Origin of the sequence: Campylobacter sp. RM16190, from assembly GCF_012978835.1 — a bacterium.
Lineage (GTDB): Bacteria > Campylobacterota > Campylobacteria > Campylobacterales > Campylobacteraceae > Campylobacter_A.
Map to the genome: position 1 here is coordinate 108,916 of NZ_LIWS01000004.1, position 57,294 is coordinate 166,209.

Here is a 57,294-nt window from a genome sequence, read left to right on the forward strand (position 1 = left end):
CTGAAAAGCGCTTGCCGTAGTTATTTACGTTTTGTCCTAGTAAAAATATCTCTTTAGCGCCGCCTTCTGCTGCTTTTTTAACTTCGCTTAAGATCAAATTTGCAGGTATTGAGATCTCGTCGCCTCTGGTATGCGGCACGATACAATAGGTGCATTTCTTATCACAGCCTATAGAGATGTTGATGTGTGATTTATAAGGAGAGCTTCTAAATTCTCCAAAGGCATATTCGCTCTCGTCGTGGTTTATGTCCGTGCTTATAAATTTTGGAGTATTTACGGCCTGTGAAATTTTGCTTACGTTTCTTGCGCCCAAAACAAAATCCACATAAGGGGCGCGTTTAAAAATTTCACTCCCAAGATGACTTGCCGTGCAACCGCACACTCCGATTTTAGCTCCGCTTTTTTTGGCTTTTTCAAAGCTCCCAACTTCGCTAAATAGCTTATGAACAGGCTTTTCGCGAACCGAGCAAGTGTTGATAAGGATGAGATCGGCATCCTCCATCTTATCTGTTAGCTCATAGTCCTCTTTTTGCTTAAGCTCTGCGATGATATGCTCGCTATCGCGCACATTCATAGCACAACCTAATGTCTGTATGAAGAGCTTTTTTTGCGTTGCGTTACTCAAAGAATATGAACCTCATACATGTAGTCGTTCTCGTCAAGTCCGTATTTGACAGTTCTATGATATACGCTTAGCCCTTTTTCTTCAAAATGCTCTATTAGGGCGATTAGCTGCTTGTGGCTATTGTCTTTATCGAAATAAAAAATTTTCTGTCCATCTTTGGAAACTGCGGCTTCGATCTTATCGAGCGAAATTGTCTTTGGTTTCGCGTCAATCTCGTTTCTGGCTAGTTTTAGCTCCATCTTTTATCCTTAAAGTTCTGTTTCGTAATCTATTAATATATCAAAAATATCATAAAATGGCTATTAAACTTATTAAAAGTATATATTTTATATAATACGAATCTACGCAGATAAAATCCCGTGAAATTTATTATTTGGAGATATAGTGGAAAAGATAGCAGATATCATAGAGTCAATAGCAAACGAAAAAGGTTTGGAGATAGAGGATGTAAAAGAGCGCGTTATAAGGGCTCTTGTAAATACGGCTAAGCGCGTTTATGGCGAAAATTACGAATATGATGTCGTTATAGACAGTGCAAGTCGCTCGCTTCGTTTGTATCAAAAAATCACGATAGTGGCTAATGACGATGAGCGTTTGCAAGAGGATAACGAGCATTTTTTAAGCTTGGATGAGGCTAAAAAGATAGATAGCGGGGTTGAGGTAGGAGATGAGCTTACTTATGAGCTAAGCACGGATAATCTAGGCAGAACCGCCGCTCAAACGCTTCATAAAGAGCTTGAATACCACATACAGCGCCTAATGGAAGAGAAAATTTTCCAAAAATATCAAGATATGATAGGGCAAATGGTATTTGGAACCGTTACTCGCGTAGATAGCGAAGAAAATACATTCATAGAGATAGATGAAATTCGTGCCGTTATGCCGCGTAAAAACCGTATCAAAGGCGAGAAATTTGGAGTCGGAAACGTCGTAAAAGCAGTTATTAAAAGCGTGTATATAGATAAATCTCAAGGCATTAGAGTTGAGCTTAGTAGGACATCTCCAAAATTTTTAGAAGCTCTTTTAAAAGCCGAAGTCCCAGAGATCAAAGACGGACTTGTATTGATCGCTGCAAGCGCTAGAATTCCGGGCGAAAGAGCTAAAGTCGCACTTATATCAACAACTCCAAATGTAGATCCCGTGGGCGCAACGGTCGGCACTAAGGGCGTGCGCATAAATGCCGTGACAAAAGAGCTAAACGGAGAAAACATAGATGCGATAGAGTTTTCAAGTGAGCCGACTATCCTTATAACTCGAGCGATGGCGCCTGCTATAATAAGTGCCGTTAAGATCGTTGATGAGAAAAAAGCCGTCGTAACTATCGCAAGCGAGCAAAAGAGCAAGGCGATCGGCAAAAGCGGTATAAACATACGTTTAGCAAGCATGCTGAGCGGATTTGAAATCGAGCTTGTCGAGCTTGGCAGCGTGAAAGCAACCGAAGATAAAGAAGAGAGCATGAAAGATCTTAAGGCTCTGTTTGGGGATTTGTAGGTTGAAATTTGATTCGGCAAGGCTAAAAACAGCTTTGCCGAAGAGTAAATTTGCTAGTTAAAATAGCGTAAATTTAAACCAAATTATTTATTTTTAGTAGATCTGTGAAGCGGATGTTGGTAGTCGTTTCTCTCGCAGCCGCTTAGTAAAAATCCGGCTAAAAATATCATCGATACAAGCAACACTTTTTTCATTTATTTCCCTTGTTTTTTGAATTTTCGCGATTATATCCAAAAATTTCACTATATTAAAAATTTATGCAAAAACGGCTACAATCTAGAAATTTAAAATTAAGGAAAATTTGTGTTGCAAGCACTCGCACTTAGATATCGCCCCCGAAATTTCGACGAACTTATCGGACAAGAATCGGTAAGTAAAAGCCTAACTCACGCACTTAGCGAAAATCGCCTAACTCATGCGTATCTGTTTTCGGGTCTTCGCGGAAGCGGTAAGACTTCAAGCGCTAGAATTTTTTCAAAGGCTCTAGTGTGCGAGAACGGTCCCACTTCAAAGCCGTGTGAAAAGTGCTCTCATTGCGTCATGGCTAACGAGTCTCGCCACATCGATATCATCGAGATGGACGCGGCAAGCCACAGAAAGATAGATGACATCAGAGAGCTTATCGAGCAGACGAAATACGCTCCTGCGGCTGCGCGATATAAAATTTTTATCATAGACGAGGTGCATATGCTCACTCGCGAAGCCTTTAATGCGCTTTTAAAGACGCTTGAAGAGCCTCCAAGCTATGTGAAATTTATCCTTGCTACAACCGATCCGCTTAAGCTTCCAGCTACCGTGCTTTCGCGCACTCAGCATTTTAGATTTAAGCAAATTTCAAAGCAAAATATCATCAAACATCTTGAATTTATTCTAAGTAAAGAGGGTGTAGAGTATGAGAGCGAGGCCGTAGAAATTCTCGCTCGCAGCGGCTCGGGCTCACTTAGGGATACGCTTACTTTGCTTGATCAAGCTATTGTTTATTCGCATGCAAAGATCACTCAAACCGTGGTTGCCGATATGCTTGGGCTGCTAGATCCTGCACGTATCGAAGAGATTATGCAAGTCGTGATGAGCGGCGATAGAGCCACGATGAGCAGGCTTGTAAGCGAGATTGAGAGCTATGACGGAGAGATGATAATTGATGAATTAATCGCAAATTTAAAAGAGAATTTTTTAAGCGGAAGCAACAAATATTCACTGCTTTTATACGAGAGATTTTTTAGAATTTTATCTGAAGCCAAGAGCATGCTTAGCGTAAGTAGCGATAACGGTTTCGTGCTTAGCATAATGCTTTTTATGATGATGGAAGCGATAAATTTAAAGCCTATTGACGACATGATAGGAAATTTTGAGCTAAAAGAGCAGGGCTTAAATTTAAGCACTCCTACGGCTAAGCAGGCTCAAAAGGCTCAAGTAAATACGCCTGCTAAAATGGTATCAAAAAGCCCATATGAACTGTTTTTGGATAAAATTTACGATAGAGATTATTCTCTTGGAGAGTGCTTTAAGGAGTGCATTGAGTTTTTGGAGTTTAAAGATAACTGCCTTAGCCTTTCTTCAAATGCAAGCGGAGCCAACCAAGAAAAATTGCGCTCCAGTTCAAAAATTATAATGGAAATTTTACGTGCGAATTTTGGTCCAGAGGCAAAGATTAAGATTGCCCCAAAAGAAATTCAGCCTAAAATAGACGATAAAAACGAAGCGAATTTATCCAAGAGCGATATGGCTAGAGCCAAGCAAGATATGGAGCAAATTTCAAGTCCGAATTTAGCCGAGCCAAGTCAAGAGTTTCAGTCAAATTTTAAGCCTTATCTTGGCGATAAAAGAGATAATACCGAGGATTTTACTACCGCTTATTCGCTAAAATTTCAAACCGATTCGGGCATTGTGGTTGATGATATGGCCTTGCTTGATATGGAGCTTGAAAAGATTGAGGAGCAAAGCAAGGATACAAGTAAGTCAAGCGAAATCCACGAAGTAAAGGTCAAGATAGACGATTCTACTATGCTTAAGCCCGAATCAATCGAGTCAAAATCGCCCGAAGAGTTGCAAAACGCTAAAAACCAAGCTATATTAAAAGAGGCGCATAGGCTTTTTGGCGAACCTGAAATTTTAAATTTGAGTTAGTAAAAAACTAAAATTTGAGCTTTAAAAGACTCAAATTTTAATCATTTAATATCGATAAAAGCTCTTTATTGTCTTTTGTTTTAAGCATTTTTGCATACAGGAATTTAAGCGCTTCCACATCATCCATTGAAGCGATGGCCGAGCGTATAGCCCAAATTTTTTGAAGTTCGTCAGGCTTTTGAAGAAGCTCTTCTTTTCTTGTGCCTGATTTTAAGATATTGATAGCCGGATAAATTCTGCGGTCTGAGATGTTGCGATCAAGCACTATTTCGCTATTTCCAGTACCTTTAAACTCCTCAAATATAACCTCATCCATTCTTGAACCTGTATCAATAAGCGCTGTTGCGACGATGGTCAAACTTCCGCCGTCCTCGATATTTCTAGCCGCTCCGAAAAATCTTTTCGGTTTGTGAAGTGCGTTTGCGTCAACACCGCCCGTTAGCACCTTGCCGCTTGGCGGAGTTACGGTATTGTAGGCGCGTGCAAGACGGGTTATACTATCAAGCAAGATGATGACATCCTTGCCCATTTCAACTAAACGCTTTGCTTTTTCGATAACGAGCTCGGCAACTCGCACGTGATTAAGCGCGGGAAGATCAAAAGTCGAGCTAAACACTTCGCCTTTTACGCAGCGCTGCATATCGGTAACTTCTTCAGGGCGCTCATCAACCAAAAGCACCATGAGGTGCGCTTCGGGATGATTTCTTGCGATACCGTGAGCAAGCTCTTTCATAAGCTCGGTTTTACCGCTTCTTGGAGGTGCGACGATAAGTCCGCGCTGCCCCTTTCCTATAGGTGTAAAGAGATCAAGCACGCGACCCGTAAGCTTCATCGCGTCATACTCAAGATGAAGTTTTTGCGTAGGAAATAGCGGAGTTAAGTTATCAAAAAGCGGCCTTTCTTTGGCTTCCGCTAGAGGCATGTAATTAACTGCTTCGATTTTAAGCAGGGCGTAATATTTTTCTTGATCTTTTGGCTCTCTAACTTGACCGGTTACTATGTCGCCTACACGCAGGGCGAATTTGCGAATTTGAGAGTTTGAAACATAAGCGTCGTTAGAGCTGTCGCTTAAATTCGCATCAACCGAGCGTAAAAATCCGTAACCTTCGTTGGTAATCTCCAAAATCCCCGTAAATAATATAAAACCGCCTTGTTTGGTCTGTGTTTTTAGGATTTCAAATATCAAATCTTGTCTGCGAAATTCGCGTGGGTTTTCGACACCTACGCCGTTTGCTATCTGTACAAGTTCTTCTAGGCTTAGTGTGCGAAGTTCTTCGATTTTATGTCCGTCAACAGGGATGTGAGTTCGTGTGTTTTGATGTTTTCTGGAAGTTTTTGTATTCTCTGAATTTGGCTGGGTTACGCCATTTTGATTTGCGTTATTTTCCATATATCCTCTTTATAAAGTATGGGTGTTTTTGTAGATTGATTTAAGTTTCAAAAGAAGCTTTAATTTGGGTCGTATTTTATATAAATTTAGTTTTGTTGTCAAGTTTTGATTTGTTTTAAATGTGCTAAAATGCCGTTAAAATTTAAAAATGAGAGTTCAAAATGATGGATTTTAAAGACGGCGAACGTGAAAAAAAGATAATAAAAACCGCTTTTATAGGTATAGTTACGAACGTGATTTTAGCAAGCATTAAAATTTTTATAGCCCTTGCTTCAAATTCCGTAGCTATCATCTCTGATGCGGTAAATAACCTAAGCGACGCATTTTCAAGCTTGATAACGATTTTCGGATCAAAGCTTGCCCAAAAGCTACCTGACGAGAGCCACCCGTACGGATACGGAAGGGTTGAGTATATCGGAGGGCTTATAGTCTCTATCATAGTTTTAATGCTTGGTTTTGAGTTTTTAAAAACCTCGATAGAAAACATCATAGAGCCTGTTACTACGACATTTACTCCGGCTCTTTTAACCATACTTTTCATCGCTATATTTGTAAAATTTGCCATAGCGTTTTACTATAAAAAGATGGGAAATTTAACCAAGTCCATAGCCTTAAAAGCAGTCGGACAGGAAGCTTTGGGAGATGCCATAATATCTTGCGTGATACTTGTTAGCGCAGGACTTTCGTACTTTGCAAATATCCAAGTTGACGGCTATGCGGGAGCTTTGGCTTCGCTTTTTATCATTTATAACGGCGTGATTTTGATCAAAGAGACGTTTGATAGAATTATCGGCGGGCGAGTGGAAAAAGAAGTAAGCGATGAAATTTATAAGGCGGTTAAGGAGTGCGAGATAGTCCTTGATGCGTATGATCTGATACTTCATAACTACGGTGTTGAGCGATATGTAGGCTCGATAAACGTAGAAGTTGACGAGCATATGAAAATTTCAGAAATTTCTCAGCGCTTAAACGAGCTTCAGATAGAAATTTACCGCAGATATCGCATATATCTTGTGTTTGGAATTTATAGCGTAAATTTAGGACAAAACGACACTAAAGAGTGCGTGAAAAATCTATTAAGCGAATTTAAAAGCATACTGAATTTACACGCATTTTTTATAAATACGGATAAAAAAACGGTTAGATTTGATGTCGTGGTTAGCTTTAAAGAGCGAAATTTAGACGAGCTTAGAGCCAAAATGGAAAGTGTCGTTTCGGCGCAGTTTCCCGGATATAAAATTTTTATCGTTATCGATAGGGAGTTTGCTTAGAATTTATCCTTGGCGCGCAAAGTTTGCTTAGAAGCTGCGCGCTTTGGAATTTTTATCAAATTTAGCGTATATTACGACAGATACGATTATGATAGCTCCGTAAATCACTCTCGTATAAAATGCGTCAAAGCCCATGGCTACGATACCGCTTTCCATTATGCCAATGATTATGCTGCCTATGAGCGTTCCATATACGCTTCCGCTTCCTCCGCTTACACCCGTACCGCCGATAAAGATCGCCGCAAATACAAGCAACATGTATCCGTCTCCTTGCGTAGGCCACCAGTTGATAAACTCAAGACTCAAGATAATGCTTGCAAGTGCGCTCATCACGCCCATATTGATGAAAAGCAGATATTTGCTTCTAGTAACGTTTATGCTTAGCATTTTAGCGGCCTTTGCGTTATCGCCTGAAAACAAGATATTGTCTCCGAATTTGTGTTTAAAGATCATGATGTAAGTTAGTATCGCCAAAACGGTCGCGATGATTGATTGAGCGGGTATTCCTGCAAGTCTGCCTACAAAAAGCTCTTTCATGAGGCCTTCGGCACTCGCTAAAGATAGCGAAAGTCCTCCGCTTAGCACCACCGCAAGCCCCCGCCAGAAAAACTGTGTGCCGATAGTTGCGATAATGGAAGGTATTTTTGCGTTTATAACCAAAATTGCGTTAAAAGCTCCGCTAAGTGCACCAAAGCTAAGGCTTGCAAGCGTAGCTAAGGCTAAATTTCCGCTTGCTTTAAAAACGTAAGAAAATACAAATCCGCTCATCGCCATCGTCGCAGGAAAACTCATGTCAAACTCGCCTGAGATGATAAGAGGAAGCAGACCAAGGCAGAGTATGAGTATGATAGGCACAGAGGTTAGGTAGCTAAAATAGATGTTTTTGGCTAAAAACACCTCAGGCGAAAAGGCTGCAAACACTCCTAAAATCACAAAAAGTATCGCGGTGATGACTAAATTTTTACTCATAAAATACCTTGTAGAGTGAATTTAGATCCGAAATTTCGCTTTTATCTAGTTCTTGCTCTATCACTCCGCTTCGTAAAAGCACGAATTTATCGGCGATATGAAAGGCTTGATTTAGGTTGTGAGTGATGATTATGATGCTTAAATTTTGCTCTTTGAGTTTATCCAAAAAGCCCATAAACCGCTCGGTCTCATTTACTCCAAGCGCGGTTGTGGGCTCATCAAGAATGAGAATTTGCGATTTGAAATAAATCGCTCTAGCTATGGCAAGCCCTTGCTTTTCGCCTCCGCTTAGGTTGCTTGCAAGGCTTGTGGCATCAATTCCCGCTCCGCTAAAGCCCATGAACTCTTTTAAAATTTGATTTGAAATTTCTATCTCTTTTTTCCTATCTATGAGCCCAAATTTCGTGATATGGCGCGTGGCAAAGATGTTGCGATAAATCTCTTGAGAAAGCCCAAGCGAGCTATCTTGAAAGACTACTTCCATGCCTAAATTTCTAGCTTTTAGCAGGTCAAATTCTCCCCTCTTTATAGGAGTATCAAGCACGCTAAAGCTATCAAATTTATCAAACCTATCATAGCCGCAAAGGCACTTGATAAGAGTTGATTTACCCGCTCCGTTATCGCCCAAAAGAGCGATCGTCTCGCCCTTTTTTAGGTTAAAATTTATGCCTTTTAAAATTTTGGTTTTGCCAAAACTTTTAAAAGCGTTTTTAAGCTCTATCGCGTTATCTGATGCCATTTTTTACTAACGGCTCGATAAGAGCTATGTTTTTAGCTGTAATGAAGCCTCCGCCGGTATCAACTTTAAACCCTGAAAATCCGTATTTTTTGCTCATTACGATTTGCACGATACTAAAATACCCCTGAAAGAACGGCTGTGCGTCGGCAACCAGATCGATTGAGCCGTCTTTTATGCCTGCAATCGTAGCAGGAGATAGCGAAAATCCTGCGATATTTAGCTTTTCTTTATCCAAATTTAGGCTTTTCATGAACTGCGGTGACTGCGCCGTTAGAGCTCCGTGGTCAAGCACTACCAGCTTGGTGTCAGGATGTTTTGCCATGTAAGCGCTAAATACGCTAAGTCCTAGGCTTGGATCTTTGTTTATCTCAGGTGAAATTTCGATATATTCGACCTTTAGCCCTTTTTCTTTGAACACTTCAAGCATTGCTTTTGCTCTAAGGCCTCTTACAGGCATGCTAAGCAAACCCCATACCATCACCTTTTCGCCGCTTTTCATCTCAAATTTTTGCACCGCTTCGTGTGCCATCGCCTTGCCACTTTCGTAGTTGTTGCTTCCAGTGTAGCCAAATCCGCTTGACTTAAAGGCTTCTAGGCTTTTTGGAAGCTCGGTGTCTATGCTTGTTACGTTTATGCCTTTTTCTATCGCATTTTTGATAAGAGGCTGATATAGCTCGTCTCCGGGATGACCCATCACTATAATGCCGTCAGGCGATGTTGCAACGGCGTTTTTGAAATTTTCAACCATCTTGTTTGGATCCCACTCGGAATATACCACCTTAAGATCGACATTTAGGTCTTTTGCCGCCATTTTTGCGCCGTTTGAGATAACGCTTGAGAAATTATCGCCGATACTTCCCGCTTCAAAATAAACTTTAAGCTTATCGCCTGCCGTAAGCGAGCTTGCAAGCAGCAAGCAACTTAATAAAACACTTTTAAATTTCATATTTGCTCCTTAAATTTAATTTTTATGACAAATTTGTTACTTAATAATTATAAATACTATCATATTTGCACTTAAAATTTCGCTCAATTTTATTTTTGGATAAGACTTTGTAAGCGAAATTTTTAAATTTAATGCTCGCTTTTAAGCCCCGCTCCGCAAAGTGAGATGATGCTGTCTCCTGCGAACTCGTGAGTTTTTGCATACTCTTCATACGCAGCATATATCGCAGCCGTAGTATGCTCCACGTAAAATCCGCTTTTCGCCAGATGCTCTCTTGCAGGCAAAATCGCATTTTCGGGTATCGTTATCACTTCGCGCTCGCCTGCGTATTTGCTTGTTAAAATTTCACACCCTCTCATCGGCTTTCCTATAGCTATGCCTTCAGCTTCGGTCGGCTTTACGACGATATCAAGCGGCTTATCTTTAGCGCCGAAAAACGGAGCGCAATTTTCGCTTTGTACGATAAAAATTTTAGGCAGCTTTTTTATAAGTCCCGCTTCAAAAAGCTCCGTAAGTGCAAGCTCACAGCCGATTAGCAGCGTGCCGTTGCCAACAGGCAAGAAGAAGTTATCAGGCACACGTCCGAGCTGCTCGTAAATTTCATATACGTAAGTTTTAGTGCCTTGATAAAAGATCGGATTATAGACGTGATTTGCGTAATAAATGCCTTCATCTCGAGCTTTTTTGCGGCACGCATCGGCCGTTTCATCTCTAGTGCCGTCAAACACCGTTGCCGTAGCGCCAAAAGCTTTTATCATGTTTATCTTTTTTTCAGACGTGCCTTTAGGGACGTAAATTTCACACTCAATCCCTGCTCTAGCGCAATAGGCAGCAACCGAATTCCCGGCATTTCCGCTACTGTCTTGAAGGACTTTTTTAACTCCTATACTCTTACAAAACCAGATAAGAAGTGCCGCACCGCGATCTTTAAACGAAAGCGTAGGCATCGCATAATCAAGCTTAAAGTAAAGCTTATCATCAAATTTAACGCATGCCGTCATGCCCTCGCCAAGCGTGATCTGCTTCCAAATTTCATTTTGAAGCGGCATAAATTTGCGGTAGCGAAATAGGCTAAATTCGCTCTTATCCACAAGATCAAGCGAGAATTTAGGCGGAGTAAATTTAAGCTCATAAAGCCCACCGCACTTGCACTCAAAGTTTAAATTTTCAAGAGGAGCTTCGCTACCGCAACTAGTACATCTAAAATTTGCCATTTTTATTCCTTGTAAATTTGATATTTTAAGCCTAAATCATCGCCACTTGAGCTTCTATCTCAACCAAGCAGCCAAAATGAAGTGCCGAGGTAGGCACGACTACGCGCGCAGGTTTATGCTCGCCAAAAAACTTCGCATACTCATCGTCTATATCGTCCCAAAACGCTATATCGGGCGTATAAACTCTGCACATTATCACGTTTTCTTTTTTAGCTCCGGCTTCGGTTAAAACTGCTTGTAAATTTGCAAGCGCCTGCCTAGCATGCTCTCTAGCGCCGCCTTTTGGAAGCTGCATGCTTGCCATGTCGATACTAAGCTGTCCTGAGACGTAAAGTATGCCGTTATGCTCGATAGCGGGAGTGTAGTGAGCTTTTCTATTTTTTGAACTTTGAGTCTCTATCTTTTTCAAATTCGCTCCTTTGATGAAAATTATCAAAATTTACAACCTTTTTTATAAATTCCATGTAAAATTTGGCTTAATATGCAAATTTGATTTAACCTTAAAATCAAAACATTAGCTGTATAATTTAGGAATTTAAATTTGAAAGAAAAATGTAAATCATGAGTAAAACCAAGTGCGCACATTGCCATCAAAGCTTTGAAGATAGCGTTATGATCGAGTCTGGCGGCAATAAATTTTGTTGTAACGGCTGTAAAAGCGTATTTGAAATTCTTTCTTCCAGCGGACTGAGTGAGTTTTACGATCGTCTTGGTAAAAATGTCTTAAGTCCAGTTAAGTCTAGCGCTCAAAAAGATGAAAATTTAGAATCGGCTTATCAAAATTATGTAAAAAAAGAGAATGGGTTTAGCAAAATTTCACTCGTGATAGACGGCATTCACTGCGCAGCTTGTATCTGGCTAAATGAGAAAGTTTTATTTAACACAAACGGAATTTTAGAAGTAAACATAAACGCTTTAAATAATAAAGCCACCATAGTTTGGGATGAAAGCGAGATAAATTTGGCTCAAATTTTAAGGCTCATAAGATCTATCGGCTATGACGCTTACGCTTATGATCCAAGCCGCGGGGAGGAGTGCATAAGCAATAAAAGGCGCGAGTTTTACGCTAAGCTTTTGGTTGGAATTTTTGCCACGATGAATATCATGTGGCTAAGTGTGGCCAAATATGGAGGCTATTTTACTGGCATTAGAGATGATGTAAAGGCTATTTTGAGCTTTGCCGAGTTTGTTCTAGCGACGCCTGTGCTATTTTATACGGGAAGCGATTTTTTTAAAGGCGCGCTTGCTGCGATAAAAAACAAAACGCAAAATATGGACTTGCTTATCATCTCAGGCGCACTTGCGGCTTATATATTTTCGATATATGCAATGTTTTCAAGGCATGGCGAGGTCTATTTTGACTCGGTTGCGATGATAATCACCTTTGTTTTTATCGGTAAATATTTAGAAGTATTAAGCAAAAAAAGAGCTAGCGATACGCTTGATAGCCTAAATTCGATGGTTGCAAGCAAAGTAAGCGTGAAAATAGGCGATAAAACCGAGCTTAAAGATGTAAATGATGTTAAGATCGGCGATGTGATCATGATAAGAGCCGGCGAGCGAGTGCTAATTGACGGCGTTATCGCAAGCGGAGCGGGTAGCTTTGACTACTCAAGTCTTACGGGCGAGAGTGTGGCGGTTTTTAAGGAGCAAGGAGAGTCGCTAAGCAGCGGCACGATATGCCTTGACGGGTTTGTGGAGTGCGCTGCGAGTTCGAAATTTAGCGACTCAACGCTTAGCAAGATCATACATCTGCTTGAAAAGGCAACTACGAAAAAACCGCACATAGAAAAGCTTGCGAATGAAATTTCAAGCAAATTTTCAAGTGCCATTATGCTTTTAAGCCTGCTTACGTTTTGCTTTTGGTTGTGGCATGCAGGCTCTTTTGAAGCGGCTTTGATCGTGGGAATTTCGGTTATCGTCATAGCTTGTCCGTGTGCGCTTGGTCTTGCAACGCCCGTTAGCACGCTTGTGGGGCTTGGGGTTGGATTTAAAAAAGGCTTGATATTTAAAGAGGCAAAGGTGCTTGAAAGCCTTGCAAAGTGCGATGTGATCGTATTTGATAAGACGGGCACGCTTACTACGGGCAAGCTTTGTGTGGATAAATTTGAAAGCTTTATGGAGTATGATATAAATTTGCTCTACTCGCTTGCAAAAAGCTCCGCTCATCCCGTTAGCAAAGGAGTTTGCGAGTATCTGGAAACTAATTTTGAAGGGCTTAAAATTTATGATTTGCAAGATGTCGCAAGTATCGAAGCAAAGGGAACTAGAGCGAAATTTAATACAAGCGAAATTTTTGGCGGAAGCGGGAGATTTATGCAAGAACTTGGCATAAATTTAGATGATGTTAGTAAAAGTACAAATTATTATTTTTCTATTAACGGCAAGCCGGCTGCAAAATTTGAGCTAAGCGATAAGATAAGAGCCGGCGCAAGCGAGTGTATAGAGGCGCTAAAGCGGGCTAAATTTGAGATCGTAATGCTAACGGGAGATAATGAATTTGTGGCTAAAAAAGTAGCAAGCGAGCTTGGCATAGAGGAGTTTAAAGTCAACTGCCTGCCGACCGATAAGGCAAATTTTATAGAAAATTTTACTAAAAACGGCAAAAAAGTCGTGATGGTAGGAGACGGTATAAACGACGCTCTTGCCCTAAGTCACGCAAATGTGGCACTCTGTCTTGGAAGCGGGGCTGATGTGAGCTTGCAGCGAAGCGATGTGGTGCTGATGAGTGATGATTTAAGGCTTATCAAAGAGGCTATAATCCTATCAAAGCGCACTTTTAGAGTGATAAAGCAAAATTTAACCTTTTCGCTTGTCTATAACGCGCTAACCATCCCGCTTGCGATGGCAGGATACGTGGTGCCTGTCGTAGCTGCTATCTCGATGTCATTAAGCTCGCTTGTAGTCGTGTTAAACTCAATGAGAATCAGGCAAAATTTGAAGTGAAATAGGAATAAAATGGATATAAGTATAATAGCTTTGATGATCGGAATTTCAACACTGCTCGGAGCTTTTGGGCTATTTGCTCTGCTTTGGGGGCTTAAAACGAAGCAGTTTGAGGACTATCGCAAATTTTTAGACGGAACGAAATATGATGATGAAGAGTCGCTAAATGACGCTTATAAAATGGAGTTAAAGCAAAAAGAGGCGGCCAAAAAAAGTTATAGACCGCCCGATTGATAAATTGCCAAGTTAAACTTAAAAATAAGATTATTTTAAAGTTTCGATAAAATCATTAACTGCTTTTATATCATCCATGCTTAATTTTATCATCTGAGTCTTCATTACCGCACCCATACCGTATAAGTTTGCTGTACCTGTTTTATAACCTTCAAGTGCTTTTAAGCGATCTTCTTTAGATACTGAAACAAGAGGCGGAACTTTATTTGCATACTTTTTTTCGGCATATTGACCATGACAGGCGTTGCATTTTTTATATATTTCGGCACCGTCAGTCGCATATAAAGATGAGCCTAAAACAAGGGTGGTTACAAAAAAGATAATCTTTTTCATTTTTTTTCCTTTAATAAAAATTATTTGTTATTATATTCTAAATTTACTTAAAATAAATTATAAAAAGAAACTAAAATATTACTTATTATTTTGTTCTTGATTAGTAAATGATATAGGACTACAAGACGGGAGTTAAGAGACTATTTTAGAGTATCTATAAATTCGTTTACAGCCATCAGCTCCTCTATACTCAGATTTACGACTTGATCTTTCATCGAGCTACCCATTCCGTATCTATTGATTGTACCATCTTTGTAGCCTTCAAGTGCCTTTAAACGTCTCTCTTTTGGAATATTTACAATCGCAGATGCCTTGGGATGATATTTTAAATCGGCTTTTTGCCCGTGACAACCCATGCATTTTTTATAAATTTCTTTACCATCTATGGCATATAAAGATGAGTGTAAAATGCAAATAGTTATAAAAATATATAGACTTTTCATTAATACTCTTGATTTAATCTAAAATACAGTTTCAAAAATAAAGTATAAGTGCTTTTTGATAAAATAGGGCGGAAGACCGCCCAGATGTTTATTTTAAAGTAGTAATATACTCAGAGACAGCTTCCATATCAGCTTCGCTTAGTGGAGCTACGATCGGTTTCATCATGGCGGCTGATTTAAATTTGTTTAACGTGCCGGCTTTGTAAGCCTTAAGAGCCTCTACCATCTCCTCTTTTGAAAGAGTTGTAAGAACCGGAACCTTGTTTAAGAAAGATTTCTCAGCTTTTGGGCCGTGACAGGCAACACATTTTTTGTAAAGCGTAGCTCCATCAGCCGCAAAAAGGCTTGAAGCAAGAAGTGCCGCAGCACCTGAAACGATAAGTAGTTTTTTCATTTTATCCCCTTTAGTAAAATAACGGGGCGCATTATAATATAAAAAGATTAATGTTTGGATATATTTTATAAATATTTGTTGCGCTTCTTAAATTTTAGCAATTTTAAGTATAATTCGCCTATGAGTAGTTTTGGTTATAAAAAGGCGCTGTTTTTGGATAGAGATGGCGTTATAAACGAGGATTTCGGCTATGTTTATGAGGTTAAAAATTTTATCTTTAAGGATGAGATTTTTAAAGCGGTTAAAGGCTTTGTAGATAGCGGATTTATCGTTATTATCGTTACTAATCAATCAGGAATCGGAAGAGGTTATTATACACTTGAGCAGTTTAATGAGCTTAGTGAATTTATGCTTGGCGAGTTTGCAAAAAACGGCATTGAGATAGCTAAAATTTGCTTTTGTCCGCACGCTCCAGAAGAGGATTGTGAGTGCAGAAAGCCAAAGCCAAAGATGATAATTGACGCGGCAAACGAATTTAAGATAGATCTGGCAAAATCAATAATGATAGGCGATAAAGATAGCGATATCAAGGCCGGAAAAAGCGCGGGAGTCGGAGCAAATTTCAAGCTTGACGGCGTAAATTTTAAAAGTGTGGCTGATGTTTTTGAAAAGCTGAAAAAGGAAAATTTGATATGAAGATAGAAAATAAAAAGATAGTTATAACAGGTGGAGCGGGCTTTATCGGCTCGGCACTGGCGCATTATTTTGATGAGAACTGCCCAAGTTGCGAAGTGCTTGTGGTTGATAAATTTAGAAGCGATGAGAAATTTAGCAATGGAAATTTAAAGAGCTTTGGACACTTTAAAAATTTGCTCGGTTTTAAGGGTGAAGTTTATGAAGGCGATATAAATTGCGCTAAGACGCTTAGCATGATAGAGCAGTTTAAGCCAGATATCATCTATCATGAAGCGGCGATTTCTGACACTACAGTTAGAGAGCAAGATGAGTTAATGCGCACAAATTTAAATAGCTTTAAAGGCTTGCTTGAAATTTGCCTTAAAACAGGGGCTAAGATGATATATGCAAGCTCTGGTGCAACTTACGGAAATGCTAAAAGCCCTCAGAAAGTCGGTGAATGCGAGTCTCCAAATAATGTTTATGGTTTTAGCAAGCTAAAGATGGATCATCTGGGGCAAAAATACGCAAAAATGGGCGTTAATGTCGTAGGACTTAGGTATTTTAACGTGTATGGTAAAGGTGAGTTTTTTAAGAATAAAACCGCCTCTATGGTGCTTCAGTTTGGGCTTCAAATTTTAAGCGGAAATACTCCAAAGTTGTTTGAAGGAAGCGATAAGATAAAAAGGGATTTTGTCTATATAAAAGATATCATAAATGCAAATTTGCTAGCTATCAATGCTCCAAGCGGTGTTTATAACGCAGCCACAGGCAAAGCAAGAAGCTTTCAGGATATAGCAGATATTTTGCAGCGAGAGCTTGGCACAAATTTAGGCAATGAATACATCAAAAATCCTTATACCGGCTCATATCAGTTTCATACGGAAGCTGACATAGAGCCTACCAAAGCCGCTCTTAAATATGAGCCGCAGTGGAGCTTGGAAGAGGGGATAAAAGACTACATCCCTGAGATAAAAAGGATCTTTAAGGAAGAGCTAAATGTGTGAAGTTCGTGCTTTAGTCGTTGGTGATCTGATGCTTGATCACTATATCTGGGGTAGTTGCGACAGAATTTCTCCTGAAGCCCCCGTGCAGGTTGTAAAAATCAAAAATGAGACCAAAAGGCTTGGTGGAGCAGGAAACGTAGTGCTAAATTTGCTCTCTTTGGGTGCTAAAGTGGGCGTGATAAGCGCTGTGGGCAATGATGAAGTAGGCAAAGAGATAGCTAAGATCATCAAGGATTTTGGAGCAAAGCCAGAGTTTATAAAATTTGAAGATGGGCGAACAAGCTCGATAAAAAGCCGTGTTATGGCAACCCATCAGCAAGTAGTTAGGATAGATAAAGAGAGCATCGAAAATATCGCTTGTGAAGATGAGCTGATAAGAGAATTTGGTGCGGCGCTAGATAGCTATGACGTGGTTTTGCTTTCTGATTACGGCAAGGGAGTGCTAACTCCAAAGGTTTGCGCAAAGCTCATAAATGAAGCAAATTTAAAGAATAAACCCGTGCTAATCGATCCAAAAGGCAAAGACTACTCAAAATACGCAGGCGCAACGCTTCTAACGCCAAATAAAAAAGAGGCTAGCGAAGCGGTGGGCTTTAGTATAAATAGTGATGCAGAGCTTGAAAATGCGTTAAAAAAGCTAAAAAACGAGCTAAATTTGACTCACTCGCTTATAACCATCTCAGAAGAGGGGATCGCGCTTTTGCAGGATGATAAAGCTCTTAAATTTCCGGCATTGGCAAAAGAGGTTTTTGACGTAACCGGTGCAGGAGATACCGTTTTAGCAACGCTTGGATATATGCTTGGGCTTAAAGAAAGCATTGATAAAGCTATACAAACTGCAAATTTAGCCGCTGCGGTCGTGGTGGCGAAGGTAGGCTCGGCTACGGCAAGTTTTGAAGAGATAAATGAGCTTATCAGAAGTCGCGGATCGCTTAGCTTTGAAAGTAAGATAAAAAAAGTAGATGAGCTGTGTGAGCTGCTTAAAAATAGAGGCGAAAAAAAGCTTGTTTTTACAAATGGCTGCTTTGATATTTTGCATGCGGGGCATGTGAAGTATCTTGCTAAGGCTAGGGAATTTGGTGATATTTTGGTTCTGGGACTAAATTCGGATAGATCGGTTCGAGAGCTAAAAGGACAAAGTCGTCCGGTAAATAGCGAATTTGATAGAGCATCGGTGCTTGCAGCGCTTGGCTCGGTTGATTATGTAGTGATTTTTGATGAGCTAACTCCGCTTGATCTGATAAAGGCTTTAAAGCCTGATATCTTAGTAAAAGGTGCTGATTACGCAGGTAAAGAAGTCGTTGGAAGTGAAGTCGTAAGCGACGTAAGGTTGGTTGAGTTTGTGGAGGGCAGAAGCACTACAAATTTGATAAATAGGATACAAAATGCAGATAAATGAGATGATAAAAAATGAACTTGAAGCTCACAAAAAGACGGCAGAAGCTATTTTTGAACTTCAGGACGAGATAAAAAAAGCGTGCGAAATGGCTGTTGACACGCTTAAAAACGGCGGCAAAATAATGCTCTGCGGAAACGGAGGAAGCGCTGCTGACTCGCAACACATAGCAGCCGAACTTAGCGGAAGATATAAAAAAGAGCGCGGTGCGTTAGCAGGTATAGCGCTAACTACCGATACTTCGGCTTTAACAGCGATAGGAAACGACTACAGATATGAGTTTGTTTTCTCACGCCAACTTGAAGCTATCGGACGAAGCGGAGATCTGCTTATAGCTATATCGACCAGCGGGAATAGCCCAAATGTCATAAGAGCGCTTAAAATGGCTCGTGATATGGGAATTAAAACGCTCGGGCTTAGTGGCAAAGACGGTGGCGCGATGAATGAAATATGTGATCTAAATTTAGTTATGCCTTCAAGCGATACGCCTAGAATTCAAGAGATGCATATTTTGGTGGGTCATACTATCTGTCAAGCTATTGACGATGCTTTTTAGGGTTTTAAAAGAGCGCCTGATTATTTTTTACTATATAGACGCTCTCTTGTCTAAAATTTCTTTAAAATTTTTCCTTATAGCCTCTATAACCATTTGCGGTTTTAGCTCTTTCATGCACTCGTGTGTGCCAATAGGACATATTCGCTTCATGCAGGGTGCACACTTTAGGGTTAGATGTAAGATATGTGCTTTGTCGTTATGCCAGGGGCTGGTCTCTTTGAATTTAGTTGGTCCAAAAATTGCTATAGTAGGCACTTTGTAAGCAGCCGCTATATGCATAGGGCCGCTATCGTTTGTGATGAAAATATCTATTCCGCCGATTTTTTCGCAAAGCTCTTTTATGTCGGTTTTTCCGGCTAAATTTTCACACTCTATATTTTCTTGTGTTAAAATTGCCTCAATCTTATTGCAAATCTCAGTTTCGCTTTTTGAGCCAAAAATCACTATTTTAAACTCACTGCTAAACTCCTTGGCAACCTCTGCAAAGTACTCCGGATACCATCTTTTGGCACTTCCATAGCTTGCTCCGGGATTTAGTCCCATGCTTTTTTTATCAAATTTAAAAGGCTTGAAATCTAATTTTAATTCATCGTAGGCGGTATCTAAATTTAGGGATTGCTGTATGAAGTTTTGATATTTTTTTACCTGGTGAGTTCTGCTTTTTGTCTTTTTAAACTTAAATTTTTTCTTTGCACTTATAAAAAACATTAAAAATCTGCTTGTAAAGCTGCTTCTAAAGCTAATTGCAATATCAAATTTGCCTAGATTTTTTGCGGTTTTAAAGATATTTAGAAAGCGACTTTTATCCTTTTTGCTGTCATCAATCAGTACTTGCTCGCAATTTGGATGGTTTTTTATGAGTTCTATTGCCGCAAAAGAGCCAAAAAATGTAAATTTGGCCTTTGGAAAATTTAGTACTATGCTCTCAATCGCAGGCGTTGCCATAACCGCATCACCAAGCCAAGTTGGAAGCTCAATGAAGATACGCATTTATTATCTCCAGTGTTTTTGCGGCATTTTTTTCTATGCTAAAATTTTTGGCAAGCTCGAAGTTTGATGCCTGTATTGATGATAAAAATTTAGAGTAGCTAAGTAGTTTTTCGATCATATTTAAGATAGATTCATCGCTTGAATGGCTCATCACAAACTCTTTTGGAATGATTTCGCTAGCTCCGTTTTGAGCGGTAGTGATAACTGCGTTTTTAAAGCTAAGCGCTTCTAAAACGACATTTGAAAATGGTTCATATCTTGTTGGAAATATAAAAATATCACTTGCTTTGTAAAATTTCCAAGTGTCGTTTCTGGCTCCTAAAAACTGCACTTTATGCTCTAAATTTAAGGATTTTGCGAGCTCTTGATAAGTATGGATTTTTTTATCTTTTCCGATGATTAAAGCATGAAATTTACCCTTTAGCTTTGATAGCAAATGCAGAAGCTCTCTAACTCCTTTTCTTTCAAAGCCGCTTCCTACAAACAAAATAAGTGGCACATCGGCTCTTATGCCAAACTCTATGTTAAGCGCATTTTTGGCTTCAAGCTTATTAAAATCATCTTGAATTTTAACACCGTTATATATAACTTCAATTTTTTTATCACTTATTCCGTAAGTTTCAATGATCTGTTTTTTGATAAAATTTGAATTTGCAATGATTTTTTTTGAGTTTTCAAAACAGTGTCGCTCAAGGTAACAGTATACTAAATTTAGCGGATTAAACCCACTTTTTTTCTCTTGCATATAGACTTTGTGCACCCCGTCTCCGGCGCGGTAGATGTCTGCACATTTTACTCTTTCAAGCGAGAAGTAAAAATCATCATTTTTGCTTACGCAAACCTGAAAGTTATAAATAAGAGCTTTTATCCATGAGCTAAGAAAATTCGGTGCTTTAAGGCTTTTTATTTCGCATTTTATACCGTTTTCCTCAAGTGCGCCTATAAGGCGTGATAGATAAATTTCCGCTCCTCCTATCGCCTTTGGATTCATTCTTAAAAATGTTATTTTTCTCATAAAAACATTCTATAAAAAAATTAATAAAAGATTGGTTATAATTGCGCCATTATGAAAATTTTACTAATCAGAAATGATAATATCGGCGATTTAATTTGTACTACTCCGGCTATTGAGGCATTAAGGCATAAATTTGAGGATGCTAAAATCGATATAGTTGTAAATAGCCTAAATTCATGCGTTGTAATCAAGAATCCATTTTTGAATAAAATTTATATTTATACAAAGCCAAAGCATAAAAAGAGATGGAAGGATAAAATTTGGGCATTTCTTGGAAAATGCAAGATTTTATTTCAAATTTACCGCCAAAATTATGATGCGGTAGTGATATTTAGAAGCTCGTATTCACCGTCTGCCTCAATTTTTGCTAGAGCAGCAAGGGCTAAAAGAGTGATTGGGGTAGATTATAAATATCCTAAAAAATTTATAACCGATAAGATCAAATTTGGTCATATTCCGCATGAGGTTATGCTCTGCTTTGACTGTTTAGCGCCTCTTGGAGTCTATTACAATAGCGAAAAGACATTGTTTTTACCAAAAAATGTAAGTGATAAATTTAAAGATTTTGTATTTTTTCATATCTCTAGTAGGATTAGTGAAAATCAGTTAAGTATCAGCAAGATAGAACAAATTGCTAAATTTTTAAAAGAAAAATTTGCCGATGTGGTATTAAGTAGTGAAGATGTTGAATTTGGCGAGAGAGCTTCTAGGTTATCTGGAGTTGATTATCTGCAAACTTCAAGTATGGATGAGCTTGCAAACTACCTTTGCAAAGCCAAATTTTTACTCACATTAGATGGTGGAGTGGCGCATTTAGGTCCGGCTCTTGGGCTGAAAACTTTTGTTATATTTGGCAAGACAAACCTAGCTCGCTGGAAGCCATGGGGCGATGAGGTGTATGTTTTGCAAGACGAGAGTAGCTTGGCTGAAAATGTAAAACTTGAAGATATTTATGAGCAAATATCGAAATTTAGTTGATTATAGCAAGGTTTTACTCTTTGGCATATACATTTTTGTTCTGCCTATCAGCCATGTAACCGCAGCTCAGTCGATCTCTTTGGGACTCTTTGTACTTCTTGTTTTGCTTAGCGATTGCAAAAACTTTGTTTTTAAAGATATTTTAGCTATAAAAAATATCTTATTTATATTTATTGGCTTACTAATACTCTCTTATTTTTCACTCTTATACTCGGTGGATACTGCACAAAGTTTTAAGGAGGCCAACTCTGAACTTCTTAAAAATATAATCATCATGCTGTTTGTTTTTTTATATTTTAAATCTTTACCAGAGCCTTTGCTTGAAGTTTATATGCGTTTGATATATATCTCAATCGCCGTTCATATGCTTATTAATATATACATATGGCATCATTTCGGATTTGAATTTAGTGTTAATACGAGAATGGGAGGGTTATTGGACGGTGCGCTTGAGCAAGGAGGAGGAGCGGGAGAGAGATTTGGGATTTGGGCCACATTTTTTCTTGCCTTCGCTCTATCTCTTTGGTATTTTTCTGATAAAAAATTTGCGATTTTAGCCCTTTTTTTAGCACTCATAAATATAGTAGCTAATCAAACTAGAGCTACCTATGTAGGCGTGATTTTAATCTTCATGCTTTTATTTACCGTTATGCCTAAAAAAAGAGTGACAAGAGCCTTATTTTTTATAATTTTGGCAATATCTACGGTAAGTTTTTATAAATTTTCAGATAATCTTTCAAGTAGATATAATTTAACCCATGTAAATGAATATATGAGCCTTTTAAATGAGACTCCGGCTAAAATGAGAGATTATAAGGAACATGGACTTGATTATTCTATTGCTACAAGGTTATCTATGTGGAAATCGGCTCTTTTATATAGGATGGATGAGCCATTTATTCCGACAGGATATGGAAGATCTCTATATGGCAAAAGTATAACTAAGCTTATGGATGAGCAAAATAGACCCTTTGTAGTATATTCTCAGGTGCATAATGAGTTTATAGGTGTCTTTTTTTCACTCGGTATATTTGGGCTTTTGTTATTCTTGGCTCTTTGGTTTTACTATTTTAAAATGTCTATTGTGTTGCTAAGAAGTGATGAAAGTAGATTTAAAATATTTGGATTTTTCTCCTTTTTTGGAGGAGTTGGATTTGTCGCAAGTCTTTGTTTCGGAAGTTTTTTTGGAGATAGTGAAGCTAAATTTTTCTATCTACTTTTTGGTATGATTTGCGCAATAACATATCGTAAAGGTGTTGTAGATGATAAATATCTTAGAGCTTGAAAGCTCTCTTGGTTTTGGTGGACAAGAGCACCGCACACAGCGTGTTATCAATGGACTTAACAAGAAAAAATTTAAAGTATTTTACGGACTGAATGAGGGTTCAAAGAGTTTTGAAAAAGAGATAGATTGCGAGTTTGTAAAGTTTAATCTAAAAAAGATATACAATATTTTTGAAATTTTTAAAATTTGCCGTTTTGTGAAAAAAAATTATATAGATATTATCTCTACTCACTCAGGAAAAGACGGAAATATCGGTGCAATAGTGGGTAAATTAACCGGGAAAAAAGTAGTTCGCACCAGACACCTTCAAACACCCATAGGCTCGCCATTTAGTTATAATATCAGCACGAAAGTTGTGGCTGTATCTAAGGCAACCAAGGATAGCCTTATAAGAAAGGGCGTCAAAGAGAGCCTAATAGATATAATCTATACCGGAGTTGATACAAATAAGTATAATCCAAGTTTAAAAAAAGATATAAAAAAAGAGCTAAATTTGCCCTCAGACTGTGTCGTGGTAGGCATAGTTGCAGTATTAAGAGGGGCGAAAAATCACAAACTCTTAATAGAGGCTTTTAGTGAATTAAATTTAAAAAACTCGGCTTTAGTTATCGTAGGAGACGGGCCTGGAGAGGAGAATTTAAAGGCTATAACAAAAGATAAGCAAAATATTTTTATGCTGGGAAATAGAGCGGACGTGAGCGAAATTTTGCCTAGTTTTGATATATTTGTATTACCCTCTAAGATGGAGGCCTTAGGAACCGCTATATTGGAGGCTAGTAGTTGCGCGGTGCCTTGTATAGGAAGTGATGCAGGCGGTATAATAGAGGCGATAAGCGATAAAAATACCGGTCTTATATTTAAAAGCGAAGACAAAGAGAGTCTAAAAGAGGCATTGAAGAGCTTGATAGAGGATAAGAATCTAAGAGTTAGGCTTGGCAAAAACGCAAGAGAGTATGTGGAGCAAAATTTCTCTATAGAAAAGATGGTAAAGGATACTGAAAAATTATATGAAAATTTATGAGAGAATTATTAAATTTATACTTAGCGAAAAAGGTATAAAAAAGAGTGTTTTAGTAGATGAGCCATTTAAAACGGTATGTTTCTTTAGCAATACAGCTATTGGCGATACTCTTTTTAATACTCCTGTTTTTAGAGTTTTTAAACAAAATTTCCCAAATGTGAAAGTAATAGCCATTCTAAATCCATCTAATGCAGATCTATTTAAAAATAATCCATTTTTGGACGAGATTGTACTATTTAATGGACGATGGAAAAATTTCTTATCTGTTGCAAAAATTTTAAAAACAAAGCAGATAGATATAGCGTTTTTGCTTCATTCAAACGAACCTCAAGCGACTCCGCTTGCAGTTTTAAGCGGTGCAAAATATATTTTTAAACTTCCTAATCTTAAAAACGATTTTAATAAATTTCACTCCAATCCGCCGACTCCTTACGGAGAACCTAGATATGTGGTGCTAAATAGGCTAGAACAGCTTAAATTTGTAGGTATCAATAGCTTTGATACACGTATGGAGTTATTTTTACAAGATATTAGTTTTGAGAACGTGGATAGAGTTTTAAATCGTAAAAAAGGCGAAAAAATAGTAGGTTTTCAAATGGGAGCCAGTGTAAAATCTAAACTATGGCTTATTAATCGCTGGCAAGAGCTAGCAGGACTACTTTTAAAACATGAGAATATACGTATAGTTTTAACAGGAAGTCCTAAAGAAAGGGATATGACAAAAGAACTCGAAATGCTTTTAAATAGCGATAGAGTAATGAATTTAGCAGGTAAATTTAGTATAAGCGAGGCGGCTGCTCTTATAGGCAGGCTTGATGCTCTAATTACTACAGATACAGGTCCTCTTCACGTTGCCGCAGCATTAAAAACGCCTTTTGTAGCTCTTTTTGGAGTTACCGATCCTCGTTGTCTTATGCCAGATTTTGATACTCATCTGCATAGGTTTTTGAAAGTGGAGTTTGATGTAGACAATACATATTCAAAGCATAAGGACTACGGTTATTTGATGGAGAGAATAACCGCACAGGAGGTTTATGAAAGCCTCAAGGAGATTATGGGTGCTATATAAATATTATGAAAAAATATCTATGTTTTTTTATCAACTTCAATTTTTAAAACTTAAAATATTAGGTGCTAGTATAGGTAAAAAATCAAAAGCTTTTGGCTGGTTTAAGGTTTTAGGCGATCCTAAAAATTTAATCATTGGTAATAATGTCAAAATAAACGAGGGAGTTTTTATAAATTGTAGAGATAAGGTAATATTGGAGGATTTTGTAACTCTTTCCAGTTTTGCCAAGATTTACTCTACTCAGCTTGATTATAAGAAATTTCCAAGAATTCACGTTAAAGCGCCGGTTATTATCAAAAAAAATGCTTGGATCGCTAGTGATTGCCTTGTTTTAATGGGAGTTACAATAGGTGAAAATAGCGTGATAGGAGCAAGATCGTTGGTGTCAAAGGATGTGGAGTCAGATGCGCTTTATATCGGCGATAAAGTCGTAAAGAAACTAAATATAAAATATGATTAAAAATTTATACGGCAAGATCAGATGAAAACTCTACTTTTTATTAGCGATAAGGATGAAAAATTTAATCATAGCTTTATAGAAAATGTTATAAACGGATTTTTAAAACGATATTTTAAAATTTACTGCGTATATTTTACCGATAGTTTTACAATCAAAGAAAATCAAATTTTCATACTTAAAAAAGATAGAAGCAGGGCGCTAGAACTTATAAATCAGCATTTTTTAGATCTTAAAAACGTAGATTTTATAATCGTTAGAAATTTTTTAGATGTTTTAAAAAATGCGGTAAAACTAAAAAAGAAATATGATTTTAAACTCTATTTTCAGCTTAGCTTCCCGCACTTTTATAGAAGTTATCATGAGGCTAAAATTCGCGGCAAAAATTTATTGTTTAAGTTTGTAAAATATAGGATAAATTTGATTTTATATAAAAATTTGATAAACCAATGTGACGGATTTTTTCCTATTTCAAATTTAATGAAAAAAGAGTTTTTTGATGATATAAAAACTCCTGTTCTAGCACTTCCTTTGGGCATCAACACAAAGGATATAACTAAGCCATTACAAAAGAGCGGGGTAAAAAAATTTATATATATAGGCGCGATTGACATCAATAGGCAGATGGATGATTTTTTTAATGAATTTTGCAAGGCTAAGAGCGAATTTAAGCTTGAAATTTACACCAAAGATTATGAGTACGCCAAGGCAATTTTGCCTGATGATAGTAGGATAGCTTTGCATCATGCGGTAAGTAAGGATGAGATCTTTGGTATTATGAGAGAATTTGATGTGGGCTGTTTTTATGTGCCCATAAATAGGCTTTACGACCTATGCTCTCCGACTAAGGTTATGGACTATTATAGCTGTGGTCTTGTTTGCTTTAGCTCTGCTGTAGGCGAATGCAGGGAGCTTTTTGACGATAAAACTATGTTTTTTATAGGTAATAATATAGCCGGTATGGTTGAAAAAATTTGTGCTACATCAAGAGATGAACTTAGTAAAATGGCTGAAAATGGGCTTGAAATTTTAATTAAAAAGCGAAATTACGAGAGTATCGCGGATAAAATTAGGGAGTTTTTGAAGTGAGCGTAGTTGTTTTAATGTATCATCATGTCCTGAAAGATAGTGGATTTATAGCAAGTAGTGTGAATGAATTTAAAGAGCAGATGAGCTTTTTGGCTAAAAACGGATACAAAGCTCTTACTCCTAGCGAATTTTTAGCCTATAAAAAAGGCGAGCTAAAATTGCCAAAAAAGAGCGTATTTATAACCTTTGATGATGGCTGGAGAGATAATTTTTATTATGCCTATCCTATTTTAAAAGAATTTGGATTAAAGGCTACAATATTTCTTGTAACATCTTGGATAGAGAAGGCTAGCGAGCAAAATGCATTAAATAGAGCAGATTTTACACCTCTTACTCACAAGGAGGCTAAGAAAATGGCTCCCGAAAATCCTGGCGGACTATTTTTAAACTGGGATGAGATAGAGAAAATGAGCGATATATTTAGCTTTCACTCTCATACGAATGCGCATAATGATGATTATTTTAGCAGTCTGCCATTTAAAGAGGATTTGCAAATTTGTAAAAACATCATAAAAAAACGCTTGGGATTTGATGATAAACACCTGTGTTGGCCCAGAGGAGAATATGATGAAACTAGGCTAAAGGAAGCTAAAGAGCTTGGATACGAGATATTTTATACTACTAAACGCGGAGTAAATTTGGCCGATAAAAAGCTTGAAGAGACAAGAAGAATCGCAGCCAAAAAAGGAGCTTGGTGGCTAAAAAAGAGCCTGTTTATTTACAGCAACGAGTCTGTATATCAAATTTACTCAAAATTTAAAGACTAAATTTTTAGCTTCTTTTTTATCTCCTCTTTTACGGCTTCTAAATCAAAATCCATCAAGCACTCGCTTATCTTGCTTCCATCGCAACCGTCTTTACCGCATGGCACGCACTCTAGGTTTTGCTGAAAAACCGTGTGTTTTCCCATTCTTTGCACTCCGTTTCGCTCATGATAGCTTGAGTGCATCAACTCATTGTCCCAAGGCCCCCATTCAAAGGCTCCGCTTGGACCAAAAAATGCTATAACAGGAGTATCGTTTGCTGCGGCAATATGCATTATAGCCGTATCTACTCCTACAAAAAGAGCCGATTTTTTACTAAGTGCGGCAACCTCTTTTAGGCTTAATTTTCCTGCGAAATTTAGAGGAGTTGCTTTACAAAGAGCTAAAACTGAAGCTATTTTTTTCATCTCGGCTTCGTTTTTATCGGCGGTTAGAGCCACTTTGATCCCCAGCTCATTTTCGCAAAAATCAATAAGTTCAGCCATTATCTCATCTTTTACACATTTAAACATCCAGCGACTGGTCAGGTGAAAATGTACGAAAATTTCTGGCAAGCTTAGATTGTCTGATAAATTTTCATCGAAAAATATCTCAACCCTTTTGCTTACAGGCTCTAAATTAAGCGCCTTAAGCACATCCAAATTTCGCTCTACCGTATGTTTTGAAGCGGTTTTTGGCACTTTAAGGGTGATAAATTTATTGATAGTCTTGTTTTTACCCTCAAATCCTATGATTTTTTTAGCTTTTGCGTATTTAGCTATTATTATCCCGCGATCTCCGGTGGTCGTTTGCACCGCTATATCGTATTTTTGTTTCTTAATGGAGTGTATAAATTTAAGCTCTAGCCAAAGTTTTTTGAAAAATCCCTCGTTTTTAACTATCTCTCTATCGTAAATATAGATGTTGTCTATGTTTGGATTTGCCTCTATCATCGCCTCACAACCCTTATTTAGAGCAAAATCTATCTGCGCTTCAGGGAAGTGATGCTTGAGGTTGGCAATAAGCGGAGTCGTTAGCAAGACATCGCCTATATTTCTAAATTTCATAACTAAAATTTTAAATTTTTTCTTTTTTTTCATTTTATGTACTTCCAAAATGTATACTGTGAATATAGCTTAGCTACGACAAATCCGCGCCAGCCGTCCAAAAATCCGCCTTTTAAAACAAAGAGTTTAAAAAAAGTCCATGCGGGATTAAATACCGCCTTGAGCTTGTTTTTTTTAGCCCCTAGACTGGAGTAGCGATTTTGCTTGGCGATAAATTGCTCGATACTCTCATATGCGTAGTGCTTAAAGTGATTTTTTAGCTCTCCGATTTTACCGTCCGTAACGACCTTTTCATGTATCTCTCGCTCGTCAAAACGGGCTTTATATTTATTAAAAAGCCTTACCGTAAAATCAGGATATAGCCCCATACTTCGTATCTCTTTGCCAAAGAAGAAATTTAGCCTAGCTACCTTATAAGCATCAAATTTAGGCTTTTTTAAAATTTCTAAAATTTCCTCTTTTAAAGGCTCTAAAATAACTTCATCACTATCAAGAACAAACACCCAATCGTTTGTAGCCAAATTTACTCCAGCTTGCTTTTGCTTGCCAAATCCAAGCCATTTTTGATAGTAAAATTTTACGTTTTCAAAGTCTTTGCAAATATCTTCCGTTTTATCTGTCGAACCGCTATCTAGGACTATAACTTCGTCCGCAAATCTTACGCTCTCAAGCACTTCTAAGAGGTATTTTTCGCTATTTAATGTCAAGATTACTACACTAATCATCTGTAAATTTCTTCATTGAAGTGCTTAAATCTCTTATGAAACCAAAAGTACTCATCTGGCTTTTGCCTAATAAATTTTTCGGTAGCATCTGCTTGGGCTTGAGTAGCCTTCAAAATCGCTTCGTCTTTGCTAAAATTTCTAATATCAATTGGTTCAAAAAAGCAAATTTCATTTATCTTGCTATCTTCATCGCTTATTTTTATAAATGCCGGAACTATTATGGCATCGCTCTTTTGTGCAAAAATGCTAACCGATGGGGTATGAAGCACTCTTTTGCCAAAAAAATTAACCTCTATCCCGTCGCTTTTAGCAGTATTTTGATCGACTAAAATTCCAAGCAGTCTTCTTTCTTTTATAGCCTTTAAAATCTGCTTCGCACCGCCTGATTTATCTATGAGCTCTATATCAAACTGAGTTCTGTTAGCCTTTAGAATTTTTTGCATCACACTACTATCAAGCGCTCTTCCTACTATGCTTACCGGTCCAAATTTTGCCGCCATAGCTAGGCTAAATAACTCCCATTCGCCGTAATGAGCGGTTTGTACTATGATAGCGCGACCTGAATTTAAAGCGTTTGTAAAAATTTCAAGATTTCTAAAACGGACTTTTTTTAATATCTTTTCTTTTGTGCTGTTTTGATTTTTTATGAAATTTATTGCGAATTTTGCATAGTTTTTATAGACATTTTTTGCTATCTGCTTTTTTTGTTCATTTGTAAGCTCGTTTTCGTAGGCGAAATCTAGATTTGCCATGATAGTTTTATTGTGCTTTTTATCGAATTTGTAAAACAAATTTGCGATCAAATTTAAAAAAAGGCTTAGTAAAAAATCCGGTAGTATAAAGAGCAAAAATTTAAAAAACCAATAGATCAAAAGATAAAAAATATCACGCATTTAGTATTCTCTCGGCTGCTTCGGCTATGATTTCAGGCTTTATTTCACGGATGCAAAAGTCATTTTTATCTATCTTTCTGGCATCTATTTTTTTGCACGCATCTATTACTATGTTTTTATTTGTGATGTAGGCATTGCGCTGGCTAGGGCGGTTGCCAAATAGCGTTATAGATGGGATATTTTGAGCCCAAGCGATATGAGTTATCCCGCTATCGTTTCCTATGACGAGATCGCAGCTATTTATAAATTTAACAAGCTCTTTTAAGGACATTTTTTCAAGAACATCGGCACTTGTGTATTTGACGATCTCTTCTAGCTTGTCAAACTCTTTTTTATTACCAAAGCATACGTGAACTTTATAGTTTGAAAGCATTTTGATAACTCTTTTAAATTTATCATAGCACTTACTCTCTTCGCTTGCAAAAGGCGCTATAAGTATTCGTTTAGGCTCATTTTTTTCTGCTTTTTCATAAGCCATAAGGCATGGTTTTTTGTTTAAAATTTCATCTCTTTCAAATTTAAATCCTAACGCAAAAGCCGTTAGGCTTAAATTTCTAATTATAATGTTTTCGTTGTAGTCGCATGAGAATTTGTGAGTATAAAATGTGCTTGCGAGGCTTTCTTTGACGCTATTTTTATCAAATCCGTAAATTATTTTCGTATCTAAAATTTTAGCAACTATCGCCGATTTGATAAGTCCTTGCAGGTCTATGGTTATATGAAATTTCCCTGCATCTTTTAAAATTTTATAGGTTCTTAGAAATTTTTTATCTTTTAGCGGAATTTTTATAAGATTTGAAATTAGCTCATGACCTTCTAATATCTCGGCAAATTTTTCATCCACTATCCATGAAATATCATAGTTTATGCCGGCTGATTCGAGATTTTTTTTGATAAACTCGAGCACTATGCTAGCATGTACTATATCACCTAGCGCAGAAAGTTTTATGATGGCTATTTTAAGGCTTTGGCTCTTTAAATCTTGGCTCATTTTTTCGCTTAATTTCACTATTTTTGGTATCATTTTACAAATATTTGGCTAAAAAAGGTTTGAAGTGTCTAAAAGTTATATTTGTGTATTTGATTGTGAAACTGTTCCTGATACCGCGCTTTTAAGGAGAGTTTACGGATATAGAGGCAGTGATTTGGATGTTTGTAAAGCTGCATTTTGGGATCAAAAAGAGGCTAGCGGAAGCGAATTTTTACCGGTGATGTTTCATAAAGTAGTCGCAGTATCTGCGGTAATGGCGGATGAATTTGGCAGATTTTTACGCGTTAGCACAATGAAAGGTGAAAATGAGCAGGAAATTTTGGCCAAATTTATAAATTTCATCAATGAGTATAATCCGCGATTAATTAGTTTTAATGGACGCGGTTTTGATCTGCCGATGATTATGGTGCGGTCCATGCGTTATAATCTAAGCTGCCCTGCCTATTTTGAAAGCGATAACAAGGAGCTTAATAAAAATAAGTGGGAAAATTATAGAAGCAGATATGATGGGCGCTTTCATCTTGATCTGCTTGATCATATTAGTGATTTTCGTGCCGTTAGCGGGCTAAAGCTTGATACTCTTTGCGCGAGTCTAAATTTGCCCGGAAAATACGATATTCACGGCGATCAGGTTATGCAGCTGTTTTTTGCGGGTGAGATAGCCAAGATCAATGAATACTGCGAGTCTGATACTTTAAATACATATTGGCTGTTTTTAAAATATGAGCTTTTGCGTGGAAATTTAACAAAAGACGATTACACTAGCTTTTTAGCCGACATGAGTGAATTTTTGATTCAAAAATGCTCACAAATGGGTTATACGCCCGTATTTTGTGAGGCTATCGAAATGGAACTTGCAAGGCTAAAGGGTGAGCTTGATTACGAGATAGTGGCTAGAGAATTTGATGAAGATGAAGAGGATGATAATGAGTCAGAATGCATAGGCGTTGATGAGCTTGAGGATCATTTAGCTAAAAGCGGACTTGGCGGTATGGTAAAAAAGGCTAGCGAGATTAATTTGAAGGCTAAAAATCAGCCTAAATTTGAAGAGAGATTGCCGGAAATTAACCTTGACGATGAGTGAAATTAGTTTGCCAAATTTTAACAAAATCGGTATGAATTAAAAGGAATAAGTATGAAAATTTTATTAACGGGAACCGCGGGATTTATCGGATATCACCTGTCTTTAGCGCTTGCAAAGCGTGGCGATGAGGTCGTGGGGTTTGATAATATAAATGACTATTATGATGTAAATTTAAAATATGCAAGGCTTGAAAACGCGGGCTTTAGCAGACAAGAGATAAAAGAAAATGAGCTCATAGCATCTAAAAAATATCCGAATTTACATTTTATTAAAGCTGATTTGGCTGATTTGGCCGTGCTTGAGAGGCTTTTTGGCGAATTTAAATTCGATTGTGTCGTAAATTTAGCCGCTCAAGCCGGAGTTCGCTACTCGCTAATCAACCCTCATGCTTATGTGCAAAGCAATCTGGTCGGCTTTGTAAATTTACTTGAGTGCGCGCGCAAATTTGAGCTTAAAAATTTTGTTTACGCAAGCTCAAGCTCGGTTTACGGGCTAAATGAAAAGATGCCTTTTAGTACGCATCACAGCACAGAGCATCCTATTAGCCTATATGCGGCTAGCAAAAAGAGTAACGAAATGATGGCTCACACTTATAGTCATCTCTTTGGTTTGCCGACAACCGGGCTTAGGTTTTTTACCGTTTATGGGCCTTGGGGGCGACCTGATATGGCTCTATTTTTGTTTGTTGATGCCGCGCTTAAAAATGAGGCTATCAACGTCTTTAACCACGGCAAGATGAAGCGCGATTTTACCTATATCGATGATATCGTAAAAGGCATAATTAAATGCGTAGACAACCCGGCTTTGCCAAATTCTTCTTGGAGTGGCTTAAACCCGGATCCTGCAACATCAAAAGCGCCTTATAAAATTTACAATATCGGAAACAATAACCCGGTCGAGCTCATGGACTACATAAAGGCGATCGAGATAAAAATCGGCAGAGAGATAAAGAAGAATTTCATGCCGATACAAGCAGGCGACGTACCTGCTACATATGCTGATGTAAGCGGGCTTATAGATGACTTTGGCTACAAGCCAAGCACAAGCGTAAATGAGGGTGTGGCGAAATTTGTAGAGTGGTATTGCGAGTTTTACGGAGTTAAAATTTGAGAATTTTTACTCTTGTTTTGCTGTTTTTTGCTACTTTTGCCTTGCACTCTTTAGCGAGCGAGCAAGTAGGTAAAAACATAAAATTTGAGCTTTTGAAGCTTAGCGAATTTGATCAAAGAGATGTAAGTGGATATCTAGTAAGCGAAAAGCTTGACGGCATTAGAGCTTATTGGGACGGAGAAAATTTACTTTCAAGAAGCGGCAAAAAGATAAATGCTCCTAAAAATTTTACTTTGAATTTTCCGCCTTTTGCGCTTGACGGTGAGCTTTATACGAAGCGAGGTGAGTTTGAAAAAATCCAGTCTATAGTGATGGATAAAAATCCAGATGAAAAGGCTTGGCAAGAGATAAAATTTTACGTTTTTGACGCTCCAAGTAGCGAAAAAGGACTGCTTAAACGCATTGAAAAACTTCAAAATTTTCTATCAAAAAGTGAACTTAGTGGCGAAAAAATAAAGATAATAAAGCAGATAAAATTAAGAGATAATGCCCATCTTGAAGAAATTCTAGATGAGATAATTGCACTTGGCGGCGAAGGCGTGGTAGTTCGTAAGCCAAATTTAGCCTATTATCACGGCAGAAGTAAAAACGATATGAAATATAAAAAATTTAAGGACGCAGAGTGCGAGGTCGTTTCACTTAATGAAGGCAGTGGCAAATTTAAAGGCAAGCTTGGCTCTGTTACCTGCGAAACAAGCGATAAAAAGCGCTTTAAGATAGGCTCAGGCTTTAGCGATGAGGAGCGAATAAATCCACCAAAAATCGGCGAAGTGATAACATACAAATTTCAAAATTTAACCGCAAACGGACTTCCTAGATTTCCTGTTTTTGTAAGAGTTAGAAAGGATTAATTTGTATTAAATTTTATAATTTTTAAGACTTAAATTTAAGATTTACGACTCATATTTATTTTCAGGTTTTATAAATTACGGTTGAATTAAAGTAGCTTTATGGATATGGATTAGTATTAAATTTTATTTGCGGGTTTCTTTATTTTTTTATTTCGGTATCCTTAAAAAAATCGCAAATATCACATTTAAATAGTTTGGATAGTTTAAATAGATGTAGCAGATTAAAGTGTTTGCCGTGAGCGTTGTTTTCCATATTGGCGTAAAATCCGCTTGATGCTTGTCCTATACTAAGAGCGGTTTCGAGCTGACTTAAGCTTCTATCCTGCCTAATCTTCTTTACGTTTGAAGCGACAGTATCTAAAAATTTATTATTCTCTTCTTCTGTTGTTATTTCCGGTAAATTTAGCATTTCATTCCTATAGAAAAGTTTTCTATAAGTTTATTTAGTATAAAATCCATTTACAATTTGTTATAGAAATCATTTCTATAGAAATGATTAAGGAGAAAGTAATGATTTTAGTTTGGATTTTGGCGCTATTGTTGGCAATTCCAACATATGGAATTTCTTTGATAGTAGCATTTGTCATAGGTGCTTTAAATATGCAAAAGAATGAAAATATTATTAAATCCGAAATCGGGTTTTTGGCAATTGAAGTTATCGATAACTATAAGGAGCATAGAAATTATCATACAAGACTAAGTGATGAACAAATACTTAATCTTGTTTCAAAATATTATGAAGAGATAATGACTAAACTATAAGTTTTTAGATTTACAGATAAAGACAGATCTGTATTGGCAACTGTGACAACTTATAGTATTTTGGAGGTGGAGAGTATGGACAGTAAAATGCTTGCAGATTGGTTTATCTAGTTAAAAAATAAAGGACATTTGGGTATGTTTTAATGTAAAATTTTAATAATTATTCAAAAACTAGCTTTGAAATCAAATAAATAATATGAGCAAAATAAAAATATTAATTTTGGACAATATGGGCAATATTCAAAGACGTGTATTTAAATCGTTTTTTGGAGTTGATATACAAAATGATTTATCATCATGATAATCCAGCAAAAATAGTTAAGCTGTATTGGAAATACTTACAAAGATTTGGCTGATTTGAATTTTTGATAGTAAATTTAAATAGAAAATACGAAAAAATTTTATATATTTTTGGTATTTATAAATTAAAACCCCGTCCTGTTTATAGGACGGGAAAGAGGTTATTTAAAATTTAGATTTTTAACATCTTCGTCAAGTTTCTTTAGTCTGTCTGACGGAGGAGTTCCGACTAGACCATGGTGCAATTCAATTTTTGCAGGTGGCTCAGGTATGGTAGCTGTTTGTGTTAGAGCTATTGTTATACCGTATTTAGATAGAGTATTGGCTAGGTGTAGTTGCCCCTCTCTTGCGATTGATTGGCATTGTCCTATGATTCTAGCAGCCTCTTGTGGTCCGTGGAATCCGTAACTATTCTCACTAAATGCAAAGTCCCATCTGATGTGCGCTTTTCTATGCATCCATAGCGGTTCTTTTAAAGCTTCGCTTATAGATTTTTTCTGCTCATCAGGTGCAAGTCCTGAAAAATCACTATGTTTAGCCAGTTCAACTCTTGCTGTTTTTAAATCTTCGATTAAAGATAGTAGGTCATTTTCGCATTTTCTAAGCTCGTGAGCATGGCGATTTTGGATAAATGAAATTCTCTCTTTTAGCTCATCTTCGCTTTGCATGTGGCATGTTTTACAACTTGCTGTTATATCTGCAAAAGGAGTTTGAACTATATGGTTTGTAACTTTTGTTGCGCCAACTCTCTTATAAGGCATATGGCAATCCACGCAAGTTACTCCGCTTCTGGCGTGAATACTTGTAGTGTGAAGCTCAGCCTCAGGGTGCTGCATCTTTATCATTTTAGCATCGGTTTGTTTATGCTTATAATCCGCTAAGAATAGGCCTTTATCATGCATCTCGTCGAAGTGCTGATCAAACATCTCTATTTTAAATGGCTCATCCTTAGGCCATTTTGACCATGGGAATACTAGAGTGGCTTGTTTTCCAGGATAGTATTCTACGTGGCATTGCATACATACATAGTTTCTCATCTCAGCTCTTGTAGCCTTTATACCTTGTTTTAGATCAGCTTCGTATCCGCGCTTAACCATAGCATTTACAAATCCTGGCCTTGTAACTCTTAAGCTCATATCATCAGGATGGTGACAGTCTGCACAGCTTGATCCTAAGTGAGAGCCGCCGTAGGCATCTTTGCCGTGTTTTTGCTCGACCATTTTCATTACATCAAAATATGGAATAGCATTCATCTTAGCCCAAGCCTCTTTTCTTGCTTGCCCATTCTCTTTGTCAATATCAAAGAAAGGCATATCTTGCTTGCTTGATTCTGTCGGATCTGTGCGTAATACTGTATAGCTAGGATCGTTTATTATGGCTGTTAGGTGACCTGTATGGCAGTTTACACAAAAACCAGGTTGTCCATTAAATGCAGGAAGGCCGTGAGCGTTTAGATACTCTTTATTATTTCTCATAGTTTCGATTTGATCGATTTGAGAATAAAAATGAAGTCTAGGTCTGTTATAATCTACCGCAAATGCATATCCTTGCCAAAAAACGGTAGCGGCAGGCCATCTCATGAGCTTGCTGTAAGGTACCGAGCCGGCAAAAGGTGTCTCAAAAAAGATATCTTTCATCGCTACTGAATCATCATATTGAGTCGGGAAATTTTTGCCCCACTCTCTGATATCAGGGTTTAGGTCACTAACCTTGTTAAGCATTAGAGGGTAGTGCCTCTCTTGCGCCTTTTTCTCACTGATATCGCTAAATAGTGCGAACATTCCTGCACCGCCGATAACAGCTATAATAAAAATTATACTAAACAATAGTTTATTTTTCATTGTAACTCCTTGATTTTAATAGTTATGAGCGTGACCGACTTGCCTATGACAAGAGACACAACTTAAAGATTCGTTTTGTATATTTGGATCTCCACCGTGAGCTTTGGCATTAACCGAAGTCGCAGCATATTCTCCGTGGCACTCTATACAGTTGTTTTGAATTACCTTTTTGCTCTTTGCATTAGCGCTAAAAGGCACAGGGTTGTCTTTAGCAGTAAAAGCATAGCTGTGACCAAAACCACTCTCAGCTTTCATCATCCACTTGCCTATGAAATCATGAGGAACATGACAATCATTACATGTTGCAACGTGTTGATGCCCACCTCTTTCCCAGCTTTCAAACACCTGATTCATAACATGGCAGTTTTTACAAGCTGATGGATCATCACTCATATATGAAAAACCTTTTGCATATACGAAGGTATAAAGTCCATGCCCCAAAACAACACCTATGCTAATCACAAGGATTAATGTAGCCAAGAAATAGGGTTGCTTTTTAGCTTTTTCTATGACTTTCAAAAAACCTCCTTATAGATAGATTAATATTTCGTAATAATATTACATTTAAATGAGAGATTAATTGACTTAAATCAATTTTTAACGAAAAAGTTGAATAAAATTTAAATTTTTCGTTAAAAAGTAACTATATAATAAATATTTAATTAATAACAATTGAGTAAAAATATATTAAAGTAGTCTTTAATATAATGTTTTTTGATTATGTATAAATTAGTATAGTATTAATTAATAAATATTAAATGCAATTAAATGTGCCAAATGTTTTATTAGTCTTTATTAATAGAATTTTGATAAAATTACTAAATTTTATAATAAGGTTTTTAAATGAATATCTTAATTACTGGAGGAGCCGGATATATAGGCTCTCACGTTCTAAAATCATTTCTTAAAGAGGGTGGGCATAAAATAACCGTAATAGACAATCTTTCAAAGGGCTCGATAGCCGCCATACATGCCATTAAAAGCATTGGTGAATTTGAGTTTATAAATATAAATTTAGAGGATGATTTAACTAAAATTTTTTATAATGGAAAATTTGAAGCCGTTATTCATTTAGCGGCTTTTATAGAGGTTCTTGAAAGCACTAGAGAGCCTTTAAAATACTATCTAAATAACACTGCAAACGTGGCTAGAATTTTGACCTATTGTAAAAAATTTGGCGTGAATAAATTTATTTTTAGCTCTACGGCTGCCGTTTACGGAGAGGCCGACACTCCTGAAGTTAGCGAATTAAGCCCTACAAATCCTATCAATCCGTATGGACACTCTAAGTTAATGAGCGAACAGATCATAAAAGATTATGCATCTTCAAATAGTAGCTTTAAATTTGCTATTTTGCGCTATTTTAATGTAGCCGGAGCCGATGAAGAGGGCCTTATAGGTCAAAATTATCCAAACGCAACTCATCTAATTAAAGTAGCTACGCAAACAGCTCTTGGAAAGCTTGAAAATATGAAAATTTTTGGAAACGATTATGCTACAAAAGATGGCACTTGCGTGAGAGATTATATGCATGTAAATGATCTTGCAGACGCTCATCTTGCCGCACTTAAATATATAGATAGCAATAGTAGCGAGATTTTTAATGTCGGATATGGATACGGTTTTAGTGTAAAAAGCGTTATAGAGGCCACAAAGAGAGTGAGCGGAGTAGATTTTAAAGTTATAAATTCATCCAGGAGAGATGGCGATCCTGTAGCGTTAATATCAAACGCAAATAAGCTTAGAAAACTAACCGGCTGGACTCCGAAGAGAGATAGCTTGGAATTTATAATCAAAACGGCTCTTGAGTGGGAGAAAAGAGCGTAAAAGCTTTTAATCTCACATCTTTTGAATTGAATTTATTCAACTAAATTTAAAATTTAATAAACCTAAAAAAGGTATAATCTAAGCTTAATAAAACTTCAAGGAATATTTTTGAAAATAGCTGTTATAGGCACCGGATACGTGGGTCTTGTAAGTGGTGCGTGTCTTGCCAAAATGGGAAATAGTGTAATTTGTGTAGATGTGAATAAAGAAAAGATTAATGACTTAAAGCAAGGGATAGTGCCTATATATGAGCCGGGGCTTACCGAGATGGTCGCCGAGTGCTTTACTAACGAAACTCTTAAATTTAGCACCGATATAAAAGAGGCTTTAGATCATGCAAATGTAATTTTTATAGCGGTTGGCACGCCTATGGGAGTTAACGGGCAGGCTGATTTAAAATATGTCTTGCAGGTTGCAAAGAGCATAGGCGAAAATATGAATAAGTCGTTAATCGTAGTGGATAAATCAACCGTTCCTGTAGGCACGGGTGAAAAGGTGCAAAATATCATAGCCCAAGAGCTAAAAAAAAGAAATTTGGATATAAAATTTGAGGTTGTGAGCAATCCTGAGTTTTTAAAAGAGGGTGCTGCGATTGAGGATTTTTTAAAGCCTGATCGTGTAGTAGTAGGCTCAAACGGAGGCTGGGCTGAAGAGATTATGCGCGAAATTTACGCTCCTTTTATGAAAAATCACGATAGATTTATAGCAATGGACGTAAAATCTGCCGAGATGACTAAATATGCGGCAAATGCGATGCTGGCTACTAAAATAAGCTTCATCAACGAGATAGCAAATATATGCGAAAGAGTTGGGGCGGACGTAAATTTGGTGCGCAAAGGCATAGGAAGCGACTCTAGGATAGGATATAGCTTCATCTATGCAGGATGCGGATATGGTGGTAGCTGCTTTCCAAAGGATGTTGAAGCGTTAATCTATACTGCCAAACAAAACGACTTTGAACCAAAACTTTTAAATGCGGTTGAGGAGAGAAACAAGGCTCAAAAGCGAGTTCTTTTCGATAAAATTTTTAAGTATTTTAACGGAAATTTAAAAGATAAAAAGATTGCCATTTGGGGGCTTGCCTTTAAGCCAAATACAGATGATATGAGAGAGGCTAGCTCGCTAACTCTTATAAATTTACTTGAAAATGCAGGTGCAAATATTGTGGCTTACGATCCAAAGGCTGTAAATGAGGCCAAAAAATATCTAATCCATTCTAAAATAAAATATGCAAAAAGCAAATATGATGCTTTAGATGATGCCGATGCCTTGATTCTTGTGACCGAGTGGAGTGAGTTTAGGTCGCCTGACTTTGACGAGATGAAGAAAAGGCTTAAAAACCCGCTTATTTTTGACGGTCGCAATCAATACAATTCAAAAATTTTAAAAGAGCTTGGATTTACCTATTTTCAAATAGGCGTTAGAGTTTAAAATAAAGGAAATATATGAAAATAGCTGTTATCGGACTTGGTTATGTGGGGCTGCCTTTGGCTGCTGCTTTTAGCAAGAAGTATGAAGTGGTGGGATTTGACGTAAATAATACTCGTATAGAAGAGCTTAAAAGTGGATTTGACCGCACTCTTGAGTTAAATAGCGAGCAGATGAACGAAGCGATAAAAAATTCAATGAAATTTAGTACAAATTTAGAGGATATCAAGGATTGCAGTTTCTTTATCGTTACAGTTCCAACTCCGATAGATAAAAATAAAAGACCGGATCTAACCCCTGTAATAAAAGCCAGTGAAAGCGTCGCAAAGGTTTTGAAAAAAGGCGACATAGTAGTATACGAAAGCACAGTTTATCCAGGAGTTACGGAAGAGGTTTGCGTGCCGATACTTGAAAGAGTAAGCGGAATGAAATTTAATCAAGATTTTTACTGCGGATATTCACCTGAACGTATAAATCCGGGAGACAAAGAGCACACTGTAACAAAAATAAAAAAGATTACCTCCGGCTCCACTCCGCAAATCGCAGACAAAGTGGATGAGGTTTACCGCTCAATAATTACGGCAGGCACTCATAAGGCGCCAAGTATAAAGGTGGCGGAAGCTGCAAAGGTCATAGAAAATACTCAGCGCGATATCAATATCGCCTTCATAAACGAGCTTGCGATGATATTTGAGCGCATGAACATAGATACATCGGCTGTTTTAGAGGCTGCCGGCACTAAGTGGAATTTTTTAAATTTCCGCCCAGGGCTTGTTGGAGGCCATTGTATAGGCGTAGATCCATATTATCTTACACATAAGGCTCAAGAGCTTGGCTTTCATCCGGAGATGATTTTAGCTGGTCGTAGGATAAATGATAATATGGGAAAATACGCGGCATCTCAGGTAATAAAACTGATGATCAAAAAAGGCGTAACAATAAGCAGTGCAAAGGTGCTTGTTTTAGGGCTTACATTTAAGGAAAACTGCCCTGACATTAGAAATTCTCGAGTTATAGATGTGATAGAGGAGCTTAAGGATTTTGGCTGCAAGGTTGATGTATACGATCCTTGGGTGGACGAGGCGGAAGTAAAGAGGGAGTATGGCATAACTCCGCTAAAAAATTATGACGAAAATGATTATAACTGCGTGATTATCGCTGTTGCGCATGATAAATTTAAGGGGCTAAAATTTAAAAATGTCCTAGTTTATGATATCAAAAATATCTATCCGGACGCCGATGCGAGACTCTAGTGCTTATCAATCTGATTAGCTCAATTGTTGTTTTTGTAATATCTTTAGGGATAAATTTCTTTTTGACTCCCTATATCTTAAGAAGCCTTGGCAACGAGGCTTACGGCTTTGTCGCTCTTTCTAACGCTATAGTTTCATATGCTTCTGTTATTACAGTGGCTATAAATTCGGTTAGCGGTCGCTTTGTGGCATATGAGTGGCATAGAGGTGATATTAACAGGGCTAACATCTACTACTCCTCCGTTTTAAGCGTAAATATAATTTTTTCTGTTTTAGTAGCACTGCTTTCGGCGATTTTTATCCTAAATTTAAGTAGCGTTTTGAATGTGCCAGAAAATTTGGAGCGCGATGTCAAATTAACCTTTGTTTTTTACTTTATAAATTTCTGTGTAGGGCTATTTAACGGCGTTATCACCGTATCTGCCTTTGTGAAAAACAAACTTTATCTACTCTCTATTAGAAATGCGATTTCAAGTGCGATTTTGGCTATTTTGATAGTTTTTTTCTTCTATTTTTTTACTCCAATGATATCATATATCGCCATTTCGGCACTTGTGACCTCTATTTTTGTATTTTTAAGCACTATTTTTATATCCGCTCGCATCACTCCGGAGCTAAAATTTGATATATCTAAATTTGATTTTAACAAGATAAAAGAGCTTTTAAGCTCTGGCGTTTGGAATAGCTTTAACGCCTTAAACCGCGTGCTGATGACAGGAATGGATCTATTTATCTGCAATATCTTTATAAATGCTAACGTCACAGGGCTTCTTGCTGTATCAAAGGCCGCACCTATTATTTTAGAGAGCTTTGTGGCTCAGCTTAGTGGAGTTTTTGCACCTAAATTTGTAGAGCTTTACTCGAAAAATAATCTTTTGGCCTTGATTAACGAGACTAAATTTTCAATGCGAGTTATTGCCTTTGTAATGAGTGTTCCGGCAGCTATTTTTGTGGTATTTGGACGAGAGTTTTACACCATTTGGCTGCCGTTTAAGAGTAGCGAGGAGATAGCTTTAATATATAATCTTTCGATGATAACGCTTGTTCCGATTATCTTTATAAGCTATGCCTTTGCGCTTTTTAACCTTGATAGCGCGACCAATAAGCTTCGTAGGCCGGCTATCGCAAATACTATTTTGGGTGTTAGCACCATTATCGCTCAAATTTTGATCTTAAAATTTAGCGATTACGGAGTATATGGGGTGGCTATTATAGGAGCTGTTTTTTATAGCGTTCGCATACTATTTTTTGACCTTATAAATGCGGCTTTAAATTTAGAGCTAAAAGTAACGACATTTTATGGAGTATATCTTAAGAATTTAGGTATTTTTATAGTTTTATCTACGGCCATTTTTATATTTAGCAGCTTTATTGATATTAAAACTTGGATGGAATTTATCCTTTGTTCGGTTTTGTTTTTGATTTTTGGATATGTCGTTAACTTATTTTTGATATTTAATAGGTTTGAGCAAAAAATTGTTGTAAATAAGATTATTGCTAAATTTAAAAGGTTTGCAAATGCATGAAAATAGCCTGTTTTTAATATCTCTGAAAAAGGACGAAGCTAGACGCGAGGTTCTCAAAAATCGCTTTGCAAGCTATGATAAATTTAATGTCTTGGATGCGATTGATGGTAGATTGATGAGCGCCAAGGAGTATTTTGGATACGCGCTTAATAGCTTTAAGACTTACAATAGACTCTTAAGTCCTGGCGAGATTGGTTGTAGCCTCTCTCATATGAGGGCTTATGAGGAGTTTTTAAGTAGTGACGCAAAATTCGCACTAATATTTGAAGATGATGTTATAGGGGATGATGAGGGTATAAAAAAAGCATTTGAACTAGCGGATAAAATAGATAAAAACTCAATTTTGATTTGCGGCTGTCAAGAGGGACTTGCGGGTAGATTTTCGGCCTTTGGAAAGAGGCTAGAAGATGGTTTTTACCTGGTTTCAAAGCACTCTTATGTGAGTATTTATAGGGCGGCTGCTTATATAGTGACAAGAGATAGCGCCAAGGCCTTGCTTGATACGCATAAAAGAGCTATTTGTACGGCAGATTTATGGAGTTATCTATTGACCTCAAATAAGCTTAATATGTATTTTAGCGATATTTTTGCTCATCCTGTTGATCTAAGTGATTCAAATATCAATAAAGAGCGTGATGAGCGCGGGTATGCCAAGATAAATTTAAAAGCCCTATTTAAATCGTTTAAATATATCTTAGCGACTAGATATGAGGCTAAATTTAAGGGCTATGAGAGAATTTTTAAGGAAAAGACGTGAATATAAATGAGCCTTTAATAAGTGTCATAATCCCTACGTTTAACCGTATCAATCTATTAAAAAAGGCTTTAAATTCGGCTCTTAATCAAACTTATAAAAATTTAGAGATCATAATAACCGATGATAAGAGCAGTGATGGCACTAGTGAGTTTTGTCAAAATTTAAAAGATCCTAGAGTGAAATATGTGGTGAACGAAACCCATACAAAGGGTCCAAACGGAAATAAAAATAACGGCTTTGATAATTGCAATGGAGAGTTTATCTGCCTGCTTGACGATGATGATGAGCTGTATTTAACAGCTATTAGCGAGTGTTTTGACTTTATAAAACAAGGATATAATGCTGTGTTTGCAGACTGTATTTGTGAGCTAAACGGTGATATAAGCGGTAAAATTTCAGGCAGAAATCCCTATGAGAAAAGCTGCGAGATGAGCAAGATAGACTATCATTGCGGCAGGATAAATGGAGAGTATTTTAAGCTTTTTTCTCATAAATTTATAGAAAATTTTCGCTTAGACGAGAATAGTTTCGGCGGAGAAAACGAGCTATATATTAGGTTTTTTGAAGATTTGGTCTATTATCACAAAAAACCGCTTTACATATATAGGATAGCCCGCTTTGACAGCGCTACGGCAAATGCCGCCAAGCATGCAGATAAGGTTGCCAATGCCTATCTAAAAACCGCAAATTTATGCTACGAGATAGCAAGCAAGATGGCGCCTGAATTTTTAGCTCTTCAGTATAAAAATGCCGCATATTACGCCAAGATAGCTGGCAAATATGCACTTATGTATGAGTGTTTATTTAAGAGTTTAAGAATCAAATTTAATAAAGAGACTCTTGTATTTTTACTGCTTAGCCCGCTTCCAAGCTCATTTTTACAAAGGCTATCTAAGCTTAGAGTCAAGATAAAAGAGAGGTTTGGGATATGAAAATCTTGTTTGTAATCTCGACTCTAAGATGTGGTGGAGCTGAGAGGGTGTGCTCTATAATCGCTTCTAAATTTAGTGAGACTAACGAGGTGGTGCTGGCTAAATTTGATAGCAGTGAGCCATTTTACGAGCTTGATAGCAAAGTAAAGCTCGTAAATTTAAATCAAGGCGTAGGAGATTTTGGATTTTTAGGAAATTTAAAGAAGCGTTTTAGCAAATTTGCCTCTTTAAGAAAGATGATAAAAGATGATAAATTTGATGCTGTTGTATCATTTTTGGATAGCACCAATATTTTGGTTTTAATGAGTAGCGTGGGTTTAAAAACTCCTGTTATAATCAGCGAGCATACTAGCTTTAATGCCCCGAAAAAACCGATTATTAAAGCTTTAAAATATATCTTTTATCCCTTTGCAGATGCGCTTAGTGTGCTGACAAAAGAGGACAAAGGATATTATTCTAAATTTTGCAAAAATGTAGAAGTTATATATAATCCTGGTTTTGGTAAAAATAATGATGAACTAAGCTGTTTAAAAGAAAATTTAGTGATTTTTGTCGGACGCTTAAATATGCTAAAAAACTGTGCGATGTTTGTAAGAGTGGCTGCAAATTTAAAGAATTATGGCTATAAATTTATAGTTGCAGGAGATGGCGAACAGAGGGAAAAACTGCAAATGCTATCTAAACAGCTTGGAGCGCAAGTCGAGTTTTTAGGCAATGTGGCAGATGTTGAGAAACTTTATAAAAGGGCTAAAATTTTAATCTCAACCTCTATTGTTGAAGGGCTTGGAAATACGCTAATAGAGGCGATTGGCTATGATTGTGCAAGGGTTGCTACTAAGACAAGCGGTGCAAAAGAGCTTATAACGCATGGATTTGACGGATTTTTATGCGAAATAAACGATGATAAGATAATGAGTGAGATGGTTTTAAATTTGATCCAAGATGAGACGAGAAGAGATGAGCTTTGCAAAAACGCAAGAGCCGGGCTTTGGGAGTTCAGCGTGGATAATATATATGAAAAATGGCTTAATATGATTAAAGAGGCGGTGTGAATTGAGAATTTTGTTTGTTATAGCGGCACTTAGAAATGGTGGCGCAGAGCGTGTGCTAAGCGCTGTTTCTAGCGGGTTTGCAAAGCAAAATGAGGTGCATATAGCAGTCCTTGAGGAGGATTTAGGGTATTATAAATTTCCTCCCGAGGTTATCTTTCACCATCTTAAAATTTACGGCAGAAGTAGGGTGCTAAATAAATTTAGAAAGATTTCAGTTCTTAGAAGCTGCTTTAAAAAGATTGCGCCAGATGTCATAATAAGCTTTATAGATTGGACTAACGTAGCTTGTGTGGTGGCAAATTTTGGACTTGGATTTAAACATATAGCCAGCGAACACCATGAAAACGGGCATCTTAAGGCATTGAAATTTAGATTTATCAGAGATTTCGCATATAGAAATGTGGATGGACTTAGCGTGCTAACTCAAAATGACATCGACTACTATAAATTCGTAAAAAATAGGGTCATACTGCATAATCCATTTTTTTTAAAGGACTCCAAGGGGCTTGCAAAGGAAAATATCATATTAAGTGTGGGCAGGCTTGAATTTGTAAAAGGCTATGATCTATATCTAAAGGCTCTAGCAAAGATAGATAAAGAGATTTTAGAGGGCTGGGAGATAAAGATAGCAGGAGAGGGCTCTGCTGGAGCTGAGCTAAAAAATTTAGCCGATGAGCTTGGGCTGAATATCAAATTTTTAGGACATATCGAGGAGATAGAGCCATACTATGAGCGCTCTAAAATATTTGTATCATCTTCTCGTAGTGAAGGGCTTTCAAATGTATTGATAGAGGCTGCAAATTTTGATTGCGCAAGACTTTCTAGCGATACGGTCGGAGGCAAGGAGCTTATAAATGATGAGGTAAGCGGGCTTTTGTTTAAGGGTGAAAACAAAGAGGAGATGGCTAAGAAGCTAACAAGACTTATAAAAGATGAAAATTTACGCCAAACTCTTGTAGAAAACGCAAGAAAAGATTTAGATAAATTTAGGATAGATAATGTCATGCAAAAGTGGCAAAATTTTGTGGAAGAAGTAGTGGTCAAGTGATAAAACTAGCCGTATTCCTATACTCTATGGGGCCAGGAGGCGCTGAGAGAGTAGTATCAAATTTACTTACCGGACTTGCCAAAGAGTATGAAGTGCATCTGATTCTTATGAGCGATGTCATATCTTATGAAATTCCTCCTCAAGTAAAAATTCACCTCATAGAGAACTCAAATCCCTATGAAAGCGGTATAAAAAAGATATTTAGATTATTTTTTACTCTGCCTAAATTAGCTTTAAAATATAAAAAATTGTGCGAGAGTTTAAGTATAGATAGGCACTTTGTGTTGATGAACCGCCCTTGCTATATCGCTTTAATGGCTAGAATTTTTGGCTTAAAGGGGAGAATGGTCATAAGCGAGAGAAGCTGTCCCTCTATAATATACGGCAAAAAAATCAGCGGGAGAGCAAATAAATTTCTTATCAAGCTTCTTTACAATAGAGCCGATTTAATCTTAGCCAATGCGAATGGGAATGCTAGAGATTTGGTTGAGAATTTTGGCTGTGATGAAAAAAAGGTAAGAGTGCTATATAACGCCGTTAATTTAGAAAGCATAAGAGAGCTTGCAAATGAGCATTATGAAAGTGATTTTATACCTTTTTTTATAAATATTGGACGACTTGATAGCGGAAAAAATCAGGCTATGTTGATTAAAATAATCTCAAATTTAGATGATCCTCGCGCCACTCTTGCAATTTTAGGCAAGGGAAATTTAGATAAAGAGCTTCAAAATCTTATCGATGAACTTAAACTAAATGATAGAGTTAGACTTTTGGGAGCTCAGAAAAATCCGTTTAAATTTATTAAAAATGCCTCTTGTTTGGTTTGCGCTTCACGCTTTGAAGGGTTTTCAAATGTGCTTTTAGAGGGCTTGGCATGTGAGAAATTTATAATATCAACAGATCATCAAAGCGGAGCAAGAGAGCTTTTGGGTGATGATGAATTTGGTGTTTTAGTAGGCGTTGATGATGAAAAAAGTATGCTAGAGGCTATGAAAAAAGCGCTTGATGATGAAAAACTTAGAGAAAAATATGAAAAAAAAGCGTATAATCGCATTAAAAATTTTGATAAAACAGAGATAACAAGGCAGCTTATTGAGTATTTGGAAGGAAACAATGATAGGTGAATTTTTAAAGAGCTTAAAGAGTATTCAATTTTCAAAACAGACATTTTTATTAATCTCTTTGGCATTTATTTTTAGTGTTGCCTGTAGGTTTTATTGGGTATATTGGGCAAGCGATTATGAGTCGTTTTTTTGGAATAATCAGCTTATGATTAGCACCAATGACGGCTATGCATTCGCCGAGGGCGCGCGTGATATGATAGCCGGATTTCATCAGCCAAATGACCTTAGCTACTATGGAAGCTCGCTTTCTACTCTTACTTACGTCATAGCTAAAATTCTGCCATTTTCTTTTGAAACCACTATCTTGTATATGAGCGTATTTTTTAGCTCCTTAATTGTTGTTCCTATTATCTTGATAGCACGCGAATATGGCGTAACTAGAGCTGGTTTCATAGCCGCTCTTTTGGCAAGTATAGCTAATAGCTACTATAATCGCACAATGGCAGGGTATTATGATACCGATATGCTTACTATAGTCTTGCCGATGTTTGTCATCTGGTCGATGGTGCGTTTGGTGGAGCAGAAAAAACGGGTAAATTTGATATTTGTGCCTATTTTTATGCTGGTTTATATCTGGTGGTATCCTAGCTCATACTCGCTAAATTTCGCTACTATAGGTATGTTTTTGCTCTATACCTTAATTTTTGATCGAAATAATAAGCTAAACTACGAAGCACTTATCTTTATGATAATAGCTCTTACCTATATAAATTTTTACATTAAAATTTCACTTATATTAACCATCTATCTACTAATCTATTTTAGACCAAATTTATGGAACCAAAGAAGTATCGCCGCGCTTGGATTATTTGCTGTTTTGCTTTTTGCTATCACGGGTGGTCTAAATCCAATACTTTTTCAACTGAAATTTTACGTATTTAGAAGCGTACCTGAAAGCTCCGGACTGGCATTTCACTACTTTAACGTAAATCAGACCATAAGGGAGTCTGGGATAGTGGAATTTGACGTGTTTGCGCAGCGTATAAGCGGACATGTGATTACCTTTGTAGCCTCTTTGGTTGGAATAATAATACTATGCTTTAAAAAAAGATCTTTTCTTCTCGCTCTTCCTATGCTATTTTTAGGCTTTTTGGCTGTAAAGGGCGGACTTAGATTTACCATATATTCAGTGCCTGTCATGGCTATTGGATTTGGATATTTTGTAGTTTGGGCTATAAATTTATTTAAGCTCAATATATGGCTAAATAGAGGCATAATCTTAGCCATATCTATTGTTTCGATTCTGCCTTGTTTGTTTCACATATATGGCTACAAGGTTCCTACGGTGTTTTATAGGCAGGAGGTTGAGAGCCTGGATAAACTAAAGCTTGTGGCGGATAGAGAGGATTATACTCTAGCTTGGTGGGATTATGGCTATCCGATTCGCTACTATGCCGATGTTAAGAGTTTGATTGACGGCGGAAAGCACCTTGGCAGGGATAATTTCGCAGTTAGTTTTGCATTGGGGGAAAATCAAATCAGCTCAGCCAATATGGCTCGCCTTGAGGTCGAATATACGGAGCGTAATTTTACAGAGAAATTTGGCTCAAATTTAGCCAAGATGATGCAAGATTATAATGCTACAAATGCAAATGCTTTTTTAAATTCGCTAAATAACAATAATTTTAATCTGCCTAAAAAGACAAGAGATATATACTTTTATCTGCCAGATTCCATGATGCATATCTTCCCTGTTGTATTGCAGTTTTCAAGACTTGATCTGACTAGCGGAGCGGAGTATGATAATGTGCTTTTTTATATAGGCGCTCCGTACGCGATTAAAAATGAAGGTGTTGATATAGGCGGAGGTTTTATCATGTCAAATGATGCCTCAAAGCTAATTTATAATGGTGATAATGTGCCAATAAATACATATTTTGAGACCAGTTATGATGAAAAAGATAAGCTTGTGGTAAAGCCTTATAGGATAGATTCAAGTGCGAAGGTCTATGTAGTTTATATGAAGGATTATAGAAGATTTTTGGTGATTGATGAAAATGCACTAAACTCGGCTTATATTCAACTTTTTGTGTTTGAAAATTACGATAAAGAGCTATTTGAGCCGGTTGTATTAAACGGTGCGGTTAAAATTTATAAATTATTGAAATAATTAGTGTATAAAATCTAAATTTGATAAATAAAAAGGTTAATTTTAATGGCTAGAATCGGTTTTTTATCCCATGCCGATATGAGCATCTATCACTTTAGAAGCCCAATAATGCGAGCCTTAAAAGAGCTTGGACATGAAGTTTTTGCCATTTGTCCAAAGGGCGAATATGTAAAACGGCTTGAAAATGAGTTTAATTGTGTTACATACGAGCTTGACCGTGCCAGCTTAAATCCCTTTGTGGTTATTAAGAACTCAAATAGACTTAGTGAAATTTTACGCACTCTAAATTTAGACCTACTTCAAACTTCAGCCCATAAATCAAACGTATTCGGCACCTTTGCGGCTAAAAAAGCGGGCATAAAGCATATTATCAATTTAGTCGAAGGGCTTGGAAGTTTTTATATAGATAACGATTTAAAGACAAGGCTTATACGCGTAGCAATAGAAGCGCTTTATAAAAGGGCTCTAAATTTAAGCGATGCTTGCATATTTGTAAATGAGGCTGATCCAGAGTATTTTTTGAAGCAAAATTTAATCAAGCCAGAAAAGATCATAAAGATTAAAAGCGTAGGAGTAGATATTGATAAATTTGATCCAAATAGAGTCATCGGAGCAAATTTGGGCGATAAAAAAGTGGTTTTGATGATAGGTCGGGCTATGTGGCATAAGGGGGTTAGGGAATTTTATGAGGCTGCAAAAATCCTAAAACACCGCAGCGATACTCAATTTGTCTATGTCGGAGAGGGATTTGATGGCAATAAAAGCACTGCCGATGAGAGCTTTTTAAGAAGCGGGGATGTCCTTTATCTAGGTGCAAGAGACGATATTGCAGAGCTTTTAAAATCTAGCTTTTTACTTGCTCTTCCAAGCTACCGCGAGGGCTTTCCTAGGACAATTTTAGAGGCTATGAGTGTGGGCGTGCCGGTAGTTGCAAGCGATGTTGCAGGATGCAATGAAGCTGTAATAGATGCAGTAAATGGTCTTCTTTGCGAGGTAAAGAACGCCTCTGATTTAGCCAAAAAGATTGAAATTTTACTAGACGATGAAATTCTAGCCAAAAAAATGGGTACAAATGGCAGAGCAATGGTAGAAAAAGAGTTTGACGAAAGAGATATCGCTATAAAATATATTGAGGCGTATAGGAAATTTATCGATGTATAAAGCGTTTTTTAAAAGGTTTTTAGACATTTTAGGCTCCATTGTTTTGATAGTCATTACTTTGCCTATTATGATTGTGGTTGCGATTTTAATCTACTTTAAACTAAGTAAAAGCGTGATTTTTACTCAAGCTAGACCAGGACTGAATGCAAAGATATTTAAAATTTATAAATTTAAGACAATGAGTGAGGAAAGAGACGAAAATGGCGAGCTTTTGCCGGATGAACAGAGGCTAACTAAATTTGGCAAAACGATTAGAAGCCTTAGCCTAGATGAGCTTCCTCAGCTTTTTAACGTGCTAAAAGGCGATATGAGTTTCATTGGACCCCGCCCGCTTCTTATAGAATATCTACCTCTTTACAATGCTAGACAGGCTAAAAGACATAATGCAAGGCCGGGTATTACGGGGCTTGCTCAGGTAAATGGCAGAAATGCGATAAGCTGGGAGCAGAAGTTTAAATTTGACGTTGAGTATGTAGAAAATTTAAGCTTTATAATGGATGTTAAAATAGCTTTGATGACCGTTAAAAAGGTGCTTAACAGAAGCGGAGTGAGTAAAGAGGGGCATGTGACGACGGAGAAATTTGATGGAACAAACTGAAATTTATATTTACGGATGCAGCGGGCATGGCGCAGTTGTAGCCGATATCGCCGCAGAGTGCGGGTATGAGAAAATTTGGTTTTTGGATGACGTTAAATTTGACGGTAAAAATATCTTAAAATTTAGCCCTGAGCTTAAAAAGGCCGATGTTATCATAGCTATAGGCGATAATAACACTAGAAAAAAGCTTCAAGATGTCGTGCAGAAAGCTGGATTTAATGTCGTAAGCTTGATTCATCCAAGTGCGGTTATAAGTAGTAGTGCTAAAATTTGTTGTGGAGTCGTAATCATGCCAAGAGCCGTAGTAAACGCTCATGCCATCATAAAGCAGGGTGCTATCATAAATACGGCAGCTGTTGTAGAGCATGACTGTATTATCGGAGAGTTTGCGCATATCAGTCCTAATGTGGCGCTGGCCGGTAGCGTTAAAGTAGGGGATTTAAGTCATGTTGGAATTGGATCAAGCGTCATACAAAATATCAAAATCGGTGCAAATTCGGTAATCGGTGCAGGCAGTGTTGTAGTAAGAGATATAGAAGAAAATGTCGTAGCATACGGAATTCCTGCTAAAAAAATGAGAAATTTGGACTAAAATTTGATAAAAAATAATAGAATTTGAAGAAACAAAGAAGGAATAATGCAAAGAGTATTTTTAAGTCCGCCACATATGAGCGGGCGAGAGCAAGAGTATATAGCGGAAGTTTTTAAAAGCAATTATATAGCGCCACTTGGCGAGTATGTAAATAAATTTGAAAATAGCGTCAAGGATTATACAGGCGCAAAAGACGCTCTTGCACTTAGCTCGGGCACGGCTGGACTCCATCTGGCGCTTAGAGTTTTAGGCATAGAGCAGGGTGATTTTGTCCTAGTCTCTAGCTTTACATTTATAGCCTCGGTTTCTCCGATACTTTATCAAAAAGCCGCCCCTGTCTTTATAGACTCCGATGAGAGTTGGAATTTAAGTCCAAAAATGCTCAAAAAGGCCATTTTGAAGCTTCCTAAAAAACCAAAAGCCTTGATTTTGACCCATCTTTACGGTCAGGCTTGCAAGATGGATGAGATAGTTGAAATTTGTAAAAATGAAAATATTGCCATAGTAGAAGATGCCGCAGAAGCTCTTGGTGGGTTTTATGACAAAAAAGCTCTTGGCACGTTTGGAACGCTTGGAGTTTATAGCTTTAATGGAAATAAGATCATTACAACCTCCGGTGGCGGTATGCTAGTAGGAGATGAAAATTTAGTAGAAAAGGCGAGGTTTTACTCGACTCAAGCTAGAGAGCCATTTTTACACTACGAGCATGAAGACTACGGATATAACTACCGCTTAAGTAACGTTTTAGGTGCTATCGGCGTGGCACAAATGGAGGTTTTGGAAGATAGGGTAGTTAAAAAGCGTGAAATTTTTCAAAGGTATCAAGAGAGTTTAAAGGAAATTGAATTTATGCCTGAGATTAAGAACTCTCGCGGAAATAGATGGCTTGCAACAGCGCTTTTTAAAGGTAAAAACGATCACTTAAAAGTTATCGATGCTCTCTTTAAAGCAAATATTGAGAGCCGACCTCTATGGAAGCCTATGCATTTGCAGCCTCTGTTTAAAGGTGCATTGAGTTTTGTAGACGGCACTAGCGAAGATCTCTTCTCTCGCGGAATTTGTCTGCCTAGCGGTACTTCGATGAGCGATGAGAGTTTGGATTTAGTTGTTAAAATAGTGAAGGAAAATTTGTAGATGTTTAAAGCTACTAAGCTAAAGAGGCTAATATTTTTCCTAAGCTTTGATATCTTTATATTTGTAGCCTCGTTTTATTGGGCATATTTGCTTAGATTTAGCGGCATAATACCTGAATATTTTAAGGATAGTTTATATATAAACGGCTCTCTTGTGCTCTTTTTAAAGCTATTTTTTATGTGGATTTTTAAAATTTATAAGGTTCCTTGGAGGTTTTTTGGGCTAAACGAAGCTAGAAAAATTTTTCTTGTTCATATATCTTCTGTTTTGTCATTTTCTGCGATATTTTTTTTATTTTCAGATATATTTAATCCATTTCCAAGAAGTGTGATTTTAATAGATGCGGTTATCTCTTGTTTGCTTATAGGAAGTCTTAGAATTTCAAAGAGGATGTTTCTTGATTTTTCTAAAAAAGCCGATGCAGGTGAGCCTTGTATCGTAATAGGAGCTACTTCAAAGGCTTTGCATGTTTTAAAAGGGCTTAGACAAGGCTATATAGATTTTTATGCTGTAGGCGTAGTTGATGGAAGAAGCGATCTTGTAGGAACTTATTGTGATGGATTTTTAGTTCAGTCTAAAAAAGAAATTTCAAATATAATCAAAGAATATAGTGTAAAAACCGCCATAATCGCTCTTGCACTATCCCAAGACGAGCTTCAGGAGCTCTTTGACGAGCTAACCGGATACGGAATACGCGATATTAAAATTTTCTCTTTATTTGGCAAGCAGGAGATTAAGGATATATCTATTGAAGATCTTTTGGCCAGAAAGCCAAAGGATCTTAGCGATAGCGTAGCTAGAGGTTTTTTAGAGGATAAGGTGGTTTTAGTAACTGGTGCCGGAGGAAGCATAGGAAGTGAAATTTGTAAGCAGTGTTTGAAATTTGGCGTCAAAAAGCTTATAATGCTCGATAATAGTGAGTTTAATCTATATAGAGTCGGAGAGATAACAAGCTCTAATAAGACTGTTAGCAAGATGATTAATATCACTGATTTGCAGGATTTAAGAGCTATTTTTGATGAGTTTAGACCTCAAATCGTAATTCACGCCGCAGCCTATAAGCATGTGCCGCTTTGTGAAGTCAATCCTAAGGCGGCGGTTGTAAATAATATTTTAGGGACCAAATTTGTAGTTGATGTATCTATAGAATTTAGCGTAAAAAAAGTAGTCATCATCTCATCTGACAAAGCTGTGCGCCCCACAAATATTATGGGAGCTACCAAGAGAGTTTGTGAACTATATGCTTTAAATTCAAATATAAAAAATCAGACCGAGATAGTTGCGGTCAGGTTTGGAAATGTGCTTGGAAGTAGCGGAAGCGTAATACCTAAATTTAAAGAGCAAATTGCTAAAAATTTGCCTTTAACGGTTACGCATCCTGATATTACTCGTTACTTTATGCTCACTTCAGAGGCCTGTCAGCTCGTGCTTCAGGCTGCCTCCATAGCAGAAGGCGGAGAGCTGTTCGTGCTTGATATGGGTGAGCCTGTTAAGATAGCTGATCTTGCTAAAAAGATGCTGATTTTATCGAATAAAGAGCATTTGGGTATAGAATTTGTAGGATTAAGACCGGGAGAGAAGCTATATGAGGAGCTTTTGATCAATGAGGATGACGTCAGAACGAAATTTGAATCTATTTTTGTTACGGATTCTCAAATTTATGATATAAATAGATTAAATTGCGAGATAGATGAGCTACTAAACAGCGAAGATATCGCTAAAAATTTAAAAAATATAGTGCCTGAGTTTAATCATGCGCTAAATTTGAAAGGTTGAAAGTTGTTTATAAAGGATATTCAGAGATTTTCTGATGCTAGATATAAGGCAAGAGCCTATCTATGCTATCTTTTTAGTAGAAATTTGCCAAATAAGCTTCCGGGCGTTAGTTTGGATGGTATTAAAGCGGGGCTTGATAAGATAGCTCACGAGATAGAGAGCTTTGATGCTTTTTATGTGCTTGATAGCAACGGAATACAGATCGAAGACTCTATGAGTCTAAACAAAGAATATTGTGCAGGCAAAGGTGAAAATAGAAGTAATAAGGCATATTATTATAGAGCGGTTAGAGAGAAGCGCTGCATATTAAGCGATCCATATCCTTCGACTCTGACAAATGAGCTTTGCGTCACAGCCTCTACGCCGATTTATGATGAAAAAAATGAGCTCAAATTTGTAGTTTGTGTCGATATCTCTTTGGATAATGTTTTAGAATTGATTGCTCCTGGCGTGGCTGAGGGGTATTTTGGTAAATTTTTAAAATGCATATATTCCGCATTCGCGGTTGCCCTTTTTATGGTCTCTGCATTTTTGTTTATATATGGCGTGAGCAGATTTTTATCCAATAGCCTTATGAATATCAATGTTGAAGAGATGTTTGAAACAACTATAGTTCTAACTCTTGCTTTGGCGATTTTTGATCTGGTTAAGGCGATTTTTGAAGAGGAGGTGCTTGGCAAAAGCAACCAAAGCGATGATCCTGACAACAATAAGACCATGGTTAGATTTATCGGCTCTATTATTATTGCGCTTGCCATAGAGGCTCTTATGCTCGTGTTTAAATTTGCTATTACAGCTCCTGATCACATAATAAACGCTATCTATCTTATAGCCGGCGTTGCTATGCTGATGGTTGCTCTTAGTATTTATCTAATATCTGTTAAAAGTAAGGCAAATAAATGAGCGCAACTATAGGTATAATCGATTATGAGGCTGGAAATTTAAGAAGTGTTTTAAACGCTTTTAAATTTTTAGGATTTGATGCAAAGCTTGTTAAAAACTGCGATGAGGTTTTAAAATTTGATAAGATTATTTTGCCGGGAGTCGGGGCTTTTGCGTTGGCAATGGAGAAATTAAGGGCTAAATCCTTAGATCAAGCCATAGTGGAATTTGCGGATAGTGGAAAGCCTTTTTTAGGCATCTGCCTTGGTATGCAACTACTTTTTGATGAAAGTGAAGAGTTTGGGTTATCTAAAGGGCTTGGGATAATAGAGGGCAGGGTAAAGAAATTTGATCAAGACCGTATGAACAATGGCCTAAAGATACCACATATTGGCTGGAATACGATAAATTTTAGTAAAAATTCGGTAATAAACAGAAACTTAAAACGTAGTGAATATTTATACTTTGTACACTCGTATCACGTGGTTTGCGATGATAAATTTGCTCTTGGATATAGCGAATATGGCCATAAATTCGTAAGTGCCGTTTGTAAAGATAATATTTACGGCTTTCAGCCTCATCCTGAAAAGAGTCAGGATGTCGGGCTTAAAATTTTAGAAAATTTCGGGAGGCTTTAATGGAAATTTTTCCTGCAATAGACTTAAAAGAGGGCAAGGCGGTAAGACTTAGTAAGGGTGTGATGAGTAGTGCTAAGATATATTCTGATAGACCGGAAGAGCTTGCTAGAAAGTTTGAGGATTTAGGAGCTAAATGGCTTCATCTAGTCGATTTAGATGGCGCTTTTGCCGGAGAGGCTATAAATTTAAAAACAGTAGAAAAGATAGTTAGGGCTACAAATTTAAAGATAGAACTTGGTGGCGGAATAAGAAACGAAGAGCGTATCAAAAGCTACATAAATAGCGGCATTACTAGAGTGATTCTTGGCTCAATAGCTTTAAAAGATCCTGATTTTGTAAAAGAAGCGGCCAAAAAATATAGGGTAGCAGTTGGCATAGATGCGGTAGATGGTTATGTGGCGACCGAGGGTTGGGCGGATGTATCGACTATGAAAGCAACTGATTTAGCCCTTAAATTTGCAGACGCAGGAGTCGAGGCGATAATTTGCA

At 37.3% G+C, this 57,294-nt stretch carries 58 protein-coding genes (2 of these 58 cut by a window edge); 38 read left to right on the forward strand and 20 right to left on the reverse strand.

Annotated features, from left to right (window positions below; all coding sequences use genetic code 11):
* Both miaB and CDOM16190_RS05865 read right to left on the reverse strand, forming a co-directional pair.
* Positions 1–625, reverse strand: partial view of a tRNA (N6-isopentenyl adenosine(37)-C2)-methylthiotransferase MiaB gene (miaB, locus tag CDOM16190_RS05860; protein WP_283956943.1) — the beginning only. 689 nt of this gene lie to the left of the window's left edge; 625 of the gene's 1,314 nt are visible here — the first part of the coding sequence; it begins with the start codon at positions 623–625; the stop codon falls past the left edge of the window.
* The gene (locus CDOM16190_RS05865) at positions 622–864 is read right to left on the reverse strand and encodes an HP0268 family nuclease (protein WP_169940004.1); all 243 of its coding nucleotides are present in this window, start codon (positions 862–864) and stop codon (positions 622–624) included. Before CDOM16190_RS05865 ends, miaB begins: the two co-directional genes overlap by 4 nt.
* 145 nt (positions 865–1,009) lie before the next feature.
* Between CDOM16190_RS05865 and nusA the strand changes: the two genes are divergently transcribed.
* Positions 1,010–2,116, forward strand: coding sequence for a transcription termination factor NusA (gene nusA, locus CDOM16190_RS05870; protein ID WP_170019302.1), 1,107 nt, complete (start codon positions 1,010–1,012; stop codon positions 2,114–2,116).
* 303 nt (positions 2,117–2,419) lie between these two features.
* Complete coding sequence (locus CDOM16190_RS05875) at positions 2,420–4,243, forward strand: DNA polymerase III subunit gamma/tau (RefSeq protein ID WP_502707513.1); 1,824 nt, start codon at positions 2,420–2,422, stop codon at positions 4,241–4,243.
* Between the two features lie 37 nt (positions 4,244–4,280).
* On the opposite strand, the gene rho is transcribed toward CDOM16190_RS05875, so the two are convergent.
* On the reverse strand, positions 4,281–5,633 hold the full coding sequence (gene rho / locus CDOM16190_RS05880; protein WP_211437420.1) for a transcription termination factor Rho: 1,353 nt from the start codon (positions 5,631–5,633) through the stop codon (positions 4,281–4,283).
* A gap of 161 nt (positions 5,634–5,794) precedes the next feature.
* Between rho and CDOM16190_RS05885 the strand changes: the two genes are divergently transcribed.
* Positions 5,795–6,904, forward strand: coding sequence for a cation diffusion facilitator family transporter (locus CDOM16190_RS05885; protein ID WP_169972903.1), 1,110 nt, complete (start codon positions 5,795–5,797; stop codon positions 6,902–6,904).
* Positions 6,905–6,931: 27 nt separating this feature from the next.
* Here the strand turns inward: CDOM16190_RS05885 and CDOM16190_RS05890 are convergent, their stop codons facing one another.
* The 5 genes from CDOM16190_RS05890 to CDOM16190_RS05910 all read right to left on the reverse strand — a co-directional run bounded on the left by CDOM16190_RS05890 (position 6,932) and on the right by CDOM16190_RS05910 (position 11,181).
* Positions 6,932–7,873 (reverse strand): ABC transporter permease, encoded by a 942-nt coding sequence (locus tag CDOM16190_RS05890; protein ID WP_170019303.1) that lies wholly within the window; start codon positions 7,871–7,873, stop codon positions 6,932–6,934.
* Positions 7,866–8,612: an ATP-binding cassette domain-containing protein gene (locus CDOM16190_RS05895; RefSeq protein ID WP_170019304.1), complete on the reverse strand. Its 747-nt coding sequence runs from the start codon at positions 8,610–8,612 to the stop codon at positions 7,866–7,868. Before CDOM16190_RS05895 ends, CDOM16190_RS05890 begins: the two co-directional genes overlap by 8 nt.
* On the reverse strand, positions 8,599–9,558 hold the full coding sequence (locus CDOM16190_RS05900) for a sugar ABC transporter substrate-binding protein (protein WP_170019305.1): 960 nt from the start codon (positions 9,556–9,558) through the stop codon (positions 8,599–8,601). Before CDOM16190_RS05900 ends, CDOM16190_RS05895 begins: the two co-directional genes overlap by 14 nt.
* Before the next feature lie 128 nt (positions 9,559–9,686).
* Entirely contained in the window at positions 9,687–10,772 is a 1,086-nt protein-coding gene (locus tag CDOM16190_RS05905) for a threonine synthase (protein WP_170019306.1), read from the reverse strand.
* Positions 10,773–10,803: 31 nt separating this feature from the next.
* Positions 10,804–11,181, reverse strand: coding sequence for a RidA family protein (locus CDOM16190_RS05910; RefSeq protein WP_170019307.1), 378 nt, complete (start codon positions 11,179–11,181; stop codon positions 10,804–10,806).
* 152 nt (positions 11,182–11,333) lie between these two features.
* On the opposite strand from CDOM16190_RS05910, the gene CDOM16190_RS05915 reads away from it, so the two are divergent.
* Both CDOM16190_RS05915 and ccoS read left to right on the forward strand, forming a co-directional pair.
* Positions 11,334–13,718 carry a heavy metal translocating P-type ATPase gene (locus tag CDOM16190_RS05915; RefSeq protein WP_170019308.1) on the forward strand — a complete coding sequence of 795 codons (2,385 nt, stop codon included), beginning with the start codon at positions 11,334–11,336 and terminating at the stop codon, positions 13,716–13,718.
* A gap of 12 nt (positions 13,719–13,730) precedes the next feature.
* Entirely contained in the window at positions 13,731–13,952 is a 222-nt protein-coding gene (gene ccoS, locus CDOM16190_RS05920) for a cbb3-type cytochrome oxidase assembly protein CcoS (protein WP_170019309.1), read from the forward strand.
* A gap of 30 nt (positions 13,953–13,982) precedes the next feature.
* Here ccoS and CDOM16190_RS05925 read toward each other — a convergent pair whose 3' ends face one another.
* From CDOM16190_RS05925 to CDOM16190_RS05935, 3 genes are all read right to left on the reverse strand, one after another.
* Entirely contained in the window at positions 13,983–14,285 is a 303-nt protein-coding gene (locus tag CDOM16190_RS05925) for a c-type cytochrome (RefSeq protein ID WP_170019310.1), read from the reverse strand.
* 140 nt (positions 14,286–14,425) lie between these two features.
* A complete protein-coding gene (locus CDOM16190_RS05930; protein WP_170019311.1) occupies positions 14,426–14,728 on the reverse strand; it encodes a c-type cytochrome in 303 nt (100 codons plus the stop codon).
* An 88-nt stretch (positions 14,729–14,816) separates the two neighbouring features.
* Positions 14,817–15,122, reverse strand: a complete 306-nt coding sequence (locus CDOM16190_RS05935) for a c-type cytochrome (protein ID WP_169972928.1) — start codon at positions 15,120–15,122, stop codon at positions 14,817–14,819.
* Positions 15,123–15,242: 120 nt separating this feature from the next.
* Here CDOM16190_RS05935 and CDOM16190_RS05940 point away from each other — a divergent pair, with 120 nt between their 5' ends.
* From CDOM16190_RS05940 to gmhA, 4 genes are read left to right on the forward strand one after another with little or no spacing between them, the layout of a single operon-like run.
* On the forward strand, positions 15,243–15,758 hold the full coding sequence (locus tag CDOM16190_RS05940; protein WP_170019312.1) for a D-glycero-alpha-D-manno-heptose-1,7-bisphosphate 7-phosphatase: 516 nt from the start codon (positions 15,243–15,245) through the stop codon (positions 15,756–15,758).
* Positions 15,755–16,744, forward strand: a complete 990-nt coding sequence (gene rfaD / locus CDOM16190_RS05945; RefSeq protein ID WP_170019313.1) for an ADP-glyceromanno-heptose 6-epimerase — start codon at positions 15,755–15,757, stop codon at positions 16,742–16,744. Before CDOM16190_RS05940 ends, rfaD begins: the two co-directional genes overlap by 4 nt.
* On the forward strand, positions 16,737–18,143 hold the full coding sequence (rfaE1, locus tag CDOM16190_RS05950) for a D-glycero-beta-D-manno-heptose-7-phosphate kinase (RefSeq protein WP_170019314.1): 1,407 nt from the start codon (positions 16,737–16,739) through the stop codon (positions 18,141–18,143). Before rfaD ends, rfaE1 begins: the two co-directional genes overlap by 8 nt.
* The gene (gene gmhA, locus CDOM16190_RS05955; RefSeq protein WP_170019315.1) at positions 18,130–18,696 is read left to right on the forward strand and encodes a D-sedoheptulose 7-phosphate isomerase; all 567 of its coding nucleotides are present in this window, start codon (positions 18,130–18,132) and stop codon (positions 18,694–18,696) included. The genes rfaE1 and gmhA overlap by 14 nt, the downstream gene beginning before the upstream one ends.
* Positions 18,697–18,726: 30 nt before the next feature.
* On the opposite strand, the gene waaF is transcribed toward gmhA, so the two are convergent.
* Positions 18,727–19,686 (reverse strand): lipopolysaccharide heptosyltransferase II, encoded by a 960-nt coding sequence (gene waaF, locus CDOM16190_RS05960; RefSeq protein WP_170019316.1) that lies wholly within the window; start codon positions 19,684–19,686, stop codon positions 18,727–18,729.
* The gene (locus tag CDOM16190_RS05965; protein ID WP_170019317.1) at positions 19,670–20,701 is read right to left on the reverse strand and encodes a glycosyltransferase family 4 protein; all 1,032 of its coding nucleotides are present in this window, start codon (positions 20,699–20,701) and stop codon (positions 19,670–19,672) included. Before CDOM16190_RS05965 ends, waaF begins: the two co-directional genes overlap by 17 nt.
* Positions 20,702–20,752: 51 nt before the next feature.
* Between CDOM16190_RS05965 and CDOM16190_RS05970 the strand changes: the two genes are divergently transcribed.
* Genes CDOM16190_RS05970 through CDOM16190_RS06000 form a run of 7 tightly spaced genes read left to right on the forward strand, consistent with a single transcriptional unit; the run spans position 20,753 to position 27,367 of the window.
* Positions 20,753–21,679 carry a glycosyltransferase family 9 protein gene (locus tag CDOM16190_RS05970; RefSeq protein WP_170019318.1) on the forward strand — a complete coding sequence of 309 codons (927 nt, stop codon included), beginning with the start codon at positions 20,753–20,755 and terminating at the stop codon, positions 21,677–21,679.
* Positions 21,654–22,964 (forward strand): O-antigen ligase family protein, encoded by a 1,311-nt coding sequence (locus CDOM16190_RS05975; RefSeq protein ID WP_170019319.1) that lies wholly within the window; start codon positions 21,654–21,656, stop codon positions 22,962–22,964. The genes CDOM16190_RS05970 and CDOM16190_RS05975 overlap by 26 nt, the downstream gene beginning before the upstream one ends.
* Positions 22,942–23,985, forward strand: coding sequence for a glycosyltransferase family 4 protein (locus tag CDOM16190_RS05980; RefSeq protein WP_170019320.1), 1,044 nt, complete (start codon positions 22,942–22,944; stop codon positions 23,983–23,985). Before CDOM16190_RS05975 ends, CDOM16190_RS05980 begins: the two co-directional genes overlap by 23 nt.
* Complete coding sequence (locus CDOM16190_RS05985; RefSeq protein ID WP_170019321.1) at positions 23,972–25,054, forward strand: glycosyltransferase family 9 protein; 1,083 nt, start codon at positions 23,972–23,974, stop codon at positions 25,052–25,054. Before CDOM16190_RS05980 ends, CDOM16190_RS05985 begins: the two co-directional genes overlap by 14 nt.
* A complete protein-coding gene (locus CDOM16190_RS10850; RefSeq protein ID WP_170019322.1) occupies positions 25,044–25,514 on the forward strand; it encodes an acyltransferase in 471 nt (156 codons plus the stop codon). Before CDOM16190_RS05985 ends, CDOM16190_RS10850 begins: the two co-directional genes overlap by 11 nt.
* Before the next feature lie 21 nt (positions 25,515–25,535).
* Positions 25,536–26,600 carry a glycosyltransferase family protein gene (locus CDOM16190_RS05995; RefSeq protein WP_170019323.1) on the forward strand — a complete coding sequence of 355 codons (1,065 nt, stop codon included), beginning with the start codon at positions 25,536–25,538 and terminating at the stop codon, positions 26,598–26,600.
* Positions 26,597–27,367, forward strand: coding sequence for a polysaccharide deacetylase family protein (locus CDOM16190_RS06000; protein ID WP_170019324.1), 771 nt, complete (start codon positions 26,597–26,599; stop codon positions 27,365–27,367). Before CDOM16190_RS05995 ends, CDOM16190_RS06000 begins: the two co-directional genes overlap by 4 nt.
* Here CDOM16190_RS06000 and rfaQ read toward each other — a convergent pair.
* Genes rfaQ through waaC form a run of 4 tightly spaced genes read right to left on the reverse strand, consistent with a single transcriptional unit; the run spans position 27,364 to position 31,019 of the window.
* Complete coding sequence (gene rfaQ / locus CDOM16190_RS06005; protein WP_170019325.1) at positions 27,364–28,443, reverse strand: putative lipopolysaccharide heptosyltransferase III; 1,080 nt, start codon at positions 28,441–28,443, stop codon at positions 27,364–27,366. The two genes, CDOM16190_RS06000 and rfaQ, sit on opposite strands and share 4 nt — an antisense overlap.
* Positions 28,440–29,135, reverse strand: coding sequence for a glycosyltransferase family 2 protein (locus tag CDOM16190_RS06010; protein WP_170019326.1), 696 nt, complete (start codon positions 29,133–29,135; stop codon positions 28,440–28,442). Before CDOM16190_RS06010 ends, rfaQ begins: the two co-directional genes overlap by 4 nt.
* Positions 29,132–30,028: a lipid A biosynthesis lauroyl acyltransferase gene (locus CDOM16190_RS06015; protein ID WP_170019327.1), complete on the reverse strand. Its 897-nt coding sequence runs from the start codon at positions 30,026–30,028 to the stop codon at positions 29,132–29,134. Before CDOM16190_RS06015 ends, CDOM16190_RS06010 begins: the two co-directional genes overlap by 4 nt.
* A complete protein-coding gene (waaC, locus tag CDOM16190_RS06020; RefSeq protein WP_170019328.1) occupies positions 30,021–31,019 on the reverse strand; it encodes a lipopolysaccharide heptosyltransferase I in 999 nt (332 codons plus the stop codon). Before waaC ends, CDOM16190_RS06015 begins: the two co-directional genes overlap by 8 nt.
* A gap of 64 nt (positions 31,020–31,083) precedes the next feature.
* On the opposite strand from waaC, the gene CDOM16190_RS06025 reads away from it, so the two are divergent.
* The 3 genes from CDOM16190_RS06025 to CDOM16190_RS06035 are packed head-to-tail and all read left to right on the forward strand — an operon-like array spanning position 31,084 to position 34,064.
* A complete protein-coding gene (locus tag CDOM16190_RS06025) occupies positions 31,084–32,103 on the forward strand; it encodes a 3'-5' exonuclease (protein WP_170019329.1) in 1,020 nt (339 codons plus the stop codon).
* Positions 32,104–32,154: 51 nt separating this feature from the next.
* A complete protein-coding gene (locus tag CDOM16190_RS06030) occupies positions 32,155–33,213 on the forward strand; it encodes an NAD-dependent epimerase (RefSeq protein WP_170019330.1) in 1,059 nt (352 codons plus the stop codon).
* Entirely contained in the window at positions 33,210–34,064 is an 855-nt protein-coding gene (locus CDOM16190_RS06035) for a DNA ligase (RefSeq protein ID WP_170019331.1), read from the forward strand. Before CDOM16190_RS06030 ends, CDOM16190_RS06035 begins: the two co-directional genes overlap by 4 nt.
* A 139-nt stretch (positions 34,065–34,203) precedes the next feature.
* Here CDOM16190_RS06035 and CDOM16190_RS06040 read toward each other — a convergent pair whose 3' ends face one another.
* Positions 34,204–34,473, reverse strand: coding sequence for an XRE family transcriptional regulator (locus CDOM16190_RS06040; RefSeq protein WP_170019332.1), 270 nt, complete (start codon positions 34,471–34,473; stop codon positions 34,204–34,206).
* A 101-nt stretch (positions 34,474–34,574) separates the two neighbouring features.
* Here CDOM16190_RS06040 and CDOM16190_RS06045 point away from each other — a divergent pair, with 101 nt between their 5' ends.
* A complete protein-coding gene (locus tag CDOM16190_RS06045; protein WP_170019333.1) occupies positions 34,575–34,826 on the forward strand; it encodes a hypothetical protein in 252 nt (83 codons plus the stop codon).
* Positions 34,827–35,287: 461 nt separating this feature from the next.
* Here the strand turns inward: CDOM16190_RS06045 and CDOM16190_RS06050 are convergent, their stop codons facing one another.
* Positions 35,288–36,967 carry an ammonia-forming cytochrome c nitrite reductase subunit c552 gene (locus CDOM16190_RS06050; RefSeq protein ID WP_170019334.1) on the reverse strand — a complete coding sequence of 560 codons (1,680 nt, stop codon included), beginning with the start codon at positions 36,965–36,967 and terminating at the stop codon, positions 35,288–35,290.
* Between the two features lie 15 nt (positions 36,968–36,982).
* Complete coding sequence (nrfH, locus tag CDOM16190_RS06055; protein WP_249321525.1) at positions 36,983–37,486, reverse strand: cytochrome c nitrite reductase small subunit; 504 nt, start codon at positions 37,484–37,486, stop codon at positions 36,983–36,985.
* A 324-nt stretch (positions 37,487–37,810) separates the two neighbouring features.
* On the opposite strand from nrfH, the gene galE reads away from it, so the two are divergent.
* From galE to hisA, 18 genes are all read left to right on the forward strand, one after another.
* Positions 37,811–38,794 (forward strand): UDP-glucose 4-epimerase GalE, encoded by a 984-nt coding sequence (gene galE, locus CDOM16190_RS06060; RefSeq protein ID WP_170019335.1) that lies wholly within the window; start codon positions 37,811–37,813, stop codon positions 38,792–38,794.
* Positions 38,795–38,902: 108 nt separating this feature from the next.
* Positions 38,903–40,225, forward strand: a complete 1,323-nt coding sequence (locus CDOM16190_RS06065) for a UDP-glucose dehydrogenase family protein (protein ID WP_170019336.1) — start codon at positions 38,903–38,905, stop codon at positions 40,223–40,225.
* 14 nt (positions 40,226–40,239) lie between these two features.
* Positions 40,240–41,475 carry a Vi polysaccharide biosynthesis UDP-N-acetylglucosamine C-6 dehydrogenase TviB gene (gene tviB / locus CDOM16190_RS06070; RefSeq protein WP_170019337.1) on the forward strand — a complete coding sequence of 412 codons (1,236 nt, stop codon included), beginning with the start codon at positions 40,240–40,242 and terminating at the stop codon, positions 41,473–41,475.
* Positions 41,475–43,001: an MATE family efflux transporter gene (locus CDOM16190_RS06075; RefSeq protein ID WP_170019338.1), complete on the forward strand. Its 1,527-nt coding sequence runs from the start codon at positions 41,475–41,477 to the stop codon at positions 42,999–43,001. The genes tviB and CDOM16190_RS06075 overlap by 1 nt, the downstream gene beginning before the upstream one ends.
* Positions 42,994–43,758, forward strand: coding sequence for a glycosyltransferase family 25 protein (locus CDOM16190_RS06080; RefSeq protein WP_170019339.1), 765 nt, complete (start codon positions 42,994–42,996; stop codon positions 43,756–43,758). The genes CDOM16190_RS06075 and CDOM16190_RS06080 overlap by 8 nt, the downstream gene beginning before the upstream one ends.
* On the forward strand, positions 43,755–44,690 hold the full coding sequence (locus tag CDOM16190_RS06085; protein WP_349644380.1) for a glycosyltransferase family 2 protein: 936 nt from the start codon (positions 43,755–43,757) through the stop codon (positions 44,688–44,690). The genes CDOM16190_RS06080 and CDOM16190_RS06085 overlap by 4 nt, the downstream gene beginning before the upstream one ends.
* A complete protein-coding gene (locus CDOM16190_RS06090; protein ID WP_170019340.1) occupies positions 44,687–45,742 on the forward strand; it encodes a glycosyltransferase in 1,056 nt (351 codons plus the stop codon). The genes CDOM16190_RS06085 and CDOM16190_RS06090 overlap by 4 nt, the downstream gene beginning before the upstream one ends.
* A gap of 1 nt (position 45,743) precedes the next feature.
* On the forward strand, positions 45,744–46,790 hold the full coding sequence (locus CDOM16190_RS06095) for a glycosyltransferase (RefSeq protein ID WP_170019341.1): 1,047 nt from the start codon (positions 45,744–45,746) through the stop codon (positions 46,788–46,790).
* Positions 46,787–47,914 carry an N-acetylgalactosamine-N,N'-diacetylbacillosaminyl-diphospho-undecaprenol 4-alpha-N-acetylgalactosaminyltransferase gene (gene pglJ, locus CDOM16190_RS06100; RefSeq protein ID WP_170019452.1) on the forward strand — a complete coding sequence of 376 codons (1,128 nt, stop codon included), beginning with the start codon at positions 46,787–46,789 and terminating at the stop codon, positions 47,912–47,914. The genes CDOM16190_RS06095 and pglJ overlap by 4 nt, the downstream gene beginning before the upstream one ends.
* Positions 47,904–50,024 carry an STT3 domain-containing protein gene (locus CDOM16190_RS06105; protein ID WP_170019454.1) on the forward strand — a complete coding sequence of 707 codons (2,121 nt, stop codon included), beginning with the start codon at positions 47,904–47,906 and terminating at the stop codon, positions 50,022–50,024. Before pglJ ends, CDOM16190_RS06105 begins: the two co-directional genes overlap by 11 nt.
* A 45-nt stretch (positions 50,025–50,069) precedes the next feature.
* Positions 50,070–51,185 carry a glycosyltransferase family 4 protein gene (locus tag CDOM16190_RS06110; protein ID WP_170019342.1) on the forward strand — a complete coding sequence of 372 codons (1,116 nt, stop codon included), beginning with the start codon at positions 50,070–50,072 and terminating at the stop codon, positions 51,183–51,185.
* Positions 51,178–51,783, forward strand: a complete 606-nt coding sequence (locus tag CDOM16190_RS06115) for a sugar transferase (RefSeq protein WP_170019343.1) — start codon at positions 51,178–51,180, stop codon at positions 51,781–51,783. The genes CDOM16190_RS06110 and CDOM16190_RS06115 overlap by 8 nt, the downstream gene beginning before the upstream one ends.
* The gene (locus CDOM16190_RS06120) at positions 51,770–52,375 is read left to right on the forward strand and encodes an acetyltransferase (RefSeq protein ID WP_170019456.1); all 606 of its coding nucleotides are present in this window, start codon (positions 51,770–51,772) and stop codon (positions 52,373–52,375) included. Before CDOM16190_RS06115 ends, CDOM16190_RS06120 begins: the two co-directional genes overlap by 14 nt.
* 45 nt (positions 52,376–52,420) lie before the next feature.
* A complete protein-coding gene (locus CDOM16190_RS06125) occupies positions 52,421–53,509 on the forward strand; it encodes an aminotransferase class V-fold PLP-dependent enzyme (RefSeq protein ID WP_170019344.1) in 1,089 nt (362 codons plus the stop codon).
* Entirely contained in the window at positions 53,510–55,285 is a 1,776-nt protein-coding gene (locus CDOM16190_RS06130; RefSeq protein WP_170019345.1) for a UDP-N-acetylglucosamine 4,6-dehydratase family protein, read from the forward strand.
* A 3-nt stretch (positions 55,286–55,288) separates the two neighbouring features.
* The gene (locus tag CDOM16190_RS06135) at positions 55,289–56,188 is read left to right on the forward strand and encodes a PDC sensor domain-containing protein (protein WP_170019346.1); all 900 of its coding nucleotides are present in this window, start codon (positions 55,289–55,291) and stop codon (positions 56,186–56,188) included.
* Complete coding sequence (gene hisH, locus CDOM16190_RS06140) at positions 56,185–56,805, forward strand: imidazole glycerol phosphate synthase subunit HisH (RefSeq protein WP_170019347.1); 621 nt, start codon at positions 56,185–56,187, stop codon at positions 56,803–56,805. Before CDOM16190_RS06135 ends, hisH begins: the two co-directional genes overlap by 4 nt.
* Positions 56,805–57,294, forward strand: the 5' portion of a protein-coding gene (gene hisA / locus CDOM16190_RS06145; RefSeq protein ID WP_169973004.1) for a 1-(5-phosphoribosyl)-5-[(5-phosphoribosylamino)methylideneamino]imidazole-4-carboxamide isomerase. 221 nt of this gene lie beyond the right edge of the window; only the first 490 of its 711 coding nucleotides appear in the window; it begins with the start codon at positions 56,805–56,807; the stop codon falls past the right edge of the window. The genes hisH and hisA overlap by 1 nt, the downstream gene beginning before the upstream one ends.

What these genes read in the sequence shown, in the direction of transcription:
- CDOM16190_RS05970 (WP_170019318.1), top strand. Translation starts at nt 20,753, where the DNA reads ATGAAAATTTTACTAATCAGAAATGATAATATCGGCGATTTAATTTGT.
- CDOM16190_RS06045 (WP_170019333.1), top strand. Translation starts at nt 34,575, where the DNA reads ATGATTTTAGTTTGGATTTTGGCGCTATTGTTGGCAATTCCAACATAT.
- CDOM16190_RS05975 (WP_170019319.1), top strand. Translation starts at nt 21,654, where the DNA reads ATGAGCAAATATCGAAATTTAGTTGATTATAGCAAGGTTTTACTCTTT.
- CDOM16190_RS06105 (WP_170019454.1), top strand. Translation starts at nt 47,904, where the DNA reads ATGATAGGTGAATTTTTAAAGAGCTTAAAGAGTATTCAATTTTCAAAA.
- CDOM16190_RS06015 (WP_170019327.1), bottom strand. Translation starts at nt 30,028, where the DNA reads ATGCGTGATATTTTTTATCTTTTGATCTATTGGTTTTTTAAATTTTTG.
- CDOM16190_RS06130 (WP_170019345.1), top strand. Translation starts at nt 53,510, where the DNA reads ATGTTTAAAGCTACTAAGCTAAAGAGGCTAATATTTTTCCTAAGCTTT.
- CDOM16190_RS05930 (WP_170019311.1), bottom strand. Translation starts at nt 14,728, where the DNA reads ATGAAAAGTCTATATATTTTTATAACTATTTGCATTTTACACTCATCT.
- CDOM16190_RS05895 (WP_170019304.1), bottom strand. Translation starts at nt 8,612, where the DNA reads ATGGCATCAGATAACGCGATAGAGCTTAAAAACGCTTTTAAAAGTTTT.
- ccoS (WP_170019309.1), top strand. Translation starts at nt 13,731, where the DNA reads ATGGATATAAGTATAATAGCTTTGATGATCGGAATTTCAACACTGCTC.
- galE (WP_170019335.1), top strand. Translation starts at nt 37,811, where the DNA reads ATGAATATCTTAATTACTGGAGGAGCCGGATATATAGGCTCTCACGTT.
- rfaE1 (WP_170019314.1), top strand. Translation starts at nt 16,737, where the DNA reads ATGTGTGAAGTTCGTGCTTTAGTCGTTGGTGATCTGATGCTTGATCAC.
- CDOM16190_RS05905 (WP_170019306.1), bottom strand. Translation starts at nt 10,772, where the DNA reads ATGGCAAATTTTAGATGTACTAGTTGCGGTAGCGAAGCTCCTCTTGAA.
- CDOM16190_RS06125 (WP_170019344.1), top strand. Translation starts at nt 52,421, where the DNA reads ATGCAAAGAGTATTTTTAAGTCCGCCACATATGAGCGGGCGAGAGCAA.
- CDOM16190_RS06120 (WP_170019456.1), top strand. Translation starts at nt 51,770, where the DNA reads ATGGAACAAACTGAAATTTATATTTACGGATGCAGCGGGCATGGCGCA.
- CDOM16190_RS05980 (WP_170019320.1), top strand. Translation starts at nt 22,942, where the DNA reads ATGATAAATATCTTAGAGCTTGAAAGCTCTCTTGGTTTTGGTGGACAA.
- hisH (WP_170019347.1), top strand. Translation starts at nt 56,185, where the DNA reads ATGAGCGCAACTATAGGTATAATCGATTATGAGGCTGGAAATTTAAGA.
- CDOM16190_RS05965 (WP_170019317.1), bottom strand. Translation starts at nt 20,701, where the DNA reads ATGAGAAAAATAACATTTTTAAGAATGAATCCAAAGGCGATAGGAGGA.
- CDOM16190_RS05865 (WP_169940004.1), bottom strand. Translation starts at nt 864, where the DNA reads ATGGAGCTAAAACTAGCCAGAAACGAGATTGACGCGAAACCAAAGACA.
- waaC (WP_170019328.1), bottom strand. Translation starts at nt 31,019, where the DNA reads ATGAGCCAAGATTTAAAGAGCCAAAGCCTTAAAATAGCCATCATAAAA.
- CDOM16190_RS06115 (WP_170019343.1), top strand. Translation starts at nt 51,178, where the DNA reads ATGTATAAAGCGTTTTTTAAAAGGTTTTTAGACATTTTAGGCTCCATT.
- CDOM16190_RS06050 (WP_170019334.1), bottom strand. Translation starts at nt 36,967, where the DNA reads ATGAAAAATAAACTATTGTTTAGTATAATTTTTATTATAGCTGTTATC.
- CDOM16190_RS05885 (WP_169972903.1), top strand. Translation starts at nt 5,795, where the DNA reads ATGATGGATTTTAAAGACGGCGAACGTGAAAAAAAGATAATAAAAACC.
- waaF (WP_170019316.1), bottom strand. Translation starts at nt 19,686, where the DNA reads ATGCGTATCTTCATTGAGCTTCCAACTTGGCTTGGTGATGCGGTTATG.
- rho (WP_211437420.1), bottom strand. Translation starts at nt 5,633, where the DNA reads ATGGAAAATAACGCAAATCAAAATGGCGTAACCCAGCCAAATTCAGAG.
- CDOM16190_RS05995 (WP_170019323.1), top strand. Translation starts at nt 25,536, where the DNA reads ATGAAAACTCTACTTTTTATTAGCGATAAGGATGAAAAATTTAATCAT.
- CDOM16190_RS05985 (WP_170019321.1), top strand. Translation starts at nt 23,972, where the DNA reads ATGAAAATTTATGAGAGAATTATTAAATTTATACTTAGCGAAAAAGGT.
- CDOM16190_RS06040 (WP_170019332.1), bottom strand. Translation starts at nt 34,473, where the DNA reads ATGCTAAATTTACCGGAAATAACAACAGAAGAAGAGAATAATAAATTT.
- CDOM16190_RS06090 (WP_170019340.1), top strand. Translation starts at nt 44,687, where the DNA reads ATGAAAATCTTGTTTGTAATCTCGACTCTAAGATGTGGTGGAGCTGAG.
- CDOM16190_RS05925 (WP_170019310.1), bottom strand. Translation starts at nt 14,285, where the DNA reads ATGAAAAAGATTATCTTTTTTGTAACCACCCTTGTTTTAGGCTCATCT.
- rfaQ (WP_170019325.1), bottom strand. Translation starts at nt 28,443, where the DNA reads ATGAAAAAAAAGAAAAAATTTAAAATTTTAGTTATGAAATTTAGAAAT.
- CDOM16190_RS05940 (WP_170019312.1), top strand. Translation starts at nt 15,243, where the DNA reads ATGAGTAGTTTTGGTTATAAAAAGGCGCTGTTTTTGGATAGAGATGGC.
- CDOM16190_RS05890 (WP_170019303.1), bottom strand. Translation starts at nt 7,873, where the DNA reads ATGAGTAAAAATTTAGTCATCACCGCGATACTTTTTGTGATTTTAGGA.
- CDOM16190_RS05935 (WP_169972928.1), bottom strand. Translation starts at nt 15,122, where the DNA reads ATGAAAAAACTACTTATCGTTTCAGGTGCTGCGGCACTTCTTGCTTCA.
- CDOM16190_RS06010 (WP_170019326.1), bottom strand. Translation starts at nt 29,135, where the DNA reads ATGATTAGTGTAGTAATCTTGACATTAAATAGCGAAAAATACCTCTTA.
- CDOM16190_RS06110 (WP_170019342.1), top strand. Translation starts at nt 50,070, where the DNA reads ATGGCTAGAATCGGTTTTTTATCCCATGCCGATATGAGCATCTATCAC.
- CDOM16190_RS05900 (WP_170019305.1), bottom strand. Translation starts at nt 9,558, where the DNA reads ATGAAATTTAAAAGTGTTTTATTAAGTTGCTTGCTGCTTGCAAGCTCG.
- tviB (WP_170019337.1), top strand. Translation starts at nt 40,240, where the DNA reads ATGAAAATAGCTGTTATCGGACTTGGTTATGTGGGGCTGCCTTTGGCT.
- gmhA (WP_170019315.1), top strand. Translation starts at nt 18,130, where the DNA reads ATGCAGATAAATGAGATGATAAAAAATGAACTTGAAGCTCACAAAAAG.
- rfaD (WP_170019313.1), top strand. Translation starts at nt 15,755, where the DNA reads ATGAAGATAGAAAATAAAAAGATAGTTATAACAGGTGGAGCGGGCTTT.
- CDOM16190_RS05915 (WP_170019308.1), top strand. Translation starts at nt 11,334, where the DNA reads ATGAGTAAAACCAAGTGCGCACATTGCCATCAAAGCTTTGAAGATAGC.
- CDOM16190_RS06080 (WP_170019339.1), top strand. Translation starts at nt 42,994, where the DNA reads ATGCATGAAAATAGCCTGTTTTTAATATCTCTGAAAAAGGACGAAGCT.
- CDOM16190_RS06030 (WP_170019330.1), top strand. Translation starts at nt 32,155, where the DNA reads ATGAAAATTTTATTAACGGGAACCGCGGGATTTATCGGATATCACCTG.